General features: G+C 63.8%; 53 protein-coding genes and 1 tRNA gene (1 of these 54 only partly in view). 19 read left to right on the top strand and 35 right to left on the bottom strand.

Features of this window, described 5'->3' with window-relative positions:
* Positions 1 to 898: the 3' portion of a class I SAM-dependent methyltransferase gene (locus BM019_RS27125; protein WP_092421734.1), read on the top strand. The gene continues 149 nt to the left of window position 1, outside the view; the window shows 898 of its 1,047 coding nt (coding positions 150-1,047); its start codon lies beyond the left edge, outside the window; its stop codon occupies positions 896 to 898.
* Between the two features lie 109 nt (positions 899 to 1,007).
* Here the strand turns inward: BM019_RS27125 and BM019_RS27120 are convergent, their stop codons facing one another.
* Positions 1,008 to 1,457 (bottom strand): hypothetical protein, encoded by a 450-nt coding sequence (locus BM019_RS27120; protein ID WP_092421731.1) that lies wholly within the window; start codon positions 1,455 to 1,457, stop codon positions 1,008 to 1,010.
* Positions 1,458 to 1,616: 159 nt separating this feature from the next.
* A complete protein-coding gene (locus tag BM019_RS27115) occupies positions 1,617 to 2,537 on the bottom strand; it encodes a LysR family transcriptional regulator (protein WP_009044722.1) in 921 nt (306 codons plus the stop codon).
* Positions 2,538 to 2,655: 118 nt separating this feature from the next.
* Between BM019_RS27115 and BM019_RS27110 the strand changes: the two genes are divergently transcribed.
* From BM019_RS27110 to BM019_RS27100, 3 genes are all read left to right on the top strand, one after another.
* A complete protein-coding gene (locus BM019_RS27110; protein ID WP_009044723.1) occupies positions 2,656 to 3,402 on the top strand; it encodes an SDR family NAD(P)-dependent oxidoreductase in 747 nt (248 codons plus the stop codon).
* Between the two features lie 66 nt (positions 3,403 to 3,468).
* A complete protein-coding gene (locus BM019_RS27105; RefSeq protein WP_007922853.1) occupies positions 3,469 to 3,675 on the top strand; it encodes a tautomerase family protein in 207 nt (68 codons plus the stop codon).
* 142 nt (positions 3,676 to 3,817) lie between these two features.
* A complete protein-coding gene (locus BM019_RS27100) occupies positions 3,818 to 4,357 on the top strand; it encodes a phosphohydrolase (protein ID WP_092421728.1) in 540 nt (179 codons plus the stop codon).
* A gap of 4 nt (positions 4,358 to 4,361) precedes the next feature.
* Here BM019_RS27100 and BM019_RS27095 read toward each other — a convergent pair whose 3' ends face one another.
* From BM019_RS27095 to BM019_RS27045, 11 genes are all read right to left on the bottom strand, one after another.
* Entirely contained in the window at positions 4,362 to 4,715 is a 354-nt protein-coding gene (locus tag BM019_RS27095; protein WP_092421725.1) for a DUF1428 domain-containing protein, read from the bottom strand.
* A gap of 135 nt (positions 4,716 to 4,850) precedes the next feature.
* Entirely contained in the window at positions 4,851 to 5,936 is a 1,086-nt protein-coding gene (locus tag BM019_RS27090) for a hypothetical protein (protein ID WP_092421722.1), read from the bottom strand.
* Between the two features lie 373 nt (positions 5,937 to 6,309).
* Positions 6,310 to 7,647: an MFS transporter gene (locus BM019_RS27085; RefSeq protein ID WP_092421719.1), complete on the bottom strand. Its 1,338-nt coding sequence runs from the start codon at positions 7,645 to 7,647 to the stop codon at positions 6,310 to 6,312.
* 73 nt (positions 7,648 to 7,720) lie between these two features.
* Positions 7,721 to 8,494 carry a 1,6-dihydroxycyclohexa-2,4-diene-1-carboxylate dehydrogenase gene (locus BM019_RS27080; protein ID WP_092421716.1) on the bottom strand — a complete coding sequence of 258 codons (774 nt, stop codon included), beginning with the start codon at positions 8,492 to 8,494 and terminating at the stop codon, positions 7,721 to 7,723.
* A gap of 129 nt (positions 8,495 to 8,623) precedes the next feature.
* Complete coding sequence (gene benC, locus BM019_RS27075; RefSeq protein WP_092421713.1) at positions 8,624 to 9,637, bottom strand: benzoate 1,2-dioxygenase electron transfer component BenC; 1,014 nt, start codon at positions 9,635 to 9,637, stop codon at positions 8,624 to 8,626.
* Between the two features lie 10 nt (positions 9,638 to 9,647).
* Positions 9,648 to 10,136 (bottom strand): benzoate 1,2-dioxygenase small subunit, encoded by a 489-nt coding sequence (gene benB / locus BM019_RS27070; RefSeq protein ID WP_009044730.1) that lies wholly within the window; start codon positions 10,134 to 10,136, stop codon positions 9,648 to 9,650.
* On the bottom strand, positions 10,136 to 11,497 hold the full coding sequence (benA, locus tag BM019_RS27065; RefSeq protein WP_062826268.1) for a benzoate 1,2-dioxygenase large subunit: 1,362 nt from the start codon (positions 11,495 to 11,497) through the stop codon (positions 10,136 to 10,138). Before benA ends, benB begins: the two co-directional genes overlap by 1 nt.
* Positions 11,498 to 11,930: 433 nt before the next feature.
* Positions 11,931 to 12,887 (bottom strand): AraC family transcriptional regulator, encoded by a 957-nt coding sequence (locus BM019_RS27060; RefSeq protein ID WP_092421710.1) that lies wholly within the window; start codon positions 12,885 to 12,887, stop codon positions 11,931 to 11,933.
* Between the two features lie 164 nt (positions 12,888 to 13,051).
* Positions 13,052 to 13,981 carry a catechol 1,2-dioxygenase gene (catA, locus tag BM019_RS27055; protein ID WP_092421707.1) on the bottom strand — a complete coding sequence of 310 codons (930 nt, stop codon included), beginning with the start codon at positions 13,979 to 13,981 and terminating at the stop codon, positions 13,052 to 13,054.
* A gap of 41 nt (positions 13,982 to 14,022) precedes the next feature.
* On the bottom strand, positions 14,023 to 14,313 hold the full coding sequence (gene catC, locus BM019_RS27050; protein ID WP_009044734.1) for a muconolactone Delta-isomerase: 291 nt from the start codon (positions 14,311 to 14,313) through the stop codon (positions 14,023 to 14,025).
* 32 nt (positions 14,314 to 14,345) lie between these two features.
* Positions 14,346 to 15,473, bottom strand: coding sequence for a muconate cycloisomerase family protein (locus BM019_RS27045; RefSeq protein ID WP_162805241.1), 1,128 nt, complete (start codon positions 15,471 to 15,473; stop codon positions 14,346 to 14,348).
* A 125-nt stretch (positions 15,474 to 15,598) separates the two neighbouring features.
* On the opposite strand from BM019_RS27045, the gene BM019_RS27040 reads away from it, so the two are divergent.
* Positions 15,599 to 16,492, top strand: a complete 894-nt coding sequence (locus tag BM019_RS27040; RefSeq protein ID WP_092421704.1) for a LysR family transcriptional regulator — start codon at positions 15,599 to 15,601, stop codon at positions 16,490 to 16,492.
* Positions 16,493 to 16,663: 171 nt separating this feature from the next.
* On the opposite strand, the gene BM019_RS27035 is transcribed toward BM019_RS27040, so the two are convergent.
* Positions 16,664 to 17,080: a hypothetical protein gene (locus tag BM019_RS27035; protein WP_062825225.1), complete on the bottom strand. Its 417-nt coding sequence runs from the start codon at positions 17,078 to 17,080 to the stop codon at positions 16,664 to 16,666.
* Positions 17,081 to 17,409: 329 nt separating this feature from the next.
* Here BM019_RS27035 and BM019_RS27030 point away from each other — a divergent pair, with 329 nt between their 5' ends.
* Positions 17,410 to 17,781, top strand: coding sequence for a PH domain-containing protein (locus BM019_RS27030; RefSeq protein WP_009044741.1), 372 nt, complete (start codon positions 17,410 to 17,412; stop codon positions 17,779 to 17,781).
* A 12-nt stretch (positions 17,782 to 17,793) separates the two neighbouring features.
* Here BM019_RS27030 and BM019_RS27025 read toward each other — a convergent pair whose 3' ends face one another.
* A complete protein-coding gene (locus BM019_RS27025; RefSeq protein WP_092421701.1) occupies positions 17,794 to 18,678 on the bottom strand; it encodes a LysR family transcriptional regulator in 885 nt (294 codons plus the stop codon).
* Between the two features lie 113 nt (positions 18,679 to 18,791).
* On the opposite strand from BM019_RS27025, the gene argC reads away from it, so the two are divergent.
* A complete protein-coding gene (argC, locus tag BM019_RS27020; protein ID WP_092421698.1) occupies positions 18,792 to 19,718 on the top strand; it encodes an N-acetyl-gamma-glutamyl-phosphate reductase in 927 nt (308 codons plus the stop codon).
* Between the two features lie 189 nt (positions 19,719 to 19,907).
* Here argC and BM019_RS27015 read toward each other — a convergent pair whose 3' ends face one another.
* The 5 genes from BM019_RS27015 to BM019_RS26995 form a co-directional block, all read right to left on the bottom strand.
* The gene (locus tag BM019_RS27015; protein ID WP_092421695.1) at positions 19,908 to 20,258 is read right to left on the bottom strand and encodes a BON domain-containing protein; all 351 of its coding nucleotides are present in this window, start codon (positions 20,256 to 20,258) and stop codon (positions 19,908 to 19,910) included.
* 446 nt (positions 20,259 to 20,704) lie between these two features.
* Positions 20,705 to 21,703 (bottom strand): NADP-dependent oxidoreductase, encoded by a 999-nt coding sequence (locus tag BM019_RS27010; protein WP_092421692.1) that lies wholly within the window; start codon positions 21,701 to 21,703, stop codon positions 20,705 to 20,707.
* Between the two features lie 70 nt (positions 21,704 to 21,773).
* Entirely contained in the window at positions 21,774 to 22,643 is an 870-nt protein-coding gene (locus BM019_RS27005; RefSeq protein ID WP_092421690.1) for an alpha/beta fold hydrolase, read from the bottom strand.
* Positions 22,644 to 22,690: 47 nt separating this feature from the next.
* Entirely contained in the window at positions 22,691 to 23,479 is a 789-nt protein-coding gene (locus BM019_RS27000) for an SDR family NAD(P)-dependent oxidoreductase (RefSeq protein WP_009044750.1), read from the bottom strand.
* Positions 23,480 to 23,551: 72 nt separating this feature from the next.
* Positions 23,552 to 24,652: an alkene reductase gene (locus BM019_RS26995; RefSeq protein ID WP_092421687.1), complete on the bottom strand. Its 1,101-nt coding sequence runs from the start codon at positions 24,650 to 24,652 to the stop codon at positions 23,552 to 23,554.
* 147 nt (positions 24,653 to 24,799) lie between these two features.
* On the opposite strand from BM019_RS26995, the gene BM019_RS26990 reads away from it, so the two are divergent.
* Entirely contained in the window at positions 24,800 to 25,387 is a 588-nt protein-coding gene (locus tag BM019_RS26990; RefSeq protein ID WP_092421684.1) for a TetR/AcrR family transcriptional regulator, read from the top strand.
* 276 nt (positions 25,388 to 25,663) lie between these two features.
* Here BM019_RS26990 and BM019_RS26985 read toward each other — a convergent pair whose 3' ends face one another.
* The gene (locus BM019_RS26985) at positions 25,664 to 26,311 is read right to left on the bottom strand and encodes a TetR/AcrR family transcriptional regulator (RefSeq protein WP_009044753.1); all 648 of its coding nucleotides are present in this window, start codon (positions 26,309 to 26,311) and stop codon (positions 25,664 to 25,666) included.
* Between the two features lie 106 nt (positions 26,312 to 26,417).
* On the opposite strand from BM019_RS26985, the gene BM019_RS26980 reads away from it, so the two are divergent.
* Positions 26,418 to 27,311, top strand: a complete 894-nt coding sequence (locus BM019_RS26980) for an NAD(P)/FAD-dependent oxidoreductase (RefSeq protein WP_092422008.1) — start codon at positions 26,418 to 26,420, stop codon at positions 27,309 to 27,311.
* Positions 27,312 to 27,518: 207 nt separating this feature from the next.
* Here BM019_RS26980 and BM019_RS26970 read toward each other — a convergent pair whose 3' ends face one another.
* The 3 genes from BM019_RS26970 to katG all read right to left on the bottom strand — a co-directional run bounded on the left by BM019_RS26970 (position 27,519) and on the right by katG (position 31,934).
* Positions 27,519 to 27,779 (bottom strand): PAAR domain-containing protein, encoded by a 261-nt coding sequence (locus BM019_RS26970; protein WP_092421681.1) that lies wholly within the window; start codon positions 27,777 to 27,779, stop codon positions 27,519 to 27,521.
* A gap of 73 nt (positions 27,780 to 27,852) precedes the next feature.
* Entirely contained in the window at positions 27,853 to 28,878 is a 1,026-nt protein-coding gene (locus BM019_RS30885) for a T6SS immunity protein Tli4 family protein (RefSeq protein ID WP_239691110.1), read from the bottom strand.
* Positions 28,879 to 29,669: 791 nt separating this feature from the next.
* Entirely contained in the window at positions 29,670 to 31,934 is a 2,265-nt protein-coding gene (gene katG, locus BM019_RS26955; RefSeq protein ID WP_092421678.1) for a catalase/peroxidase HPI, read from the bottom strand.
* Between the two features lie 441 nt (positions 31,935 to 32,375).
* Between katG and BM019_RS26950 the strand changes: the two genes are divergently transcribed.
* Together BM019_RS26950 and BM019_RS26945 are read left to right on the top strand one after the other, a co-directional pair.
* Complete coding sequence (locus BM019_RS26950; protein WP_062825212.1) at positions 32,376 to 32,966, top strand: hypothetical protein; 591 nt, start codon at positions 32,376 to 32,378, stop codon at positions 32,964 to 32,966.
* Between the two features lie 114 nt (positions 32,967 to 33,080).
* Complete coding sequence (locus BM019_RS26945) at positions 33,081 to 33,860, top strand: nucleotidyltransferase domain-containing protein (protein ID WP_092421675.1); 780 nt, start codon at positions 33,081 to 33,083, stop codon at positions 33,858 to 33,860.
* A 135-nt stretch (positions 33,861 to 33,995) separates the two neighbouring features.
* On the opposite strand, the gene BM019_RS26940 is transcribed toward BM019_RS26945, so the two are convergent.
* Complete coding sequence (locus BM019_RS26940; RefSeq protein ID WP_092421672.1) at positions 33,996 to 35,420, bottom strand: MFS transporter; 1,425 nt, start codon at positions 35,418 to 35,420, stop codon at positions 33,996 to 33,998.
* Positions 35,421 to 35,561: 141 nt separating this feature from the next.
* Between BM019_RS26940 and BM019_RS26935 the strand changes: the two genes are divergently transcribed.
* Positions 35,562 to 36,452, top strand: coding sequence for a LysR family transcriptional regulator (locus tag BM019_RS26935; protein WP_092421669.1), 891 nt, complete (start codon positions 35,562 to 35,564; stop codon positions 36,450 to 36,452).
* 80 nt (positions 36,453 to 36,532) lie between these two features.
* Here BM019_RS26935 and BM019_RS26930 read toward each other — a convergent pair whose 3' ends face one another.
* Positions 36,533 to 38,161, bottom strand: coding sequence for a hybrid sensor histidine kinase/response regulator (locus BM019_RS26930; protein ID WP_092421666.1), 1,629 nt, complete (start codon positions 38,159 to 38,161; stop codon positions 36,533 to 36,535).
* A 113-nt stretch (positions 38,162 to 38,274) separates the two neighbouring features.
* Between BM019_RS26930 and BM019_RS26925 the strand changes: the two genes are divergently transcribed.
* Entirely contained in the window at positions 38,275 to 38,880 is a 606-nt protein-coding gene (locus BM019_RS26925) for a LuxR C-terminal-related transcriptional regulator (protein ID WP_092421663.1), read from the top strand.
* Positions 38,881 to 38,985: 105 nt separating this feature from the next.
* Entirely contained in the window at positions 38,986 to 39,648 is a 663-nt protein-coding gene (locus tag BM019_RS26920) for a glutathione S-transferase family protein (RefSeq protein ID WP_092421660.1), read from the top strand.
* Positions 39,649 to 39,774: 126 nt separating this feature from the next.
* On the opposite strand, the gene BM019_RS26915 is transcribed toward BM019_RS26920, so the two are convergent.
* Positions 39,775 to 39,849 (bottom strand) — tRNA-Gln (locus BM019_RS26915).
* Positions 39,850 to 40,278: 429 nt separating this feature from the next.
* Between BM019_RS26915 and BM019_RS26910 the strand changes: the two genes are divergently transcribed.
* Complete coding sequence (locus BM019_RS26910) at positions 40,279 to 41,991, top strand: amidase (protein ID WP_092421657.1); 1,713 nt, start codon at positions 40,279 to 40,281, stop codon at positions 41,989 to 41,991.
* A gap of 174 nt (positions 41,992 to 42,165) precedes the next feature.
* On the opposite strand, the gene cls is transcribed toward BM019_RS26910, so the two are convergent.
* The 3 genes from cls to BM019_RS26895 form a co-directional block, all read right to left on the bottom strand.
* A complete protein-coding gene (gene cls, locus BM019_RS26905; RefSeq protein ID WP_009044776.1) occupies positions 42,166 to 43,461 on the bottom strand; it encodes a cardiolipin synthase in 1,296 nt (431 codons plus the stop codon).
* Positions 43,462 to 43,774: 313 nt separating this feature from the next.
* Complete coding sequence (locus BM019_RS26900; protein ID WP_087091738.1) at positions 43,775 to 44,335, bottom strand: lipid-binding SYLF domain-containing protein; 561 nt, start codon at positions 44,333 to 44,335, stop codon at positions 43,775 to 43,777.
* A 440-nt stretch (positions 44,336 to 44,775) separates the two neighbouring features.
* Complete coding sequence (locus BM019_RS26895; protein WP_062825203.1) at positions 44,776 to 45,654, bottom strand: LysR family transcriptional regulator; 879 nt, start codon at positions 45,652 to 45,654, stop codon at positions 44,776 to 44,778.
* Positions 45,655 to 45,836: 182 nt separating this feature from the next.
* Here BM019_RS26895 and ampC point away from each other — a divergent pair, with 182 nt between their 5' ends.
* Both ampC and BM019_RS26885 read left to right on the top strand, forming a co-directional pair.
* Positions 45,837 to 47,012 carry a class C beta-lactamase gene (gene ampC, locus BM019_RS26890; RefSeq protein WP_092421654.1) on the top strand — a complete coding sequence of 392 codons (1,176 nt, stop codon included), beginning with the start codon at positions 45,837 to 45,839 and terminating at the stop codon, positions 47,010 to 47,012.
* 181 nt (positions 47,013 to 47,193) lie between these two features.
* A complete protein-coding gene (locus BM019_RS26885) occupies positions 47,194 to 47,748 on the top strand; it encodes a UPF0149 family protein (RefSeq protein ID WP_092421651.1) in 555 nt (184 codons plus the stop codon).
* Positions 47,749 to 47,859: 111 nt separating this feature from the next.
* On the opposite strand, the gene BM019_RS26880 is transcribed toward BM019_RS26885, so the two are convergent.
* The 3 genes from BM019_RS26880 to BM019_RS26870 all read right to left on the bottom strand — a co-directional run bounded on the left by BM019_RS26880 (position 47,860) and on the right by BM019_RS26870 (position 50,390).
* The gene (locus tag BM019_RS26880) at positions 47,860 to 48,645 is read right to left on the bottom strand and encodes a sulfite exporter TauE/SafE family protein (protein WP_037004885.1); all 786 of its coding nucleotides are present in this window, start codon (positions 48,643 to 48,645) and stop codon (positions 47,860 to 47,862) included.
* A gap of 218 nt (positions 48,646 to 48,863) precedes the next feature.
* Positions 48,864 to 49,397 carry a DUF3087 family protein gene (locus tag BM019_RS26875; protein WP_009044782.1) on the bottom strand — a complete coding sequence of 178 codons (534 nt, stop codon included), beginning with the start codon at positions 49,395 to 49,397 and terminating at the stop codon, positions 48,864 to 48,866.
* A gap of 222 nt (positions 49,398 to 49,619) precedes the next feature.
* Positions 49,620 to 50,390 carry a DUF533 domain-containing protein gene (locus BM019_RS26870; protein ID WP_092421648.1) on the bottom strand — a complete coding sequence of 257 codons (771 nt, stop codon included), beginning with the start codon at positions 50,388 to 50,390 and terminating at the stop codon, positions 49,620 to 49,622.
* Positions 50,391 to 50,610: 220 nt separating this feature from the next.
* Here BM019_RS26870 and BM019_RS26865 point away from each other — a divergent pair, with 220 nt between their 5' ends.
* A complete protein-coding gene (locus BM019_RS26865) occupies positions 50,611 to 51,741 on the top strand; it encodes an HlyD family secretion protein (RefSeq protein WP_092421645.1) in 1,131 nt (376 codons plus the stop codon).
* Positions 51,738 to 53,330 carry a DHA2 family efflux MFS transporter permease subunit gene (locus BM019_RS26860; RefSeq protein WP_092421640.1) on the top strand — a complete coding sequence of 531 codons (1,593 nt, stop codon included), beginning with the start codon at positions 51,738 to 51,740 and terminating at the stop codon, positions 53,328 to 53,330. Before BM019_RS26865 ends, BM019_RS26860 begins: the two co-directional genes overlap by 4 nt.
* Positions 53,331 to 53,341: 11 nt before the next feature.
* On the opposite strand, the gene BM019_RS26855 is transcribed toward BM019_RS26860, so the two are convergent.
* Together BM019_RS26855 and BM019_RS26850 are read right to left on the bottom strand one after the other, a co-directional pair.
* Positions 53,342 to 53,782 (bottom strand): carboxymuconolactone decarboxylase family protein, encoded by a 441-nt coding sequence (locus tag BM019_RS26855; protein WP_009044786.1) that lies wholly within the window; start codon positions 53,780 to 53,782, stop codon positions 53,342 to 53,344.
* A gap of 205 nt (positions 53,783 to 53,987) precedes the next feature.
* The gene (locus BM019_RS26850; protein WP_009044787.1) at positions 53,988 to 55,427 is read right to left on the bottom strand and encodes a mechanosensitive ion channel family protein; all 1,440 of its coding nucleotides are present in this window, start codon (positions 55,425 to 55,427) and stop codon (positions 53,988 to 53,990) included.
* Between the last annotated feature and the right edge of the window lie 280 nt (positions 55,428 to 55,707).

Here is a 55,707-nt window from a genome sequence, read left to right as displayed (position 1 = left end):
CGCCAAGACCGGCTGCAACGCGCGGCTGCTGCGCGAATGGCTGAGCGCCCATGCCGCGTCCGGCTACATGGAACACCAGGACGGCCAGTTCCGCCTGCCGGAAGAACAGGCCCAGGCGCTGGCCATCGAGGATTCGCCGGTGTACGTGGCCGGTGGCGCCGTGGTGGTCTCCGCGCTGTTTCACGACAAGGACAAACTACTGGCGGCGATGCGCGGCGACGGCGCCCTGGCCTGGGGCGACCACCATCCGTGCATGTTCAGCGGCACCGAGCGCTTCTTCCGCCCGGGCTATCGGGCGCACCTGGTGGCCGAGTGGCTGCCGGCCCTGGACGGCGTGGTGGAAAAACTGCAGGCCGGGGCCAAGGTGGCGGATGTCGGCTGCGGGCATGGTGCGTCGACAGTGATCATGGCCCAGGCCTATCCCGCCTCGCAGTTTTTCGGCTTCGACTACCACCAGCCCTCAGTCACTACCGCGACGCAACGCGCCGAGGAAGCCGGGGTGACCGCCCGCGTGCAGTTCTCCCAGGCCAGCGCCAAGACCTACCCCGGCAACGACTACGACCTGATCTGCTTCTTCGACTGCCTGCACGACATGGGCGACCCGGTGGGCGCCGCGCAACATGCCTTCCAGGCGCTGAAAGACGACGGCAGCGTGCTGCTGGTCGAGCCGTTCGCCAACGATAAACTGGACCAGAACATCACCCCGGTCGGCCGGCTGTTCTATGCCGCCTCGACCTTTATCTGCACGCCCAACTCGCTGTCCCAGGAAGTCGGCCTCGGCCTCGGGGCCCAGGCCGGCGAAGCGCGCCTGCGCCAGGTCTTCAGCGAAGCCGGCTTCAGCCAGTTCCGCCGGGCCGCAGAGACGCCGTTCAACCTGATTCTCGAGGCACGTAAATAAAGGAGAATCGTGCAAGTAACAGGGTCATGTCGGCGTAGTGCCCTGAAAACGCAAAACGGCACCCGGGAAACCCCGGGTGCCGTGCTTGTGTACCACTATGGATAACGCCTTACGCCGCCGGCAGATCCACCAGCACCACCGCCTGTTGCCCTACGCACAACAGCCGCCCGCCATGATGGGCCACATACTCCCGGGCCTCGTCCGGCGACGAGAACCAGCAGTTGAGATGACCCGCCTGGCGGTAGACCAGTTCAAAATGCTGCAACTGCTCGGGCGCCAGCTCGTCGAGGACCTGGCGGTAGGTCTCCCAACTGGCAAAACCGGCCTCGCTGGCCAGGGTGCGCAACAGGTGTTTGCGCTGCACCTTGACTCGCTGTCGATACAGCTCGGGCAACGACAGGCCAGGCAAACTGTTGCTCGCCAGCAAGCGCCGCAGGATCGGCAAGGCGCTGGCCAGCGAACCGCTGGTTGCAGTGCGATGCAGGCGCTTGGCTTCGCGCAGTACCAGGCTGGCGGCCTGACTGGCGGGTGAACGGGGAACGGATTTCTTGATAGGCATACCAACTCCAAGAGAATCGGCCTGCTCGCTATTGGCCCGGAGGGGGTATGCAAGCGTAGTGCTTGCGGGAATTGAAGGTGCTTGCGCTTTCGCGAGGTGGGCGCCCAGGAAGCCCGGTCGCCATACTAACCAATCCATCCCGGGCTGCCCATCCCCGCTTCAGGTCTTCCAGCCCTGCTGTTTCTCCAGCAGGAAATCGATAAAGGCGCGCAGGCGCAACGGCACGTGCCGGCTGTGGGGATACAGCAGGCTGAAGGGCCGCGAACGGCCGCCGTAAGGCTGCAGCACCTCCACCAGGGAACCCTCGGCCAGCTCGCGCTCGACCATGAAACGGTAGGTCTGGAACAGGCCGGCGCCGTGCCTGGCCAAGGTCACGCCCCCCTGTAGGTCTTCTGAACACACGTAGGCCCCCTCGGCGAGCACTTCGCAGGGGCCGTCGGCGCCGTTGAACAGCCAGGCGATGCGCCGGCCACTGCTGGGCAACTCGAACTGGATGCACTCGTGTTGCGCCAGGTCGTCGAGCCGCTGCGGAGTACCGGCCCGCGCCAGGTAATCCGGGGCGGCGAACACCACCAGCTCGGCGTCCTCCAGCAACCGCGCGACCAACCCGGAATCCGGCTGCGCGCGCACCCGGATCGCCATGTCGTAGCCCCCTTCGACGAAGTCGATATTGCGGTTGCTCAGGTTGACCTCCACCCGCATCTGCGGGTAGCGCCGGCGAAACTCCGGCAGCAGCGGCAGGATCCGCAGATGGCCGTAGGTGGTCGGCAGGCTGATGCGCAAGGTGCCGGAAGGCGCCAGCTGTTGCCCGGTCAACTGGCGCTCGGCTTCGAGCATCTGGTTCAGCGCGCTGCGGCATTGCTGGTGATAGTCGCGCCCGCCGTCGGTCAGGCGGATGCTGCGGGTGGTGCGCACGAACAGGCGGACGCCGAGCCGCTCTTCCAGGCGCGACACCGAGCGGCTGACCGCCGCCGGCGTGACCCCGGCCGCCAGCGCCGCGCCGGTAAAGCTGCCGATCTCCGCCGCCATGCAGAACAGCTCGATGCTGCCTAGCAGCACATCGTCGAATTGCCGACTCATTGATTACACCACGTATCAAGTGAAGTACCTGAAGCGCTATTTATCAGCATTCGGCACACAAATATAGTTCTGCCCAACAGCGCTGGAACCCCTCTCACCGCAGAACAGGACTATCCCCATGAGCCACACCCTGAACCACACCAGCACCGTCATCATCACCGGCGCCTCCAGCGGCATCGGCCTCGGTCTGGCCCAGGCCTACCTGGCCCGCGGCTACAACGTGGTCGGCAATGCCCGCTCGGCACAGCGGCTGGCCGCGGCGGCCGAGACCCTGGGCCACAGCGAGCGTTTTCTCGGGGTCGAAGGCGACATCGCCGACCCGGCCACCGCCACGCAACTGGTCGAACGCGCCATCGACCGCTTCGGCCAGGTCGATGTGCTGGTCAACAACGCCGGCTTCTTCCTGCCCAAGGCGTTTATCGACTACAGCCCCGAGGAGCTGGACAGCCTGCTGGAGACCAACCTCAAGGGCGTGGTCTACGCCTCCCAGGCCGCCGCGCGGCACATGATCGAGCGGCGCCGGGGCCACATCATCAACATCAGCGCCAGCGTCGCGCTGCAACCGAACCTGGCGGTCCCGGCGGCGTTGCCGGTGCTGATCAAGGGCGGTGTGAACCAGATGACCCGCGCCCTGGCCCTGGAGCTATCGCCGTTCAACATCCAGGTCAACGCGGTGGCCCCGGGGATCATCGACACGCCGATGCACGACCCGGCGCACCGTGCCTTCCTCGACGGCCTGCAACCGGCCGGACGGGTCGGACGCATCGAGGAAATCGCCGACGCGGTGCTCTACCTGTCCGGCGCCGGCTTCACCACCGGCGTGGTGCTGCCGGTGGACGGCGGCATGAGCAGCGGCAAATGGTAAACCCGGCGGGAGGCCGGCGTGCCTCCCGTCCCTTGCAACCCCCATCTTTTCCTTAGGAGTAATGCCATGCCTTTCGTCAACGTCCGCATCACCCGTGACGGCGTGACCCGCGAACAGAAAGCCCAGGTGATCCGCGAGATCACCGAAACCCTGCAACGGGTGCTGAACAAGGCCCCGGAACTGACCCACATCGTCATCGAGGAAGTCGACACCGATAACTGGGGCTACGCCGGCATGACCACCACCGAGTACCGTCAGCGAACGGCGCAATGAACAAAGGGCGGGCCAGCATCGGGCCCGCCCTTGTTCCTGGCGTCGAATCGATCCGTGACCTGTCGATACGCCGCGACGCCCGCATCCTCAAGCCCTGCGCCGAGCCTTATACTGTTGCCCTTCCAGACCCGGAGCAGACCACATGGACGTCGTTCTCGAATGCCCGCTCACCGAACAGATCCTTGCCTCTTTCGCCACGGTGATCGGCAAGGATCTGCCCGGCTATCGCAATCATATATACCGAGTGCTGAGCTTCTACACCGCGCTCAATCCGCAGGACCGGCCGCTGTCCTGCGCGGTGCAGATCGCCGCGGCCTTTCATGACCTGGGTATCTGGACCCACGGCACCCTCGACTACCTGGCGCCGTCGATCCAACTGGCCCGGGCCTTTCTGGCCGAGCGCGGCGAGTCACAGCTGGCTGAGCAAGTCAGCGCGCTGATCGAGCAGCATCACAAACTGCGCCCCTATCGCCAGGCCCACGCCGCGAGCGTCGAAGCGTTCCGGCAGGCCGACACGATCGACGTCTCCCTGGGCTTGCTCAACTTCGGCCTGCCCCGCCCGTTTATCCGCGAGGTGCAGGCACTCTACCCCGACCAGGGGTTTCACTGGATGCTGGCGCGCGCTTCGGCCCGGCAGTTGCTGCGTACCCCGCTGCGGCCGCTGCCGATGTTTCGCTGGTGACGCCTCAGGCATTGAGCAGCATGGTGAATCCGCCATAAATCATGCGCTGGCCGTCGAACGGCATCGGGCAGACATCGGGCTTGAGCCGCGGGTCTTCCATGGCTTTTTGCATGCCCGCGTCGCGGATTTCACGGGACGGCCAGATGATCCAGCTGAACACCACCGTCTCGTCCGCCTTGAGCTTGACCGCCATGGGGAACGAGGTCAGCTTGCCCTCGGGCACGTCGTCGCCCCAGCAATCGACCACGCTCAAGGCGCCGAACTCCTTGAACACTTTCGCCGCGGTCTCTGCATGCTGCTTGAAGGCCTCACGGTTGGCGGTGGGTACCGCCAGTACACAACCATCGACATAAGACATGATCCTGCTCCTGCTGATTGGGATTGAACATCGGATCCCGACTTTGCTGTCGGTCACTCTGGGAATTGGTCGATCCGCATCGCCGACAATCGACAAGCCGGCGCGAAAAAACCTGAATCGACCGACCGCCGGGCGTCATGGCTCCGGCTGCCAACCGGTTTGCGGGGCGCTCAGGCCCGGCGTGGCAGGCGGATGCACAGTGCCCGGTACCGTCTCCAGCGGGGGCTCCGGTACCGCGCTTTGGCCCAGTTCGCCCTCGATATGCCCAGCCAGGTAATACACCCCGGCCATCACCCCGTTGCCGGTGTTGTTCAACAGCTTGAACCAGGCCTGGTCGAACGCCTTGCCCAGGCTCTGGCGAATCTGCGCCTCGGTCTCGGCCCGGTCGCTCTCATGGGCTATCGCGCGAAACCCCGCGGCGCCCAGGGAGATCACCGCACCGGCGACCTTACCGGCCACCGCCGACGCGGCGCCGGCAATGCCACGGCCGGCCATCTGCGCTTCGAATTTTTCGCTGGCCTGTTTGGCCACCGAGACAATCCCGGCCTCGGACGACACCTCGCCGGTACCCGCCGGCGCGCTATGGATCTGCTGGTACAGCGCCGAGTAGGCCGGCAGCGAGGTCAGGGGCTTGGCGTGCAGCATCTGGTACAACGACGCATCGCGCGCCGGCGGCGGCCCCAGGCGAATCGCCTGGATGCCATTGAGCCGTTGATCGAGCTGCTTGGCCGGCAACCGATAACGCTGGGCGATAACCTGCACCTGCTTGTCCAGCAGCTCGATATAGAACTCCGTGGCCTGGTTGAGAATCGCATCCGGGTCGATCTCCACCGCCACCGGTGCCAGCACCTGTTCCTGATACTGTTCCTTGAGGTACTCCGCCAGCCGCGTCGCCGCCGCGTCCTGCTCGTCGCCGGCGGTGAGGCTGTACCAACTGACTTTCATGGCCATCCATTCCTGGGTCCAGTAACTGCTGAACCAGGGGATGAAGTTTTCCTCGGTGACGGCATAGACCCGCACCCGCCAGTGCTCCATGGAGCCGCGGGCAAAGACCTTGACCTGGATCACCGCCTGCTGCGAAGCCTCGGCGATTTCCCGGTCCACCTGGCGCCAGGTGCTGGCCGGCACCACCACCGGCGCCACCGCCTCGCGGACACGCTGGGTCGCGGCGCATCCGGCCAGCACCAGCAGCATCACGACGATCAGCGCACGCAGGTACAAGATGGCAACCCTCGCACAGCGTCGACCACGGCCACCCGCTCACGACGGGGCAGGCTTCAACCGGATACCACACGACCATGCCTGGATTGAGTATAGGTGCTGGGGTTTGCGCCCCAGGCTCAAGAAAGGGTTCGCGACAGCGTATCCGACCAGCCGCTCGCTCGCGGTGCCGCGGCGTCTGCACACTATCGGCAACCACCAGTCACTGCAGGAACGAGCTTGCTCATGATGGCGGCCTGCCAGCCACCGCGCAGCGTCCACATCGCCGGCAAACCCGGCATCTATGGATTCGGCTCAGCCGCGGTCAGCGGTGATTGCCATGACTGAACCACCGGTGCCGGCACCTGGGCGCCCGCACCGGTCACGGGCCCTGCTACAGGGACGGCGCGCTGGCCTGGCTGACCGGCAGCGCCTTGGCGGGCCGCGGGTAGACGAAACACATCGCCAGTGCCGCCACCGCCCCCGGAATGGCAAAGGCCATGAAGTTATAGTGCAGCGGCAGCTCGATGCTCACCAAGGCACCGCCCAGCAGCGGCCCGACAATGGCCCCGCCGCGGCCGATGCCCGAGGCCCAGCCAATGCCGGTGGAGCGGATCGTCACCGGATAGAACTGGGCGACGCAGGCGAAGGCCAGGATCTGCGTGCCGATGGTGGTGGCCCCGGCAATCGCGATCAGGGCGTACAGCAACCCGTGCGGGCTCTTGAAGCCAAGCAGGCTGATGGACAGCGCGGCCACGATAAAAAACGCCACCAGGACCTTTTGCAGTTGCAGGCGATCGCCGATCCAGCCGCCGCCCACGGCGCCGAAAATCGCCCCGAGGTTCAGCACCAGCAGGAACATCAGGCTCGAGCCCAGGCTGTAACCGGCGCTGGCCATCAGTTTGGGCAGCCAGGAGTTGAGCGCGTAGACCATCAGCAGGCAGCAGAAGAACACCACCCAGAGCATCAGGGTGCTCAGCGCCCGGCCTTCGCGGAACAGCTGCACCACCGGCGCGCCGGCGGTCTTGAGGTTGGCCTTGACGAACGAGTCGCCGGGTTGCGCGACGAAGCCCGGCTCGACCCATTGCAGCACCTGGCGCGCTTCGTCGTCCCGGCCCTGGCGCAGCAGGAAGCCCAGGGATTCGGGGAGGAACCTGAGAATCAGCGGCAGCAGCAACAACGGAATCGCCGCCACATAGAACACCGCCTGCCAGCCGAAATTCGGCAGCAGCACGATGCCCAGGCCGGCGGACAGCGTGCCGCCCACCGAGTAGCCGCTGAGCATGATCGCCACCAGGGTGCTGCGGATTTTCTTCGGCGCGTATTCGTTCATCAGCGCCACCACGTTGGGCATCACCCCGCCGATGCCGAGGCCGGCGATAAAGCGGCAGATACCGAACTGGGTGGGCGTGGTGGTGAACCCGTTAAGCAGGGTGAAACCGCTGAACAGCACCACGCAGATGGCGATGACTTTCTTGCAGCCGATGCGCTCCGACAGCGTGCCGAAAAACAGCGCGCCGAACATCATGCCGAACAGCGCATAACTGCCCAGCGCCCCGGCCTGCAGCGGGCTCAGGCCCCACTCCTGCATCAGCACCGGCAGCACCACGCCGTAGATCACCAGGTCGTAGCCGTCGAAGATGATGATCAGCGCGCACCAGAACAGCACGCGCCAGTGAAAGGCATTGAAGCGTGCCCCGTCGATCAATTGATTGCTGTCTATGTTTCGCATGGCATCTGACTCTTGTTGTTTTTTTGAGAGTGCACAGCCCGACAGTTCGTCGGGTCGTCGGGTCATGGGCGATTCAGCCCTGGTCGCCACCGCCTACCGGCATGACCAGGCCGGTGATGTAGGAGGCCTCGTCGGAGGCCAGGAACAGGATCGCCGCGGCCTGCTCGTCGAGGGTGCCGTAGCGTTTCATCAGGGTGCTGTCGACGGTCTGGTCGACGATCTGCCGGTACCAGACCTGTTCCTCGGCGCTCTGCTCGGCGCTGTTGCGCGGAATGCGCCGTGGCGGCGCTTCGGTGCCGCCGGGGGCGGTGGCGTTGACCCGCACCCCGCGCCCGGCGGTCTCGAATGCCAGGCAGGCGGTCAGGGCATTCACCCCGCCCTTGGCCGCGCCATAGGGCACGCGGTTGATGCTGCGGGTGGCGATGGACGACACGTTGACGATGGCGCCGCTGCCCTGCTCCAGCATGTACGGCAGCGCCGCGTGGCAGCACCACAAGGTAGGGAACAGCGAGCGGCGCACTTCGGCTTCGATCTGCTGCTCTGCATAGTGCTCGAACGGCTTGGCCCAGATGGTGCCGCCGACGTTGTTGACCAGCACGTCGATGCGCCCGAAACGCTCGACGGCCGCGGCCATCGCCCGGCTGCATTCGGCGTACTGCTCAAGGTCGGCGGTCAGCGCCAGCACCTCGAACCTGGGGGCCAGTTCGGCCTGCAACTCGAACACCAGCTCGGAGCGATCCACCAGCACCAGCCGCGCGCCCTCCTCGGCCAGGCGCTCGGCGACCCGCCGGCCAATGCCCTGCGCCGCCCCGGTGACCAGGGCGACTTTTTCCTCGAATCTGCTCATCTCAAAACCTCATGCCAGTAAACCCGATACGCCATCTGTAGGAGCGAGCTTGCTCGCGATCAGCCGCCAGGCTGAAAGCTCGGCTGTGCACGCACTATCGCTATCGCGGGCACAGAGTCAGGGTGGAAATCAGGCCGCGCTGGCGGCAAATTTTTCGTAGTAGAAATTGGCCGGGGCGATGCCCTGGTCGCGGATGAACTGGCTGACCGCCTCGACCATCGGCGGCGGGCCGCACAGGTACACATCCACATCGCCGGCGTTCAGGTGCCTGGGCTCGATATGCTGGGTCACGTAGCCCTTGAGCGGGTGGCGGCTCTCGGGATTGGCCACGCAGGCGCTGAAACTGAAGTTGGGAATGCGCGCGGCGAAGGCTTCCAGGCGATCCATTTCCACCAGGTCGAAATCGTTGGTCACCCCGTAGATCAGGTGCAGCGGATGCTCGCTGCCCTGCTCGGCGATCTTCTCCAGCATCGCGGTGAACGGCGCCAGCCCGGTGCCACCGGCCAGCAGCAACAGCGGCCGGCGAATATCGCGCAGGTAGAAGCTGCCCAGGGGCCCGGCCAGGCTCATGGGGTCGCCGGCTTTCGCCAGGCCGGTGAGGAAGCTGCTCATCAGGCCGCCCGGCACATTGCGGATCAGGAAACTGACCTCGCCGTCGCGCTGCAGCGAGCTGAAGGAATAGGCCCGGGTCTGCTCGCTGCCGGGCACGCCGAGGTTGACGTATTGCCCCGGCAGAAACGCCAGCTGGCTCAGGGCCTCGCCCTTGATCGACAGGGCGATGGTGCTGTCGGACAGCTGGCGCACCGCGCTGATGGTGGCGTCGAAGGTGGCCTGGGCCGTGCGGCAAACCTGCGACGAAGCCGGCACCCGCACCACGCAGTCGCTCAAGGCGCGCATCTGGCAGGTCAGCACGAAGCCCTGCTCGGCTTCAGCCGCGGTCAGCGCGTCGTCGATGTATTCCTCGCCCAGGTCGTAGCGCCCGGCTTCGGCGAAACACTTGCAGGTGCCGCAGGCGCCGTCGCGGCAGTCCAGGGGGATGTTGATGCCCTGGCGGTAGGCGGCATCGGCCACGGTTTCGCCGGCGTTGGCGGCGACGAAGCGGGTTACCCCGTCTTCGAAATTGAGTGCGATGTGATGAGTCATGGCGGTCGCCTCAGAGGTGGTAGACATCGACGACCTGACGAACGTAATCGTTCTTCAGGATGACTTTCTTGGCCAGGATCCGCGGGGTCTCGCCGCGCACATCGAGGGTGTAGAAGCTGGTGCCGAAGTAGCTGTCGACGGTCTTGTAGCGAAAGCTCAGGGTGTGCCAGTTGCAGCGCACCTTGCACAGGCCGTCGGCCTGCTCCAGCAGCTCGATGTTGCTCAGGTTGTGTGAGGTGCGGGTGTCGGGAATGCTCGCGCTGGAGCGCTCGGTCTTGATCCGGAACACCCGGTCTTCCAGGCCGCAGCGGCTGCCGTACCAGATCAGCGAGATTTCCCGCTGCGGGTCTTCGGTGAGTTCGTCGTTGTCGTCCCAGGACGGCATCCAGAAGGTCGCGTCGGCGGCGTAGAGCTCCAGCCAGCTGTCCCAGTCCTTGTCGTCCAGGTAGCGCGCTTCGCGGTAGAGAAAATCGCGCACGGTGTCATGGGAAATGCTCATCACACAGCCTCCACGGCAATGGCTCGCGCGGCTTCGGCGGCCACCGCCTCGAGCATGGTTTGCTGCCAGTACTTGTGCTGCATCACGAACAGGCCTTCGTCTTCGGTGCGCACGCCGCTGAGGATCGGTTGCAGGTCGATTTCCCGGGCCGCGTCGTCCGCGCCCTCGACCCAGTGTTCGGCGCCGCGGGACATGTCGTTCCAGGCGCTGTTGCAGCCTTGGTAGCCCATCTGGCAGGAACGGAATTCCTCCAGGTCGTCCGGGGTGGCCATGCCGCTGACGTTGAAGAAGTCCTCGTACTGGCGGATGCGCATGGCGCGGGCTTCGTCGCTTTCGCCCCTGGGCGCGATGCAGTAGATGGTGATCTCGGTGCGGTCCACCGAGATCGGCCGGGCGATGCGGATCTGCGAGCTGAACTGGTCCATCAGGTAGACGTTGGGGTACAGGCACAGGTTGCGCGAGTTCTCGATCATCCAGTCGGCGCGGGCCTGGCCGAAGTCGCGGGCCAGTTCATCGCGACGCTCGTAGAGCGGGCGGTCCTCGGGGTTGGACCAGCGGGTCCAGAGCAGCATGTGGCCCTTGTCGAAGGAATAGAAACCGCCGCCCTGCTTGGCCCAGCTGCCGGCGCTCATGGTCTTGATCTCTTCCCCGGCTTCGCGCTGCTTGCGCTGGCTCTGGGTGGCCGCGTAGTTCCAGTGCACGGAGCTTACGTGGTAGCCGTCGGCACCGTTTTCCGCGGTGAGTTTCCAGTTGCCTTCATAGATGTAGCTCGAGGAACCACGCAGCACTTCCAGGCCGTCGGCGGACTGGTCGACGATCATGTCGATGATCTTCGCCGACTCGCCCAGGTGCTCCACCAGGGGCAGCACGTCGGGGTTGAGGCTGCCGAACAGGAAGCCGCGATAGGACTCGAAGCGCGCGACCCTGGTCAGGTCGTGGGAGCCTTCGCAGTTGAAGCTCGGCGGGTAGCCCGCGGCGGCCGGGTCCTTGACCTTGAGCAGCTTGCCGGAGTTGTTGAAGGTCCAGCCGTGGAACGGGCAGGTGTAGGACGACTTGTTGCCGGTCTTGTGCCGGCAGAGCATGGCGCCACGGTGGCTGCAGGCATTGAGGAAGGCATTGAGTTCGCCGTCCTTGTTGCGCGCGATGAACACCGACTGCCGGCCCATGGTGGTGGTGTAGTAGTCGTTGTTGTTGGGGATCTGGCTCTCGTGGGCGAGGTACAGCCAGTTGCCCTCGAAGATGTGCTGCATTTCCAGGTCGAACAGCCGGGGGTCGGTGAACATCTCCCGCTTGCAGCGGTAGACGCCCCGGTCACGGTCTTCTTCAAGCAGGGAGTGAAGGTATTCGGGTCGCAGGGTCATGGCCGCCGCCTCCATTGTTTTTATTCAGGCAAGGCTCATGCTAGGGCGGGGTACGCGCGGGCAATATCCGTTGCGTGCAGACCACTATCCGTTTTCTGCAGAGTTTTGTAGGGCAAGTCCTACAGCCGTAGCCGCTGCCGAGCCCGCGAGGCTGCGACCGGGTTGGGCGGCATTCCGACGTAGCGGTCGCCATTCGGGCCTCGCCGATTTATCCAGGACGATCGTGGTTTTAGGTTTTGCGACTGCTGCGCAGTCGATCGCAGCCTCGCGAGCTCGGCAGCGGCTACATGAAGAGTCAGGAATCACACGGCGGGCACGGCTTCTGTAGGAGCGAAGCTTGCTCGCGATGGCGTCGGATCAGACACCAACGCGTCGTTCTCCATCGCCGGCAATCGAGCGTCGACCGGCCGCTCCTACAGAAACACAATCTGGATCAATGCCGGCGCCTGAGGGTGTCGGACGGCAGTTCGCCGAACTGTTTGCGGTAGCTTTCCGAGAAGCGTCCCAGGTGCAGGAAACCGAAGTCCATGGCCAGTTCGGTGATGTTGCGCACGTTGCAGCCGGGGTCGCGCAGGCAGGCGTGGATCCGCTCGAGTTTCTTCTGGCGAATGTAGCGCATGGGCGTGGTGCGGGCGTTGCGCTCGAACAGCGCATACAGCGAACGCAGGCTCATCTGCGCCTGTTGCGCCAGCGCTTCGCAGCCGATGTCCTGCTTGAGGTTGCGCTCGATGTAATCGGCGATAGCCTCGAAGGTCGCCGACGACGAACCCAGGCCCACCCGCCGGATATTGGTCTTCATCAGGCTGAGCATCTTGCTCGCGACGATCTGCGCGTAATGCTCCTGCACCCGGGGGATGCATTCGGCGGCTTCGGCTTCGCGGCAGACCACGCCCAGCAGGTTGATAAAGCCTTCCAGCTCATCCAGCTGGTAGCGGTTGCCCACAAAACGCACACCCTGCCCCGGATACAGCCAGCGCTGTTCCTCACACACCGATTCCAGCAGGCGGGTGGGCACCTTGATGATGAATTTCTCGCAATCGTCGGAATAGGTCAGGTCCACCGGATCGTCGGGATTGATCAGCAGCAGCTCGCCGGGGGCGAAGTAATGCTCCTGGCGATGGCCGCGCCACAGACAGTGGCCACGCAGCAGCACTTGCAGGTGATAGATGGTTTCCAGCGCCGGCGAGGTGACGCGCACGCTGCCGCCGTAGCTGATCGAGCACAGGTCGAGGCTGGCAAACTGCCGATGATTGAGGCTGGCCTGGGGGCTGCCGGCCTTGGGCAAACGGATGCAGTGGCTGCCCACATGCTGGTTGACATAGCCGGACACGGCGTAGGGATCGGCCTGGGCAAATACCCGGCTGCGCTCACTCAACAGATGGGTTTCCATAAGCGGGTCACTCCCCGTTTTTATTATTGAGATTGTTAATGTCGGGCGGTGATCGTTCGCCACCGCTGACACGTCACGCAAGACTTCGACCACGGCTCACAACAACAAAAACCACGGGATCACTCACGTTATCCCGTGGCCCCGAATCGGGATCTGCCGCGCTGTCAGTCCTCCAGAGCTCGCACCCGTTCCAGGCGTTGCTGCTCCTCGGGCTGGGCCGACGACTGCAGGGTGAAGTCGAAGTCGATCTCGGCGAAACGCCCGCTGATCCCGTATTGCGCCGCACGCTGCTGATCGTCGCTGAAGGTGATCCTGGCGATCAGTTCGTCGCGGGTAGCGTAGGCGAAATCGTCGTGCAGGTATTCGTCGCCATCGAGGTTGATCTGGGTGGTCAGGTGACGGTGGTCATCGGCCGAGACGAAGAAGTGGATATGCGCCGGACGCTGGCCGTGGCGGCCCAGCTGGTCGAGCAACTGCTGGGTCGGACCGTCCGGTGGGCAGCCGTAGCCCGAAGGCACGATGCTGCGGAAACGGTAGCGACCTTCGGCATCGGTGACGATGCGCCGACGCAGGTTGAACTCCGACTGGGTGGTGTCGAAGTAGGAATAGGTGCCGCCGGTGTTGGCGTGCCAGACGTCGACTATGGCCCCGGCCAGCGGTTCGCCGGCGGTGTTGCGCACCTGGCCCTGCATGAACAGCACCACGCCCGGATCGACGCCATCGTCGAGGCGCGCTTCACCCTGGCTCAGCGGCGCGCCGGCCACGTACAGCGGGCCCTCGATGGTGCGCGGGGTACCGCCGGTCTTGCCGGCCTGTTCGTCGGCGGCGTCCATCAGCAGGTCCAGGTAGTGCTCCAGACCCAGGCCGGCCGCCAACAGCCCGGCCTCCTGGCGCGCGCCGAGCACGTTGAGGTAGTTGACCGCCTTCCAGAATTCTTCCGGGGTCACGTCGAGGTCTTCGATGATGTTCACCGTGTCACGCAGGATGCGGTACACCAGGGCCTTGGTGCGTGGGTTGCCCTGGTCGTTGAGCTGGCCGCTGACTTCTTCGAGAAATTTCTGGGCGCTGGCAGTGTGGGAAATTCGGACGTTCATGGTTATTCCTCATCTTGTATTTATTAGAGTGTGGCGCGGGCTCAGCGGTCGTCCGCATGAATGGACGAAGGATGCCTGCACAGCGCGTTCACTTCGATAGCCATGTACGGGTACAGCGGCAGTTGCATCAGCAGGTCGTGCAGTTCCTGCACGCTGTCGACGTCGAACACGCTGTAGTTGGCATACAGGCCGGCGATGCGCCACAGATGCCGCCACTTGCCCTGCTCCTGCAGGCGCTGGGCCAGGGCCTTTTCGTCGGCCTTGAGCTGGGCGGCGCGCTCGGGGTTCATGTCGACCGGCAGGTTCACGGTCATTTTGACGTGGAACAGCATGGTGCTCTCCTTAAGACGTGATGAATGGCAGTTCAGGCTTGGTCGCGGCGGAAGAACGCCAGGCGTTCCTCGTCCAGGCTCAGGCCGAGGCCCGGCGCCCGGGATACGTGCAACTGGAAATCGCGGTACAGCGGCGGCTCGGCGAGGATGTCCTCGGTCAGCAGCAGCGGACCGAACAGTTCGGTGTCCCAGCTCAAGGTATTGAGGGTCAGGAAGGCATGGGCCGACGCCAGGGTGCCGATGCCGCCTTCGAGCATGGTGCCGCCGTACAGGCCGATGCCCGCCGCCTCGGCGATCGCCGCGGTGCGCAACACGGCGCGCGGGCCGCCGTTCTTGGCGATCTTCAGGGCGAACACCGAGGCCGCGCCTTCGCGGGCCAGGTTGAAGGCGTCTTCCACGCACTCGATGGATTCGTCGGCCATGATCGGCGCCGGGCTGATGGCATTCAGGCGCACCATGCCGGCGCGGTTGTTGCGCGAGATCGGCTGTTCGATCAGGTCGATACCGTTGCCGCCCAGCACCCGGCAGGCACGCACCGCCACCGCTTCGTCCCACGCCTGGTTGACGTCGACCCGCACGCTGGCGCGGTCGCCCAAGGCCTTCTTGATCGCGATCACATGGGCCAGGTCGCGGTCCACCTCGCCAGCGCCGATCTTCAGTTTGAAGATGCGGTGGCGACGCAGGTCGAGCATCTTTTCCGCTTCGGCGATGTCCTTGGCGGTGTCGCCGCTGGCCAGGGTCCAGGCCACCGGCAAGGCGTCGCGCACCCGGCCGCCGAGCAGTTCGCTGACCGGCAGCCCCAGGCGTTTGCCCTGGGCGTCGAGCAAGGCGCTTTCGATACCGGATTTGGCGAAGGTGTTACCGCGGATGCTGCGCTCCAGGCGCTGCATGGCGGCATTGATATTGGCGCCATCCTGGCCGAGCAGCAGCGGCGTGAAGAAGCGGTCGATATTGGTCTTGATGCTGTCCGGGCTTTCATTGCCATAGGCCAGGCCGCCGATGGTGGTGGCTTCGCCCAGGCCTTCGATGCCGTCGGCGCAACGCAGGCGGATCAGCACCAGGGTCTGGTTCTGCATGGTGTGCATCGCCAGCTTGTGCGGGCGGATGGTTGGCAGATCGACGATGATCGTTTCGATCGATTCAATGGCACTTGAAAGCATTTCCATACCCATCAGGTTCTTGACGTTATGGAGCCGATTCTCGTACGGCTTTTTCCGGGGTTCCAATATAGAATTGGTCTGGCTCGATACCTTTAAGGTATCCAACCTTTGCCCGCGGAGGCCTTATGGAACTGCGTCATCTGCGTTACTTCCAGGTGCTGGGCCAGACCCTCAACTTCACCAAGGCCGCCGAGCGCCTGCACATCGCCCAGCCGCCCCTGAGCCGACAGATCCAGCAACTGGAAGAAGAACTCGGGGTGTTGTTGCTGGAGCGCGGCCGGCCGTTGCGCCTGACCGAAGCCGGGCGCTTTTTCTATGAGCATTCCAGCGTGCTGCTGGAGCAGTTGGCCAAGGTCTGCGACAACACCCGGCGCATCGGCCACGGCGAAAAGACCTGGCTCGGCATCGGCTTTGCCCCCTCGACCCTGTACGGCCTGCTGCCGGAACTGATCCGCCGCCTGCGCAGCCACGAAACCCTGGCCCTGGAACTGGGGCTGTCGGAAATGACCACCCTGCAGCAGGTGGAAGCGCTCAAGGCCGGGCGCATCGATATCGGCTTCGGGCGGATCCGCATCGACGATCCGGCCATCGTGCAGAAGGTGCAGACCGAGGATCGCCTGGTGGCCGCCCTGCCCGCCGGCCATCCGCTGATCGGCCAGCCGGTGAGCCTCGCGCAACTGGCCGACGAGCCTTTCGTGCTCTACCCCGGCAACCCGCGCCCGAGCTACGCCGACCACGTGATCGCGCTGTTCAACACCCACGGCCTGAACATCCGCGTCGTGCAGTGGACCAACGAACTGCAGACCGCCATCGGCCTGGTGGGCGCCGGCATCGGCATCACCCTGGTGCCAGCCTCGGTGCAATTACTGCACCGCGACGACATCGGCTTCAGCCCGCTGCTGGAAGCCAACGCCACCTCGCCGATTATCATCAGCCGGCGGGTCGGCGATGTGTCGGCGGGGCTCAGCCACTGCTTGCGGATGATCGACGAACTGCGCGCCGAACACCCCGAGGCCTGACCCCTCGCGCGCAGCCGACTCGCGGTGGTGGCGCACTCGAATTATCGGACCGATATCAATGAGAACCGGTTGTTGCTGAGTTATGGCTGGAAGTTGTTTTAAGTCAGGGTGACGAGCGCGATATTGGATATCGCGCTCAGTCTGAGAGAACCGGATCAGTGATGATCCCCTTCACTTGGAAATGTACGGGTCCTGCGTCTTGATAAAATCGTCGAACGCCTTGGAGTTATAGATATCGAGGCAGGCATAGAACACGACTTTCTTATCCCTATACTTGCTACTGGCCTGGGTTTTCTCATACATGGAAAATACAAAATCCGTCGTTGCGTCGTACGGGTTATGCAATGTCTCCAGGGTGTCTTCATTCTGAAGAATGGTATGCATACCACTTCCCATGAAGGAATAGGCGCCAATAGCCGACTCAATATCGCTCTTCACATCGGACTCATTTTTAAACTGATTAACGATGCAATAGCCAAGACCATAATTCTTCAACGACTGCCGGGGCGCTGCGACATCGACCCCAGCATGGGCGGCATCTCCCATACTGCCCGTGATCAAAAGTAATACCGCTAAAATCCGTTTCATCCTTTCAGTTCCCAACAGTTGGTCTTAACCAGTGATGCCGTATGAAAATAAAATCATGTGCAGTCCAAAGTAACAGCCGCCTCATAAATTATTAATTCCGGCTAAAAATCGATCAGGATAATCCGAAGACCATCAGAGACATCGCCTTAACTGATATCTGCTACCAGCAACCTCTTGGTATAACGCTGTACCACCAATACCCAAACGGCGGACTCACCGCAAAGACCATACGCTTTGCATAGGAGCCGATGGAACCTGAGCCGGGTCCGACACGCCTTAACAGCCAGCAAAAAACCTGGAATATCGCTTCAAAAATAAGGACTCCCCCCATGATCGACTTCAACAACAAAGGCTTCTTCAAGCTCAAGCAAAACGATGAATACGCCGAGCGGGTCAGCGACCTGTTGCTGGAAGGCGAGCAGGTGATCGATGCCTATAAGGCCATGCGCGACGGCGTGGTGTTTACCAACAAGCGCATTATCGCGGTCAACGTGCAGGGCATCACCGGCAGCAAAAAGGACTTCACCTCCCTGCCCTACAAAAACATCGTCGCTTACTCGGTGGAAACCTCCGGGACCTTCGACCTGGACTCCGAGCTGGAGATCTACTTTTCATCGCTGGGCCAGGTGAAGTTCGAATTCACCGGCAAGACTTCGATGGTGGAAATCTCGAAGCACATTTCCAGGCATCTGCTGGGCTAACACACCCCGTCGTCAATCGGCGCTCAAGTCCCACAACACCTCCAGCACATGCTGGGTCGAGCGTTCCACCTCGCCGTCCCGATGGGCAATGCCCAGCTGGCGCCACAGCGGCGGCTGCAACGGGCGCATGGCGATCCGGGTGTCGGGCAGCGGCGTGGCGGCTTCGTGGGGCAGCAAGGTGGCGCCATAACCGGCGGCCACCAGGCTCTTGATCGCGTCGTTGTAGTTGAGCTGGATGCGCGCCGTGGGCTGCTGGCCGCCCAGGGCGAACCACTCCGAAGTCAGGCGTGACAACCGGGTGCTGTGGTCGTTGAGAATCAGCGGCTGGGCGGCCAGCCATTGCGGCGTCACCGGGTCGGGGCATTGCCAGCGGGACGGCAGGAAAGCCATGACCGGGTCCTTGCGCCAGGGCTCGATACGCAAGCCCTTGACCGGGGTTTGCGGCAGGGCCACCAGGCCGATATCCAGCGAACCCTCGGCGAGCTTCTTCAAACTCTCCTGGGAGGTCAGCACCGCCACCTGCAGGTCGATGCCCGGGTGGCGCTGGCCGAGGGTTTCCAGGGCCTGGGGCAGCAATTGGGCAATGGCGCCGGTGGATGCCCCGAGGCGCACCCGCCCGGCCAGGCCCAGCACCTGGCGCTGCACATCCTCCAGCGCCTGTTCGGCATCGGCCAACAAGCGCCGCGCCCGTTCCACCAGGGTTTCGCCAATGGCCGACGGCTGCACCCGACCGCGGGTGCGCGACAACAGCGAGCCGCCGACCCGCGCCTCCAGGTCGGCGATATGCAGGCTGACCGTGGGCGGCGCCAGGTTCAGCGCGCGGGCCGCTTCGGCAAAGGACCCCAGGTCGACAATCGCCACCAGGGTGCGCAACCGGTCGAGGCTGATCTCACGCATGGCCTGCTCCAGATTCAGAAAAACTGAAGCTTAGCGTTATTAAATTCAACTTTCTCTATTTCAGCTGCGGCCGGAAGATTTGCCCAATCCATTCCCGCTTGCGAGTACACAGCATGAACACCCCTCTCGTATTTATCGACGGCGACCAGGGCACCACCGGGTTGCAGATCCACCAGCGCCTGCAGGGCCGCAGCGACCTGCACCTGCTGACCCTCGCCGCCGACCAGCGCAAAGACCCGCAACGCCGCGCGGAAGCCATCAACGCCTGCGACATCGCCCTGCTCTGCCTGCCCGACGATGCCGCCCGCGATGCCGTCGCCAGTATTCGCAACCCGGCCGTGCGAGTCATCGACGCCAGCTCGGCGCACCGTACCCATCCCCACTGGACCTACGGCTTCGCGCAAATGCACCCGCAACAGGCACAACGCATCGCCACCTCCAAACGGGTGAGCAACCCCGGCTGCTACCCCACCGGCGCCATCGGCCTGCTGCGTCCCCTGCTGCAAGCCGGACTGCTGCCGAAGGACTACCCGATCAGCATCAACGCGATCTCCGGCTACTCCGGCGGCGGCCGCGCCGCGGTCGAAGCCCATGAAGGGCCGAATGCTTCCCAAGCCGCCCCTTTCCAAATCTACGGCCTGGGCCTGGCCCACAAGCATGTGCCGGAAATCCAGCAACACAGTGGCCTGAGCGAACGGCCGCTGTTCGTCCCGGCCTACGGTGCCTTTCGCCAGGGCATTGTGCTGACCATTCCTCTACAGCTGCGCCTGCTCGCGCCCGGCGTGGATGCCGCGCGCATCCATGCCTGCCTGGAGCAGCATTACGCCGGAAGCGGTTGTGTGCAGGTGATGTCGCTTCGGCAGGCACAAGAACTCACGGGCCTTGACCCGCAGGTGCTGAACGATACGGACGCTATGCGCTTGATGGTGTTCGAGGGTGAGGGTCAGGTGTTGTTGGCGGCGGTGTTCGACAACCTGGGCAAAGGCGCGGCGGGGGCGGCGGTGGAGAATCTGGATTTGATGCTGGCCGCGCTGGGCTGAAGGGACTGCCTGCGCGTTGCAACGGGCCAGATACAGAATGGCTGGGTGCATTTGCCAGTTGAGAGAAAGCCCCACCCGACCGGGCAGGGCTTTCAACATGCTGACGATCCTCCTGAGGCCCCGCCGAAAGGGCTATCGAACCCAGCGTCGCGCTGGCCTCCCGGCGCGACGCTCAAGCCTTCGCCTTGGTCATTTGTCGTCCCTCTTCGTCTCCGACGGCGAAGGGTATTCGCTGGTCTCTTCAGCATTGGGCGCTTCAGGCAGGCTTCCCGGCGTGAACATATGGGTCTGCAAGTCGCTGGCATCGATGCCGGCGACGCCGTGTACCCCACGGGTCAGGCTCACAGCCTGCTCACACTGTTTATGGGTGTTGAGCCGACCGCTCAAGGTCACCATGCCTGCATGGGTTTTGACATGGATAGGCAAACCACGGGTCGATTCGGCAAAGGTCAGGGCCGACCTCACCTTGGTGGTGACCCATGCATCGTGAGCGGCCATTTCCAGACCATGGGAGTAATGCTGGAAGGAATGAAGTTTCATGGCGGGTCCCTCTCGTGTCATCAGTTGGGCGTCCCGTCCCATTGGTTGGACTGCCCTCTGCCGGGCGGGTGAGCTTGCTGGGTAACCGATGGGCGCAGCGGTACTCGCCGGGCAGATGGGGTGCTTGTTAATTATAGTTCGGGGGTTGGCGGGGCTTGGTGCGCGGGGGTTCTGGTCGTCCGATGGCCCTTTCGTGAATGACGGTTTTCGGCGAACTTGCCATTCGCTGGGAGCCGGTGACGCAGCAAGCATCGTTTCAATTGCAATGAAGCATTTCTCGTTACTGCTCAAGCAGCAAACTGCGCCAGATGATCGTCGGCTTTTCTGCAGGCACGACTTTCGGTGGCAACGGCTCCTGTGTGGGCATGTTGGGCGGCTCTGGTTCAGGCGCGGGAACCTGATACTGGGTGGCGTCTACGTTATCTACCGACATGTTTTGCAGTGCGCTATTTGATTGTGACGGTGACTTTGCCTTTTGACCTGCCCTGCTCGACGTACCGCAACGCCTCTGCAATCGACTCAAAAGGGAAGGAACGATCGATGACCGGTTTGATGACGCCAGCCTCGATAAGCGAGGTGATTTTCTGCAGTTGCATCCCGTCGGCGCGCATAAACAAAAAGGTATAGTTCACCCCGTGCTTGCGGGCTTTTCTGCGAATACCGCTGCTCAGCAGGCGCATGACTTGCCCCAGCACCCAGGACAAACCTTGCTCTTGGGCAAATTGCGCGGTCGGCGGCCCCGAAAGGGAAATGAGCTGTCCGCCAGCCTTGAGAACCTTGAGCGAGCTCTCCAGTACATCGGCGCCGAGGCTGTTCAACACCACGTCGAAATCACGTAACTCGTTTGCAAAATCCTGCTGTTTGTAATCGATGACCACATCCGCCCCGAGTGCTTTCACCCATTCGACATTCGCCGTGCTGGTGGTGGTCGCAACGAAGGCGCCGAGGTGTTTGGCGAGCTGGATGGCAAGCGTGCCGACACCGCCGGATCCGGCATGAATCAACACCTTCTGGCCTTTTTTCACCTGGGCGATCTCAACCAGCGCCTGCCAGGCCGTCAAGGCGGCCAAGGGAATGGAAGCCGCTTCGGCCATATCGAGATTCGAGGGTTTCAGCGCGAGCGCGCTTTCGTTCACGGCGATCAGTTCGGCAAAGGTGCCGATCCGTGCCTCGGGAGGACGGGCATAGACTTCGTCTCCTGGCTTGAATCGCTTCACCGCCGACCCCGTGCGAACGACAACTCCGGCCAGGTCATTGCCCAATACCAATGGAAAGGTATAGGGCAGGATCAGCTTGAACTCTCCCGTTCTGATCTTTGAGTCCAACGGGTTCACGCTCGTTGCATGCACCTGGATCAGAACGTCATGCACACCGACCGCCGGGTCGGGCACTTCGCCAAGCATTCCGTTCTGCTTGCCGTAGCGGTCGATAAAAAATGCCTTCATGTTGCAGATACTCTTGTCGGTGAAGTGAGAATGGGCGCGGCAACCTTGATGCGATTAGAGGCACAGGCCGTCAGGCATCGAGGAACGCCACGGCCTTGGCCACGAAATCGGTGTGGTACTGGAAAATGCTGCCGTGCCCGGCATCCTGATAAATGATCAGTTGCGCGTTGGGGATTCGCTGCGCCAGCTCGATCGAGTTCACGGTGGGCACCATGATGTCGTTGTCCCCGTTGACGATCAGGGTCGGCATCCGCAGGCGGCCGAGATCTTGCGCGGCCTGCCTGCCCCACGCGGTAATGGCTTTGAACTGCCGTAGAAACGCGCGGGGTGTCGGGCCTTTGTCCCGATCTTCCTGGCGCTCTTTCAAACGTTGCACATACTCCGACGCGGCACGTTGGCCATTGGCCGTGGTGGTAAAGAACAGATAGAACTTGGGGTCTCGCAGCGTCAGCAAACCTTTGATCATCAAGGGCCAAGTCACCGAACCGAGGCTGTCGATGCCTGTGCCACCGGCCGGTCCGCTTCCGGTGAGGATCAATCTGCGCACTCGTTCGGGAGCTTTCAGGGCGATGTCTTGAGCGACGAAGCCGCCGAGTGAAAAACCGAGCACGTCAACCTTGTCAAAACCCAGCGCACGAATCAGGCCGATTGCATCGTCAGCCATTTCACCGACGGTCAATGGCGCGGCGCCACCCGAGCCACCGATACCGCGGTAATCGGTCGCGATGACACGCCGGTTTTTTGCCAGACCGTCGACGATGCGAGGGTCAAAGTTATCCAGCACGGCCCCCCAATGGTTAAACATGACCAGCGGGACCTCCGTCTTGGGTCCCAGGTCACGATAGGCGAAAGGTATCCCGCCAATCAGAACCGACTGGTTCACCGCATTGATAAATGACAGCTGCGAACCCGGGTGATTGCGGGTAGCCATGGGGGTCATGTTTATTCCCTCCGATTGCGGGGCAAGGCCGACCTGTTCGACAAGGTTCAGACCTGAGTCAAATAGCGTTGCGCCACGGCGGATTGCCTGATCTGCGACAAAAGCCCCTGGCGCGCGGCTTGCAAGGCATCCCAGCGCTCGCCTTCTTGCAACGGAGGAATGGTCACCGGTTCGCGACGGTCGAAACCAACCAGTGCGGCATCGACCAGGTCACCCACTTCCATGATTTCGCTCAAGGTGTTGATGTCGATACCGGCGCGATCCCAAATCTCCGTGCGGGTGGCGGCGGGCAGTACGGCTTGCACATAAACACCCTGCGGCGACAGCTCCAGGCTCAGGCCTTGGGAAAGGAATAGCACAAACGCCTTGGTCGCCCCGTAGACCGACATGCCGAACTCCGGCGCCAGCCCCACCACCGAACCGATGTTGATGATCGCGCCTTCACCTGCCTTGGCCAGGCGTGGCGCGATGGCGCTGGCGAGCCGCACCAGCGCGGTGGTGTTGAGGGCCACCAGTTGTGCAACGCTGTCAGTGCTTTGCTCGATGAAGTGGCCGGACTGTGCGGCGCCGGCATTGTTGACAAGGATGCCGATGCGCTCGTCATCCCGCAGGCGTGCTTCGACGATGTGCAGGTCGCTGAGTTGAGTCAGGTCGGCCGGAAGCACTTCAATGGCGACCTTGTGTTCGCCACGCAACGTTGCGGCGAGCGTCTCCAGGCGCGAGTGGTCGCGGGCGACCAACACCAGAGCATGCCCGCGTTGGGCGAAACGCTCGGCGTAAACCGCGCCGATGCCGGTGGAAGCGCCAGTGATGAGAACGGTGGGGCGAGTCGTCATGATGTCAGCTCTTTTTCGGGGACATGAATTGGGATTGATGCACGAGTAAAACCAGGCTCGATCGGCCAGTGCCTAGTTCGCGGCAGCGCTTGATTCGGCAAGCGTCGGGTAGTCGATGTATCCCGCCGCGCCGCCGCCGTAGAGCGTGGTGGGGTCGAAGGCGGACAGTGGCGCACCGGTCTTGAGCCGCTCCACCAGATCAGGGTTGCCGATAAATGGACGGCCAAAGGCGATCAGGTCAGCCTTGTCATGTGTAAGGCGTGCCGTGGCCAGGTCCAGGTCATAGCCGTTGTTGGCGATGTAAGTGTTCTTGAAGCGCCGGCGCAAGGCATCGAAATCAAAGGGCGCCACATCGCGTGGCCCACCGGTCGCGCCTTCGACGACGTGCAGATAAACGATGTCCAGAGCATTGAGTTGCTCGACGATGTAATCGAACTGAGCCTGTGGATCACTGCTCGATATGCCATTGGCCGGCGAGACAGGCGAAAGGCGGATGCCCGTGCGATCAGCGCCAATTTCGGCGACCACGGCGGCCGTCACTTCCAGCAGCAGGCGTGCACGGTTGGCGATCGAGCCGCCGTACGCATCCGTACGCAGGTTGGAGCCGTCCTTGATGAACTGGTCCAGCAAATAGCCGTTTGCACCATGGATTTCCACGCCGTCGAAGCCTGCCGCAATGGCGTTTGCCGCCGCTTGGCGGAAATCGTCGACGATGCCCGGCAGTTCGTCAGTCTCCAGCGCTCGCGGCTCGGAAACGTCCTCGAAGCGATTGTTGACGAACACCTTGGTCGCAGGACGAAGCGCGGAAGGGGCTACCGGCGCCGCGCCGTGCTGTTGCAGATCCACGTGGGATACGCGGCCCACATGCCACAACTGCAGGAAAATTCTCCCGCCCTTGGCGTGCACGGCATCGGTCACCTTGCGCCATCCCTCTATCTGCGGCTGCGTGTAAATGCCCGGGGTGTCCTGATAGCCCTGCCCCTGCTGCGAGATCTGCGAGGCTTCGGAAATCAGCAAGCCCGCGCTGGCCCTCTGGCTGTAATAGGCAGCCGCAAACTCACTCGGCACAAAGCCTTTGCCTGCGCGATTGCGCGTCAGTGGCGCGAGAACCACGCGGTTCGCCAGCGTCAGCGCGCCAAGCGTGTAAGGGGTAAACAGATTCAGGTCGCTCATGGGTGTTTGTTCCGTGCCCGTGGGGAAATGGTCAGGTGGCTTTCGATTAGGATGATGATCGAAATCTAAACTGTCAACGATTTTGATTATGGTCAACATCTATGTATCATCAGCCGATGAATTTCCAGCGGTAGCGAGGTATTTCCCATGCGAGTGTCCAAGGCTCAGGCCCAGCTAAATCGGGAGCACATCGTCGAAACGGCCTCAGTCATGTTTCGCGAGCGCGGTTTTGACGGTGTCGGCGTGGCCGACTTGATGGCCGCCGCCGGTTTCACCCATGGCGGTTTCTACAAACATTTCGGTTCAAAGGCGGACCTGATGGCCGAAGCCTCGGCTAACAGCCTTGCGCAGTCACTTGCCAGCGCCGAAGAATTGAGCGTGAAGGATTTCATCGATGTGTATGTGTCCAGGGATCATCGCGACGGGCGCGCCACGGGTTGCACCATGGCGGCGTTGTGCGGTGACGCAGCGCGTCAGTCGGACAATTTGAAGTCGGCATTCGCCGAGGGCATCGAGCGCACATTGCAAACGCTCGGCGAAAAATACCCGACCGGGCCGGATGCGGCGCCGGGTGAAGCGAGGGTGAAAATGATCGACCTGCTGGCGCGCGCGGTCGGGGCGATCATCTTGTCGCGCGCCTGTCCTGACGACTCGGCGCTGGCCGATGAGATTCTGGCGGTGTGTCACGCGCAAATGGCCGAATCATTATCTAGCCAATCGCAGACTCAGTCGTAGAGGAGATAGATGGATGTCGCACAACGCGTGCTGACTCGCTTTCATTTCGTCGTTGGCCAACACGAACGAATGCCCGCTTCTGGCTGAAAGCATCCCTCCAGCCAATAAAACGCCACTCATCACCTGCGATAAACGGCGTTTTTTCCTGGTTCACGTAAAAGAGCTTCAAATCAAAACCAACTCACCGCCCTGTTCACCATATTGACGCGCGCCAGCCCAATATGACGAAGCGCCTGGACAACCGCCCAGGCCAAGCTGCCCGGAGCAATCAAATGCTTATCCGCCCGCGTGGTCGTTGCCACCGTGCGCGGCGATAAACATGGCGACGGCCGACCGGCAATAGGATTCGATTTCGTTATCGTCCTCGGCTCTCGCCTCATCGAAGCGCGCGATAATCAGAAGATCGGACCCTTTGAAAAGCGCGGCAAACAAGCGAGCTGACCGTAGAGGATCGGGCACGTTCAGAACCGCCTTCGCGTGCAACTGACGCAACAGGGCCTCGATTTGGGCGATGACATAGGCGGGGCCGGCTTCATATTGGCGCTTGCTTAACGACTTTTGATTGGTCTTGTCGGCCATGATCATGGCTTCGACACTGCGCACGTCCGGGCTCAACAGCGTGCGAAGCAGGGTTGATCCCACCGCCATGAGCTGATCTTCGGCCGAACCGTCGACGCCTTCAAAAAGGGCCTGAGGTGCAAACTGCTGGCAGTGGGCCGCGATGGCCGCGCTGAACAGCGCCTCCTTGTTCTCGAAGTGCCGATAGATGCTTAGCTTGGATATCTTCGCCCGCTTGGCGACCTTATCCATGGTCGTCGCTTGAAAACCCAATTCCACAAAAAGTTCGCACGCGGCGTCGGCTATCGTTTGGCCAAGCGCCTCGTTGGCGGGCCGGCCGCGCCGGCTCTGGCTGTTTTCGCTCATAAAAATTCCAGTACTTGACAGTATTCTAATTCTTGAATTAGGGTACTCTAAAGTATCTTAAGTGTGCAAGCCGATTCCCTTCATCCACAGCCCGGAGCCCATCACCATGAATGACGTCATCATCATCGGCGGCAGTTTTGCCGGTCTTGCCGCCGCCTTGCAGCTCGGCCGTGCCCGGCGCAAGGTCACCGTTCTCGACACCGGCCTGCCGCGCAATCGCTTCGCCGACCACTCGCATGGCCTGCTCGGCCACGACCACAAGCCACCGCTGGAGATCCTGGCCGAGGCGCGGCAGCAGCTGGCTCGCTATCCCACGGTCAGGCTGATCACTGCGCGGGCCGAGAGCATCTCCGGCGTCATCGACGATTTCTCCGTCCTCACTGGCGATGGCGAAAGCCTCAGGGCGCGCCGCCTGATCCTGAGCTATGGCGTCGCCGACCAGATGCCTGAAGTTCCCGGCTTTGCCGAAGGCTGGGGCTCCTCCATCGTGCCCTGCCCCTATTGCGACGGCTTTGAAGTTGCCGGCCGGCATTGGGGCCTCGTCTGGTCCGGCCCGCCGTCGCACAACTACGTCAGGCTGTACCACGATTGGACCGACACATTGACGGTCTTCGCCAATGGTCACGACATTCCACCCGACATCCGGGCCGATCTGGCGCGCCGCGGCATCTCTGTCGTCGATGGCCGGATCACCGAAATCGACCATGACGAGAGCCATAACGCCACCGTCAGGCTCGACGCCGGCCCCTCTGTCGCGGTCGACATCCTGTTCGCCCATCCGCGCAACAAGCCGTCCGCACGCCTGCATGAATCGCTGGGCCTCGACACGGTCGATACACCCCTGGGCATCGCCCTCAAGGTCGACGAGCGCCGCGAAACCAGCATGCCTGGCATCTACGCCGCCGGCGACCTGGCAAACCCCCTCATGGCATCGGTCACCACGGCATCATGGCAAGGCGCGATGGCGGGTATCTTCGCCCAGCAGTCGATGCTGGTTTGAGAGCACAGATTCCCTTCTCCGGTTGCGTCGTCGCCTTCGAAGAGGTTGGCGTAGATAGGCGCGGTGAAGCACGGATCGTCGAGTTTGACGCAATGGTAGGAGCGGTTGTCTTTCGCTGGTTAAGAACGAATCAAAACGAGGAGATGTCATGGCAGGTCGAATGCAAACGGGTGGGCAAGTCCGTGTAACTACCCACCCTCTACCTGACTAACTCCCGGCGTCGCCTTTGGGCCCGCTGGCGATCAGGCTGGCGCCACAGGCGGTTTTCATTCCATGGAGCGCCACGGGAACACCGCCGACATCCAGCAAGGCGCTGCCCTCGGCAATAGGGAACACACCTTTGCATAGAGGGCAGGTAACCTTGTGCCCGACCCCGGCCATGGGTTTGCCGTTCAGGTCGGTCTGGTTGAACGCTTCGATCACGGCTCCACCGTGACTGGTGGAATCGCCGAGTCGGATGATGTCCATATCTGCTCCTTTTCCGTTGTACTCACAAAAACTCCTCCCTCCTTGGGCCTTGCGCCCTCCGAAGGATAAATATTCAAGAGCCTGCTGTATTACCGTCACGCGAAGACACCGGGCGCAGGCGGACGGAGCTGATGATGGTGTCCCAGAACGCCAGCGCTTCTTTGTCTGATTTGAATGGCGGCGCTGGCAGCCTGCCGTTGCTGTCGGGGCTACGTTGAAGCACGCCGAGCGCGGCGGAGATATTGGGTTCGGTGATCGAGCCATCCTTGCCCTGGGCTTCCCAGGCGAAGGTATAGATGCGCTGCCCCTTGTCAGTACTGACCAACAGGTATTCGTCGGCCGGAACCGGTCCACCACGCGCCCTTTTGCGCAGGGTCTCGATCCCCAGCACCATCCTGGCGGCACCTGCGAGGAAACCACTCACCCGATCCAGCAGACGGTTCTCTTCTGCTCCGGTGCTGGAGGTGAATTCGAAGTGGGCGCCGGGATGATCCGGGAAAGTCACGCCAATATCGAAACGTTCGCTCTGGAAGTGATTGCCTGCGATATAGCCACGATCAATGCAAAACCCCGGCTCGGTGGGAATTTCACTGGGTTCGCGAGAGCGAAGATCGCGTACCAGGTTCTTCGCGACCTCAATGCCACGAGGCTCGCGATCTGGCCCCATCTCAATCCTCCAGTAATAAGGCTGCCACACAGGTTCTGAAACAGCGTAGGCATACAGGTAATACGACTCGATGCTGGCATCGGAAGCCCAAGACAGTATCCCGGTTGAGCCTTTGCCCAGATCATACCGGCGCACAAACATGCTTCCCTCCGTATCATGCTGCTGCCGTTTAAGCTCCTGCTCGTGCTGATCGATCCTGGACGTGAATGCAGCGAGATCATCCTTTAGTGGCTCAATAACCTGCCCACGCAAGTAATACCCCGCTCTGATTTCCGCTTGGGGCGGCAAATCAATCAGGAATCTGCCAAAGCAATGGGTGATCCATCCGGTTTTGTCCATGGCAGGGTTTTGAGAAGAGGGAAATGATGTGCAACTGGTGATAGTGGTCAAGGCGACCATGCCAAGAACAGTGAAGAGCTGACGCCGGCGCATCATGAACCTCCTGCCCAATCAGCATGCTGGGCAATCTTGATAACGCCATAAAGGGTGGCCCATTGGGCACGTTTGTCGTTGTAGCTGTGTTGATGGTCGTAGCCTTTGTCGGTGTTGTACTGCCCGACGCCCTTGCCGCCCTGGCGGAAGCTAGCCTTGATGCCGGATTTGCCAGGGGCAAGGCCGGAGTCGGTCGGAACGGTTCCGTCCCCACCGCTGCCAGATGACTCCTGTGTCACGGCAAACCGTAGCGGACCTTCGACGACAGCAGGCAGGCCACGGCGGAACCAGCCGTTGTAACTGCCGTTCTCATCATCCTTGACGGCAGCAGCCTATTTGTAAAAATGCACGAGGATCAACTCCGCACTCACACCACTTGCATGTTCTCGATGCCTGATCTGATGGGCCTGTGGCCGCCACATCAGACGTCCAAATCAGGCTTGCCACCATACCCAAAGAGACGAAGGTATAGGGGTAGGAATTATCCAAAATTGCCGTAAGGAAAACCTGATCCTGATCAGATCAAATGCACTTGAGTAGTCAGAGAAAGGACAGGTTATCGACACGTTCAAGAGGTGGATATCCCCGTCCTGTGCCAATGAGCCCAGGCAATCGCCACCCCGCGAACAGTCACTGCACCTTCCCCTCGGACAAAAAAACGCCTCCACACTGGGAGGCGTCAGCAACTTTCAAAACACCGAATGGTTTATGACGCGCCTACCTCCGGCCGGGTGCCCCCGACCTGAACCATCAGGTCGAGAGCCCTGTTTCCAGACCTCAAGGCGCCCTCCTCACCGCAAATCAAACCGATCCAGATTCATCACCTTGACCCAGGCCGCGACAAAGTCCTTCACGAACTGCTCCTGCGCATCCGCGCTGGCATAGAACTCGGCCAGGGCCCGCAACTGGGCGTTGGAGCCGAAGACCAGGTCGACGCGGGTGCCGGTCCATTTGACCTGGCCGGTCTTGCGGTCGCGGGCTTCGAACTCTTGTTGGGCGTCGGAGACAGGTTTCCATTCCACGCCCATGTCCAGCAGGTTGACGAAGAAGTCGTTGGTCAGCGCGCCCGGCCGGGTGGTGAAGACACCGTGGGGAGTGTGGCCGACGTTGATGTCGAGCACGCGCAGGCCGCCGATCAGCACCGTCATTTGGGGGGCGGTGAGGGTCAGCAGTTGCGCCTTGTCGATCAGCAGCGCTTCGGCCGGTACCGCGTAGCGGGTCTTGAGGTAGTTGCGAAAGCCATCGGCGATGGGTTCGAGGTAGCCGAACGACTCGACGTCCGTCTGCTCCTGGCTGGCGTCCATGCGCCCTGGGGAGAACGGCACGCTGATGTCGAGGCCGGCGTTTTTCGCGGCCTGTTCGATGCCGGCGCTGCCGCCGAGCACGATCAGGTCGGCCAGGGAGATTTTCTTGCCACCGGATTGCGCACTGTTGAAGTCCTTCTGGACCCCTTCGAGGGTCGCCAGCACCTTGGCCAATTGCTCGGGCTGGTTGACTGGCCAGTCCTTTTGCGGGGCCAGACGCAGGCGCCCGCCGTTGGCGCCGCCGCGTTTGTCGGAGCCACGGAAGCTGAACGCCGCCGCCCAGGCGGTGGACACCAGTTGCGACACCGACAGGCCCGAGGCCAGCAATTTGGCCTTGAGTGCGGCGATATCGCTGTCGTTGACCAGGGCATGGTCCACCGCGGGGATCGGGTCTTGCCACAGTAATTCTTCGTGGGGCAGTTCCGGGCCCAGGTAGCGCGAGAGCGGGCCCATGTCGCGGTGGATCAACTTGAACCAGGCGCGGGCGAAAGCGTCGGCCAGTTGATCGGGGTTCGCCAGGAAGCGTCGCGAGATCGGCTCGTAGATCGGGTCGAAGCGCAGCGCCAGGTCGGTGGTCAGCATGGTTGGGTTGCGCCGCTTGGAGGGGTCGTGGGCATCAGGGATGATGCCGGCGCCGGCGCCACCTTTGGGCGTCCACTGGTGCGCGCCCGCCGGGCTCTTGGTCAGTTCCCACTCAAAGCCGAACAGGTTCTCCAGGTAGTTGTTGCTCCAGCGGGTGGGCGTGGTGGTCCAGGTCACTTCCAGGCCGCTGGTGATGGTGTCGGCGCCCTTGCCGGTGCCAAAGGTGCTCTTCCAGCCCAGGCCCTGCAGTTCCAGGCCAGCGGCTTCGGGTTCGGCGCCGACATTGTCGGCGGGGCCGGCGCCGTGGGTCTTGCCGAAGGCGTGGCCGCCAGCGATCAGGGCCACGGTTTCTTCGTCGTTCATCGCCATGCGGCCGAAGGTTTCGCGGATATCCACGCCGGCGGCCACCGGGTCCGGGTTGCCCTCGGGGCCTTCCGGGTTCACATAGATCAGGCCCATCTGCACCGCGGCCAGGGGGTTTTCCAGGTTGCGTCCCTGGTCGGTGCGACTTTCTTCATTGCCAGGCTCGGCCACCAGTTGGCCCTCGCCGGGTTCTTGCATGGCGGCTTTATCCGGTTTGCCGTAGCGGGTGTCGCCGCCCAGCCATTTGTTTTCCGAGCCCCAATAGACGTCTTCGTCCGGCTCCCAGGCATCCGGGCGACCGCCGGAAAAACCGAAGGTCTTGAAGCCCATGGATTCCAGAGCGACGTTGCCGGTGAGCACGATCAGGTCGGCCCAGGAGATGTTGCGGCCGTACTTCTGCTTGATCGGCCACAGCAGCCGGCGCGCCTTGTCGAGGCTGACGTTGTCCGGCCAGCTGTTGAGCGGCGCGAAACGCTGCTGGCCGGAACCGGCGCCGCCACGGCCATCACCGACGCGGTAGGTCCCGGCGCTGTGCCAGGCCATGCGGATAAACAGCGGCCCATAGTGGCCGAAGTCGGCGGGCCACCAGTCCTGGGAGTCGGTCATCAGCGCATGCAGGTCTTGTTTCAGGGCCTGGAAATCCAGGCTTTTGAAGGCTTCGGCATAGTTGAAGTCCTCGCCCATGGGGTCGGACAGGGACGAGTGCTGGTGCAGGATCTTCAGGTTCAGTTGGTTCGGCCACCAGTCGCGGTTGGTCGTGCCACCGCCGGCGGCATGGTTGAACGGGCATTTCGATTCGTTTGCCATGAGGAGCTACCTTTGGTCGTATTCATCCAGCTATCCGGCCCGGATGGGCGCGAAATAGCGACAGGCGAAAGCAATGACATAGGTTGCGGGGCTCACAGTTCGCTCAACTGATGGGTGTGGCCACAGGGCATGCTGCAGAGCGGCAAGCGAGTTGCCAGGACGGTGGCCCACGGTAAGCCCGGTACGCTTCTGACTCGTTTTTCGTTATCTCTCGATCAGGTCTCATCCGGCCGGCTCGCGCCAGCGCTGAATTAAGGCTAGCCCCTCTGTGGCGGATCGCTAATAGCCGGACTATTGGTTGTTGATAGGGACAAGCTTTTACCCGGGGCCCAAGGCCGAAGCCAATGATAGGGACAGCGCCCGCGGGGCCTCTGGCGGCTTTTCCGACTGATGCCCCGCCTTTTTCGTCCGCCCGACGCGTACAGAGCACGGGAGAAGACCATGAACCAGCGTCCGCGTTGCACGGCCATCCACGAAGCCGGCCACGCCCTGGCCTTTTGGTGGAACGGTCAGCCGATCGCCCGCATTACCGTGCGCACCAGGGCCGAAGCCGACGCGGGTCCGATGCTCGATCTGCGCGGTAACCCGCGCTATGTAGAGGGGTTGGTGGAAGCCGATTACCTGGTCCCGCGCCCGGCCTTCGACGCCCCGGGGATCGCCGAATACCTGCCGTCGATGGTCGAGTCCATCGAGCGCGACCTGCTGCATTGCTTTGCCGGCCCGGTGGCCGAAGCGATCTACCGCCATGGCCGATCCGACAGGCTGATAAAAGGCAGCGGCCGCGGCGACCTGAGCCGCGGCCATGAGCTGATCAGCCTGCTGCCGCCGCGCAAGCTGCTCGACGCCGAATCCCGGGCCATGGCCCGCGCCAGCTGCCTGGTGCATCGCTACTGGCCGGCGGTCGGCGCGGTGGCGGACCTGCTGCAAGAGCGCGGCATGGTCGAGGGGGAAGCCATCACGGCGCTGCTGTGCGCGATCAGCGGCGAGTCGCCGACGCCCCTCGGTAACGATCTGGCGAGCCTCGACCCGTGATGGCGTGGCGTTGAACCGCGCCGGCTTGCGCGATCCGTGAAGTCAGCCAGACTGTCTGCCAATCGCCCGCCTGGCCCGGGCGGTTTTCATCGCCATTGCCCCACCGAGATCACCATGTCGCAATACCCAGGCGTCGACGCCGAAGGTTTTATCCAGTCCCTGCCCGACCAGCCGTTGCAACCGGTGTTCAGCCACCTGGTGGATGAGTTGCGCGCGATGCTCTCGCGGCGTTTTCCGGCGCTGCTCGATGGCCTGTACCTCTACGGCAGCGTGGCCCGTGGCGACGCGCGGCCGGGCACCTCCGACCTGGATGTGACCCTGGTCCTGGCCTGGGCACCGAGCCCCGAGGAGCGCCAGCGGCTGGAGCAGACTCGGCAGGCGCTGGAGGCGCGGCACCCGGAGGTGTCGAAGATCGATTTCGACATCGGCGTGCTCAGCGAGGTGCTGGCGCCCGACAATCGCTACCGCTGGGGTTTCTGGCTCAAGCATCAGTGCCGCTGCATCTGGGGCAATGACCTGGGGCTGCGCTTCGAGCCTTTCCGCCCGAGCCGGACCATCGCCCTGGCACTGAATGGCGACTTCCCCCAGGTGCTGGAAGGCTACGCTCAGCAGCTGGAACAAAGCCGCGAACCGTTGCAGCAGCAACGCCTGCAACGGGCCGCGGCACGCAAGGCGCTGCGCTCGGCCAACCTGCTGCGCGGCGAACAGGAACGCGGCTGGCCGACCACCCTGGAGGAGCATGCGCAGCTGCTGACGGCGGCCGAACCAGGGATGGCCGAGTATGCCGCGTTCTTCCTCAAGCAGGCCTATGTGCCCCAGGGTTCGGTGAGTGAGTTCGTGCAGCGGTTGCGGGCCTACAGCGCGTTGCTGGTGGGGGAAGGCGCTCAGGCTTGAACGGCCTATCTGTAGCGGTCGGTCAATGGCTCGCGACAAGGCCCGGCCTCCTGCGTCGAATGGGGTTACGTCATCGCGGGCAAGCCTCGCTCCTCCAGAGGCTGTTTGGCTGCTGCGAGCTGGAATGGCTTTGTACTAAGCCACTGAATCCAGCGCCCGCCATCGACGCTGCTGGCTGAGCAGCGCCACCAGAATCGCCATGAGCACCAGCCCCGCGGCCAGGGCAAAGGTGAAACCCATGCCGCTGGCGACAGCCTCGGCGCTTGCCGTGGTGAGATCGCCAGTTACCGCGGCGAACAGCGCGCCCATCAGCGAGGCGCCGGTGATCAGCCCGAGGTTGCGCGACAGGTTGAGCAGGCCGGAAATCACCCCGCGCTGCTCGGCGCCCACCTCGCTCATCACCGCGGTGTTGTTGGCGGTCTGAAACGTCGCATAGCCCAGGGTGATGACAACGATGGGCGCCAGGTAGCCGCCGATGCCCAGGCTCGCGGGCAGCAACGCCAGCATCAGGCAACCGAGGACCATGGCGCCGAGGCCGGCGAGGATCATCGGCCGCACGCCCAAACGATCGGCGATGCGCCCGGCCGGCACGCCGCTCAGCGCGGTGACACAGGGGCCGAGCGACATCGCCAGGCCCACCGCAAAGGTTTCCAGCCCGAGCCCGTGGGCCAGGTAGAAAGGCCCGACCACCAGCGTCGCCATCATCACCGTCGAGACCAGCGCACTCATGGCCAGGCTGCCGCTCAAGGCCCCGTCGCGAAACAGCGCCAGGCGTATCAGCGGCGCGGCCACCCGCGCCTCCACCCAGACAAACAGGCCGGCCGCCATCAGCGCCGCCAACAGCAGCCCGGCGTTGAGCAGGCCGAAATGGCCGCGGCCCAGGGTCATGGCCAGCCCGTAGGCCAGCAGCGTGAGGGCCAGCAGCAAGGTGCCCAGCGGATCGAACGCGCCTCGTTCAAGGGCCCGCGCCTGACCAGCGGCCGGCAGATACCGATAAGCCAGCACCCAGGTCAGCCCGCCCAACGGCACGCAGGCCAGGAACAACGCCTGCCAGCCGAACCCGGCGATCAATCCCCCGCCCAGGGACGGGCCGAGGGCGGTGCCGATCGCCGACATCGTGCCCAGCAGGCCCATGGCGCTGCCGGTGCGGGCCTTGCTGACCGTCTCGCCGACCAGGGCCAGGGTCAGCGCCATCATGATCGCCGCGCCGACGCCCTGCAGTGCCCGGGCACCGATCAGCATCCCCAGCGTCGGGGCAGCGGCGCAGAGCATCGAGGCCAGAGTGAACAGCAGGATCCCGATCAGCAGCAGGCGCCGCCGTCCCAGCAAATCGCCGAGCCGGCCGACACTGACGATCAGCGCGGTCATCGCCAGCAGGTAGGCAAGGACCACCCACTGCACCTGCTGGAAGCTCGCCCCGAACGCCTGCACCAGGGTCGGCAAGCCCACATTGGCGATGCTGGTGCCCAGCGACGCCAGCAACATCGACAGCGACAGGCTGGCCAGCGCCCAGCCGGCTGACACAACCTCCGGTTTTGTTCCGCTACTGACTGGCTTCACTCTGCACTCCCGCTCTGACCCGCGCGAAATGGCGCTGTCGCCAATCTAGCCCGCGGTCTAACATGGCGGAAGGCGCAGCCTTTGCAGGTTATTCGTGCGCCTGACGCCATATCACTTTCTACGCCAGACGGGACCGCTGCCATGTCCACACCCGATCTCAATCTGCTGATCACCCTCGACGTGCTGCTCGCCGAAGGCAGCGTGGCGCGCGCCGCCCAGCGCCTGCGGCTAAGCCCGTCGGCGATGAGCCGGGCCCTGGCACGCCTGCGCGAAACCACCGGCGATCCGCTGCTGGTGCGCGCCGGCCGTGGCCTGGTGCCGACCCCGCGCGCCCTGGAACTGCGCGAACGGGTCGGCCACCTGGTGCAGGACGCCGAAGCCATGTTGCGCCCCGTCGAACGGCTCGACCTGCAGCGCCTGGCGCGCACCTTCACCCTGCGCAGCAGCGACGGTTTCGTCGAGAACTTCGGCCCGGCCCTGGTCGCCCGCCTGCGCGCCGAAGCCCCAGGGGTGCGCCTGCATTTCCTGCAGAAAACCAGCAAGGACAGCACGCCCCTGCGCGACGGCACGGTCGACCTCGATACCGGCGTGGTGGACGCCAACGCCAGCCCGGAAATCCACACCCGCGCGCTGTTCCGCGATCGTTTTATCGGCGTGGTACGCAACGGCCATCCGCTGAGCCGCGGGCCGATCAGCGCCGCCCGTTACGCCGCCGGCGAGCATGTGCTGGTATCGCGCCAGGGCCTTGATCGCGGGCTGGTGGACGATGCGTTGCAGGCGGCGGGCCTGACGCGCGATATCGCCACCGTCGTTGGCGGTTTCTCCGCCGCCCTGGCCCTGGTCCGCGCTTCGGACCTGATCGCCGCCGTCCCCGAGCGCCACACCCACAACCTGCGCAGCGGCCTGCACAGCTTCGCCCTGCCGCTGGCCACGCCGGAAATCACCGTGTCCATGCTCTGGCATCCACGCATGAACAGCGACCCGGCGCATCGCTGGTTGCGCGACTGTGTGCGGGAGGTGTGTGCGCAGTGATTGGAAAAACCCTGGCAGTCATGCACCGCCACTCCCCTTGCCCAGGCACGGGGAGTGCCGCTACTCGCTGAACCGCCCTGTCACGCCTCGGGCATGACCGCCGGCGCAGAATGCTGGCGCAGCGCCCGCAAGCTGCCGCGCAGTTCGGCCGGGCGCACCGGCTTGGACAGGATGGCGATATTGCGGTCGTGCAACGCGGCCTGGATCTTCTCCACCTCATGCCCGGTGAGGATCAGCGCCGGCACCGCCCAGCCGCGCTGCCGGCGCAGGCTGTCGATGCACTCGATGCCCGTGGCGTGGTTGCCCAGGTCATAGTCGGCGACGATGATGTCGCAGTCGCTGACCAGATCCTTACCGGAAAGCTCGGCCTGGACCACACAGCCCCAGCGCTCGAGCAAGGCCGAGGTGGCCAGCAGCACGTTGCGGTCATCCTCCACCAGGCATACTTTCAAGCCGGTCAGCAGCCCCGCCTGACGCGCCTCGTCGAGGCTGGCGGCTTGCAGCTGCGGTGGCGCCAGGGGCAACCCGAACAGGCTCACCGCGGTGCCGTGGCCCAGCCGCGAACGGATCGCCACCTCGAGCCCCATCAACTGCCCCAGGCGCTTGACGATGGACAGGCCCAGGCCCACTCCTTCGACGTCCTTGTCCCGTAGCTCGCGCACCCGATAGAACTCCTCGAACAGGTTCGGCAGGTGTTCCTCGGCAATCCCCCGGCCCTGGTCATAGATGACGATGGCCAGCCCCGCGCCGCGCTGGCGCACGCCAATCAGCACCGGTCGCCGCGCCGCGTACTTGAAGCAGTTGGACAGCACGTTCTGGACCATGGTGGCGAGCAGCGCCGGGTCCGTCCGGACCCAGTGCGAACAGGGGCGCAGGCGCAGCTCGACCCCGGCCCAGCGCGCGGCTTCGGCGTTCTGCCGCAGCTGGTCGGCGAGGAACTCGCCCAGGTGCAGGGTCTGGAAACTGGGTTGCACCCGCCCGTTGTCGAGGGTGTAGAGGTCGAGAATCGAGCGGAACAATTGCGAGACGTTGAGCAGCGAACGGTCGATGTTGTCCACCAGGCGCCGCTCTTCGTCGCCCAGGCGCGCCTCGCGCAGGCAGGCGGTGAACAGGCCGATGGAGTGGATCGGCTGGCGCAGGTCGTGGCTGGCCTGGGCGAGAAAACGCGACTTTTCCAGGTTGGCGGCAATCGCCTCCTCCGAAGCCTTGCGCGTGCGCTCCAGCAAGATATGGGCGTAGGCCGGGATCACCGTGCTGGTGATCAGCAGCATCAGCACCATGAAGGGTTGCGCCTGCCACAGCGGCGTCAGGCGATAGACCACCAGCAGCGCCATTAGCGCCAGGGCCGTGGCAATCGCCAGGTAGCGCGAGCCATAGCGCATGCCGTTGCCCAGGTTGACCCAGACCATCACCGCGTACAGCGGCAGTGCCGCCTCCCCGCCGACCACCAGGCCGAACGAGGTGCCGGTGTAGTCGTGGACCATGCTCAGGATCCGTCGCGCCGGATAATGCCCGGGCCAGTGCACGATGGCCTGGCGCAGGACGATCGACAGCAGCAGGAACAGGACGATGTAGATCACGATCGGCAGGTAGGTATCGACCCGCTGCCCGGGCAGGAAACCCAGCACGCCGATATAGGCCACGGCGCAGGAACCGACAATAATGCGCAGGTTGGCCTGGTCGAGCTCGGTGTTTTTCTCGAATTTCATGGTGAACATCCTTGTGCGCCAGTCGTCGTACTCGACACGAACCACAGGCAGTTGCCTGGCCCGCTGCTAAAGTAGCTGCCTCAAGGAAAGCTCGACCCAAGGAGAGTCACCCCATGGCATGCCGGATTATCATAGCCGACGATCACCCGCTGTTTCGCGAGGGCATGTTGCGCACGGTCCAGCGCCTGCTGCCGGATGCGCTGATCGAACAGGCCGGCGACCTGGACAGGGTACTCGCCCTGACCCGGGCCGGCGAAGAGCCGGACACGCTGATCCTCGACCTGCGTTTTCCAGGCCTGACCTGCGTCAGCCAGCTGGCCGAACTGCGCAAGCAATTGCCGCGCACCACCCTGATCGTGGTGTCAATGGTCGATGACCAGGCGCTGATCGGCGAGGTCATGGCCGCCGGCGTCGACGGTTTTATCGGCAAGAACATCGCCCCCGACGAGATCGGCCAGGCGGTCCTGGCCATTCGCCAAGGCGAAGTGCTGGTCAAGTTCGCCCCTTCCGGCCTGTTGCCGCTGGGCACCGGCGCCACCCTGACCGCGCGCCAGCACGAGGTGCTGCGCCTGATCGCCCAGGGCAAGACCAACAAGGAAATCGCCCGCGAACTGGAGATCTCGCCCTTCACCGTGCGCATCCATGTGTCGTCGCTGCTGCGCATCCTCAACGTGCCGTCGCGGGCCGCGGCGGCGGTGAAATATTCAGGGGGGCTGTAGCCCGGCTCGTCGCCTGCCAGCGCGTGGCCGCCAGGGTCGGCCGATAATAGGTGGGTTTCCCTGCTGGCACGTCGTGCGCCCCACCCTTCATCGAGGAACCGGAACATGCCGCTGACCCTGTATTTCCATCCCCTGTCGTCGTTCTGCCACAAGGTGCTGATCGCCCTCTACGAACACGGCAGCGCCTTTGAAAAACGCATCATCGACCTGGCCAACGACGCCGACCGGGCCGAGCTGCAAAGCCTGTGGCCGCTGGGCAAGTTCCCGGTCATCCGCGATCACGCCCGGCAGCGCGATGTGCCGGAATCGAGTGTGATCATCGAGTACCTGGACCGGTTTTATCGGGGCCGGCAGCCATTGATTCCGGATGATTGGGACAGCGCGCTGGAAGTCCGGCTGTGGGACCGTTTTTTCGATTGCCATGTCCAGGGGCCGATGCAGCGGATAGTCGCCGATCGCCTGTATGGCACCAATGGCGACCTGAGCCGGGAACGCGCAGCCCTGCTGAGCGCATACAACATGCTCGAACGGCGCCTGGCCTCGAGAATCTGGGTGGCCAGCCCGGACTTCAGCCTGGCCGATTGCGCCGCCGCCCCGGCCTTGTTCTATGCCAGCACGCTGGTGGCCTTTGCCGATGACCATCGCTATTTGCGCGCCTATTTCGAGCGGCTGATACAGCGCCCCTCGTTCCAGCGGGTCATCGACGAAGCCCGGCCCTACTTTGTCCATTACCCGTTTGCCGAGGCCATCGCGCCGCGCTTTCGCTAGCGCCGGACCAGAGCTGAGGTGATGGGAATATCCCGGGCACACAAAAACGGGCCGCTTGAGCATCCGGATGGAGCCGAGGCCGTGCCTTGGGGGGAGCGTTTGATAAATAGAGGGAGGGATGAGAGATGGCAGGGGCGGCTGGATTCGAACCAACGCATGGCAGGATCAAAACCTGCTGCCTTACCGCTTGGCGACGCCCCTATCTCTGCTGTTGCTTGCTTTCACTGCAAGCCCCGTGGGGGGCCTCTGCAAGAACGCGCGGAAATTTATCAACTTTTTCGTCGCCTGTGAAGTCAAAGATGCATAAATTTGTTTTTAAAACAGCTACTTACTTTTTGGGGCCTGAGTGAGGTAAAAACCGCCGATGCCCGGCAACCGCTGTACGGCGGGCGCCAGTCGCCGATTAGTCGCCAACAACGACGGCGAAACCTTTAACGATTCCCCGCCGGCAACTTGGTGCAAAATACCCCGTTCAGGTTGTAGCCCAGCCCCAGTGGCGTCGTGCCGCGCAACGAGAACCGATATGAACACCCATTGTGAGATAAACGATGTGCCCAAGCCGCCTCAACCCCAGCGCCAGCGTGATGGCAACTTTCACTACATCACCCCTCAGCAGCCGGCGGTAACAGCATGATCGAAGTCACCGAGGTTTCCATTGCCCAACTGCGCGCCGCGCTCGAATCAGGCCAGACCACCGCGGTCGAACTGGTCCAGGCCTATCTCGCCAGGATCGATGCCTACGACGGCCCCGATACGCCTACCGCCCTCAATGCGGTAGTGGTACGCAACCCCGACGCGCTCAAGGAAGCCCAGGCCGCCGATGCCCGCCGGGCCAGGGGCGAAACCCTGGGGCCGCTCGATGGCATTCCCTACACCGCCAAGGACAGCTATCTGGTCAAGGGCCTCACCGCCGCTTCCGGCAGCCCCGCCTTCGCCAGGCTGATCGCCTATCGCGATGCGTTCACCATCGAACGGCTGCGCGCCGCCGGGGCGATCTGCCTGGGCAAGACCAATATGCCGCCCATGGCTAACGGCGGCATGCAGCGCGGGGTCTATGGCCGCGCGGAAAGCCCGTACAACGCCGCCTACCTCACCGCGCCCTTCGCCTCGGGCTCGTCGAACGGCGCGGGTACCGCCACCGCCGCCAGCTTCGCCGCCTTTGGCCTGGCGGAGGAAACCTGGTCCAGCGGCCGGGGACCTGCCTCGAACAACGGCTTGTGTGCCTACACCCCGTCGCGCGGGGTGATTTCGGTGCGCGGCAACTGGCCGCTGACCCCGACCATGGACGTGGTGGTGCCCTATGCCCGGACCATGGCCGACCTGCTCGAAGTGCTCGACGTGGTGGTCGCCGAGGACCCGGACACCCGTGGCGATCTGTGGCGCCTGCAACCCTGGGTGCCGATTCCCAGCGTGGCCTCGGTGCGCCCGGCTTCCTATCAGGAACTGGCCGCCAGCAGCAGCGCCCTGGCCGGCAAGCGCTTCGGCGTGCCGCGCATGTACATCAACGCCGACCCTGAGGCGGGCACCAGCGAGGCACCGGGAATCGGTGGCCCGACCGGGCAACGCATCGACACCCGCCCTTCGGTGATCGGCCTCTGGCAGCAGGCGCGCCAGGCGCTCGAAGCCGCCGGCGCCAAGGTGCTCGAAGTGGACTTCCCCCTGGTGTCCAATTGCGAGGGCGATCGCCCCGGCGCGCCGACGGTGTTCAACCGCGGCCTGGTGTCCAAGGAGTTCCTGCACCATGAGTTGTGGGACCTGACCGCCTGGGCCTTCGATGACTTCCTGCAAGCCAACGGCGACCCGCAGCTCAATCGCCTGGTGGATGTCGACGGCCCGCTGATATTCCCCCACGACCCGGGCACCCTGCCCAACCGCGAAGGCGACCTGGCCGCCGGCATGGACGAGTACGTGAAGATGGCCGAGCGCGGCATCACCCCCTGGGATCAGATCCCCACCGTGCCCGACGGTCTGCGCGGCCTGGAGCAAACCCGCAAGCTCGACCTCGAGGACTGGATGGACCGTCTCGGCCTTGATGCGGTGATCTTCCCCACCGTGGCCGACGTCGGCCCGGCCAATGCCGATGTCGACCCTGCCTCCGCGGACATCGCCTGGAGCAATGGCGTCTGGGTGGCCAACGGCAACCTCGCCATCCGCCACCTGGGCGTGCCCACGGTCACCGTGCCGATGGGCGTCATGCCGGACATCGGCATGCCTGTCGGGCTGACCTTCGCCGGCCGCGCCTACGACGATTCGAACCTGCTGCGCCTGGCGGCGGCCTACGAGTCCACCGGCAGCAAACGCCTGATCCCGCCGCGCACTCCGGCGTTGGTGGCAGGTAAGTAAACAGCGGGTAAACGTAAGCGGCGGGATTGCCAATCCCGCCTGCCAACGGCGAGCCAGGGCCATCCGGCCTGCTCAAAATCATCGCCCGCAATCGATCTCGCCAGCGCTCGAACCCGGGCTGGCGACATCCCCCTCAAGAGGCGAAACAGCGCATCCCGGCAACGCGCACTGGGTTCATAACCAGTATTCCCAAAGTCGCGCTATCTGCTCCTTGGCTCTCATACCCAGCGAACGGCGCTGCCACTGTTCCAGCTTGATTTCGTTCGACTTGGCCAGGTCAGCCATGAATGCCGCCTGCATCTTTTTTGCAAACCCGGTGCCCAGCACCACGACGTTGACTTCATCGTTATGCAAGAAGCTGCGCCAGTCGAGGTTGGTGGAGCCGACACTCGACCACACACCATCGATTACTGCAGTCTTGACGTGGAGTAGCGCGTCACGGCGTTCGTAAAGTTTGACGTTGGCTTTCAGCAGCTCGCTGTAGTAAGCGCGTCCGGCATGGAGCACCAGCCACGAATCGGTACTGCTGGGCAGCACCAGCTTGACGTCGACTCCACGGGCTGCCGCCTCCTTGAGGACCGCTAGCAACTGCGGGTCGGGCACAAAGTAGGCGTTGGTCAGCCATATCTCGGTCTGTGCGCTGCGCAGCGCCGAAATCAGCGTGGCGTAGATCAGGCTGAACGGTTCATCTGGCGAACTGCCAATGGCGCGCACCACCTCGCTGCCCTTGCGTTCAGGGGGTGGAAAGTACCGCCTGGCCGCGAGTGGTTCGCCTTTCTGGGCAGTCCAGGTTTCGATGAACAGTTTCTGCAGTTCCGCCACCACGGGCCCCTCGATACGCAGGTCGGTGTCGCGCCAGGGTAAATCGCCATCGGGCCGGGTCTTCGAGTAAGAGCTGAGCGAGCCCCCCGAATAGACGCTGCTGATGTTGATCCCGCCGAGAAAGGCAACGCGGCCGTCCACTATCAGCAGCTTCCGGTGGTCACGCTGGTTCACATCCCAACCCGCTTTGGCCGTCACCGGATTGACAGGGTTGTACTCCAGCACCTTGACGCCCGCTTCGCTCAATCGAGAGAAAAACTCTGCCGATGTTCCCAGGGTGCCGACACTGTCGCGGATCAGGTTGACCTGTACGCCTTGCTGTTGCCGGGCAATCAATGCGTCGGCGAAGCGCTGACCGACTTCGTCATCGTCAAAGATGTAGGTCTCCATGTTGATGTGGTCGCGGGCTGCCTCCATGGCTTTGATCATCGACTGGTAGGTGCTGGGGCCGTCCTGCAGCAAGTCGACCTTGTTGCCTTCCGTCAGCGGGCTGCCGGCGATGGCCTCTTCGATTGCGAGGTGCACGTCGAAGATGTCGGTCTCTGCGCCGGAGGACTTGAGCCGGTCGAGAATGGCTTTGCTGCGCTCGGCAGACAGAGGTCCATGGGCCCCGTCGAGCTGCACTGGCGTAGAGGGTGCGCGAGCCATGTCGGGCACTATCCTGGGCAATGTGCTGCAGGAGATCATAAATGCCAGGAGCACAACCACGCACAGCGCCAGAAGATTACTTGCACCCTTACATGGATTTGGAAGGTTCATTGGACCCCCTCTTGGCGAGGACGGTGATAGCGCTCAATAATCCGCAGATGTCGTCGTGCATCCTGTGCCCAAGAGGGCTTGGCACAGGCTCCTCCACCCAGGCGCCTTGCTTGCCATGCAAGGCGCCTGGGTGAAGGAGCCGCCCGTTAGACCGCCCTGACGCGAAACGCTTGAAAAGATCAAAACCCTTCCTAGGTTTTTTTCAGCGCTTGATCAGGGAAATCTTCGTTCCTTCGATGCTGACCCCGGCCATCAACCCTTGCTGGTCGAAGATGAACGCGTAGGCATCGTCCTTCAGCGTCGAGGTCGAAAGATTCTTCGCTATCCCTTCGTCAACCACGACAACGGTTGGCCCCACGCCGACCTCCCAGCCCTTGGTCTCGCGCACATAGTTCAGCGCTTTTTCGGTCATCAGGAACACCGCATAACCGTACGATTGGGCGCCTGCCTGCAGCCCCCATGACCCGGTGACGGAGTTGTAATAATTCTCCACTTTCTGGCCTTTCATCAGCACGCCTTCGCCATAGCTGCCACCAAACACCAGGCCTGCCTTGACGATTTTCGGGAAGACGAGCACGGCTTTGGCATTGTGCGAAAGGCTTTCGGCGGACGGAGTGGCCTTATAGAGGATTTGCAAGGCTTGCCGGGAGTCGGTAGCCAGGTCCTCGGCGGTGGCCGCACCTGCACTGTTCAACAGGCTCGCCGATGACAGGGATACTGCCGCCAGGACGATCGATAGGAAGAACCGCATTGATTGAGTCATTTTCGTACTCCTACGCGAGAGGAGCGGATGCGATCAACGGTCAGCGCCCGCACCAGGCAGGGCCCGAACCGGCTTGAACTTCTCCGGCTCCCCCCTGAAGTGTGCTGCATGCACTACCGGCAGAATCACCACGAGCACTGCAAGCCAGCAGGATGGGAGTGAATCCGTTTATCAAGGGTCGCCGGCCGGTGTGAAGCAGCCCGGAGACCCTTGATCGGTTGACCATTGCGTATCGGCAGGGTTCGCCGCCTGGGGCTGCTTTTTTATGGGTTGCGGCCAGGCGTAAATGGCCGGAATCGATTGTGGATTCAGTCGGTCGATGCAACACACCAGACACGGTGTAAACAAGCCGGTCGAGAGGCGGTTCTGGCGATCCGCATTGGCGCCGTCCCCGTCCGCACGCTCTACGCCCTGGGAAACACCAGGTCTTCAGATCGCCTTCAGCCCTTCTGCACGGTCCCCAACAGCCATTCCTTGAACGCCAGCATCGCCGGGCTCTGCGCCCGGGACTGCAAGCGGGTCAGCCAATAGCTGCCGGTGGTGATGCCCACCGCGAACGGCTGGACGATGCTGCCGGCGTGCAATTGCCGGGCGAACATCAGCGGCGGCGCCAGGGCCACGCCTATGCCCTGCTGCGCAGCTTCCATCATGCCCAGGGACGAATCGAAGACGATGCTGCGCGCAGGCAGGGTGCTGGCCGGCAAGCCGGCGGCGCTGAACCATTCCGGCCATTCGTCGGTGCGGTAGGAGCGCAGCAGGGTCTGGCCGAGCAGATCGGCGGGGCTGCGCAGCTGTCGCGCCAGTTCCGGCACGCAGAGCACCGACAGCGGCGCTTCCAATAACTGGACAGCATCGGTGCCGTGCCAGGCGCCGTTGCCGAAACGGATGGCGTAGTCCAGGCCTTCGGCGGCGACGTCGACCCGGTTGTTGTGGGTCGAAAGGCGCAGGTCGATAAACGGATGGCGAGCCTGGAAGTCCTCCAGGCGCGGCAACAACCAGCCGACGGCAAAGGTGCCAACCGCGCCGACGCTGAGCATTTCGCGGTAGTGCCCGCCTTCGAAGCGGCCGAGGGTTTCGGCGATGCGGTCGAAACATTCGCACAGCACCGGCAGCAGGGTTTCGCCCTCGCTGGTCAGCATCAGCCCGCGGGGCAGGCGTTTGAACAGGGTCACATTGAGCTGGGCCTCGAGGCTTTTCACCTGATGGCTGACCGCCGCCTGGGTCACGCACAGCTCGATGGCCGCGCGGGTAAAACTCAAATGCCGCGCCGAAGCCTCGAAGGCGCGCAGGGCATTCAGCGGCAGATGGGGTCGGATCATGACCACTCCCTAGTTTTTCTAATGGCTCCTGCGAAATATCGTCGTTTGCCGATCCTTCGCCGGCCGCCTACATTGAGCCGGCTCGCAGCGCGCTGCTCCCTGACTGCAAGGGCAGGCGCTGGCAAAAGCCGCTCGGAGTGCAGCGGCCATCACTCTGCAAAATCATGGAATGCCAGCCCATCATGCACAACAAAAACCTAGCCCTATCTGGATTTTTCACCATTTCCCTGCTGCTGTCCGGCGCCAGCGCCTGCCTGGCCGCCAGCCAGCCGGACAGCGCGCTCAAGCCCCTGGTCGACGCGGCGATCCGCCCTTTGATGCAGCAACAGGACATCGCCGGGATGGCGGTGGCCATCACTCTCAAGGGCCAGCCCCATTACTTTAACTACGGCCTGGCCTCCAAAGAGGGCCAGAAAGCCGTCGACGCCGACACGCTGTTCGAGGTCGGCTCGGTGAGCAAGCTCTTCACCGCGACCCTGGGGGCCTATGCCCAGGCCAGCGGCAAGCTGTCCCTGAACGACCCGGCCAGCCGCTACCTGCCGGCGTTGAAAGGCAGCGCCTTCGAGCACATCAGCCTGTTGCAACTGGGGACCTACAGCGCCGGCGGCCTGCCGTTGCAGTTCCCGGCGCAGTGGGACAGCCAGGACAAGATGCTCGGCTACTACCAGGGCTGGAAACCGGCCTTTGCCCCCGGCGCCCAGCGCCTGTACTCGAACCCGAGCATCGGCCTGTTCGGCTACCTGGCCGCGCAAAGCCTGGGGCAGCCCTTCGAGCAACTGATGGAGCAGCGACTGTTCCCGCAGCTGGGCCTGCAGCACAGCTATGTCCAGGTGCCGAAGTCACAGATGGGTAATTACGCCCAGGGCTACGACAAGGACGGCAAGCCGGTGCGGGTCGGCCCCGGCGCCCTGGATGCCGAGGCCTATGGGGTCAAGACCAGCGCCACCGATCTGCTGCGTTTCGTCCAGGCCAACCTCAAGCCCGAGTCGCTGGCGCAACCCTGGCCGCAGGCCATCGCCCTCACCCACACCGGCTATTACCAGGTCGAGGGCATGACCCAGGGCCTGGGCTGGGAGCTGTACCCCTACCCGCTCAGCCTGGACGCCCTTCTGGCCGGCAACTCGTCGCAGATGGCCTTCGAACCGCACCCGACCCGCTGGCTCACCCCGCCCAAGGCACCGCGGGCCGATACCCTGCTGAACAAGACCGGTTCCACCGGCGGTTTCGGCGCCTATGTGCTGTTCGTGCCCGGCAAGGACATCGGCCTGGTGCTGCTGGCGAACAAGAACTATCCCAACGCCGAACGGGTCAAGGTCGCCCATGCTCTGCTCAAGGCCCTGGATGACGCGCAACCCTGAGAACAACAGCGACCGGATCGGTTAACGGACCGGTCGCTGGAACGACCAGGAGCGCGTCGCAGCTATGACAACGCGCTCCGCGACGATGATCGGCGCTGGATAAAAACAGCGGAACGCGCCATCCTCCGCGTCTTTTTTCCGCGCAGCCCCTGGGGCGCACGTTTTTCCAAGGAAACCCTCCATGCACAACCAGCCGCTCAGCCCCGCCGAGTTCGAATTCATCGAAGACACCCTGCTCAAGTATGGCGACGACCACTCCGTGCTCAACCTGGCCGAGCTGGACGGTTTTTGCACCGCCCTGGTGTCCGGCCCGACCCAGGTGGACATCGCCGAATGGTTCCCGGCCATCTGGGGCGGGCAGAACCCGGACTGGCAGGACCCCGAGGAGTGCAAGCGCTTCATCGAACTGAGCGTGCGCCATCTGAACGCCCTCGCCACGGCGCTGGCGAGCGACTCGGCGAGCTTTCAGCCGCGTTTCGAACAGACCGAGCATCAGGACCAGCCGCTGACGCTGGCGGAAGAATGGTGTTTTGGCTACATCCGCGCCATGGCCGTGAGCAACTGGCCCGAGCTACCCGCCGCCCAGGCCGCCCAGCTGCAAGCCATCATCACCTGCGCCGAACAGGACAACTTCGAACTGCCGGCCGACCTCGATCTGGCTCAACATCGCCAGACCGTGGCCAGCGTCGAACAGGCAGCCCGTGGGCTGCACGATTACTGGTTGGCGCAACGTTGAGAGAGGCCTGGGGGCGGGTCCATCACGGCCCGCCCCAAGCGTGCGCGCTCAAACCGCAAAAACACAAAAGCCTCCCGCAGGAGGCTCTTGGCTCGGCCCGCCAGCGCGGGGTCAGAACGCCAGCTTGTAGCCGATGGAAAACAGCATGAGCGCCAGGAACGGCCGCAGCAGTTCGTCCGAGACGCGGCCGGTCATGTGGCTGCCGAGCCAGATCCCCGGCAGCGAGCCCATCAACAGAAAGCCCAGCAGTTGCCAGTCCATGTTGCCCATGCTCGCGTGCCCCAGGCCGGCGACCAGGGTCAGCGGCACGGCGTGGGCGATTTCGGTGCCGACCAGGCGCTTGGTGGCCAGGAAGGGATAAAGGATGAACAGCGCCACGGTGCCCAGGGCGCCGGCGCCGATGGAGGTCAGGGCGACCATGGTGCCGAGGACCACGCCGGTGACCACCGTCAGGCCGTTGAGGCTGGAATCCTTCAGGTGGTAGTGATCGCCGGCGTGCTTCTGGGCAAAAGCCAGGAGCTTTTTCTTGAACAGGATCGCCAGGGCGGTGAGCAGCAGCACAAAACCCAAGGCCTGCTTGATCACGCTGTTCAGCGCTTGCGGGTCGGTGTGCAGGCTCTTGAGGAACCACAGGGTGGCCAGCACCGCGGGCACGCTGCCCAGGGTCAGCCAGCCGGTGATCTTCCAGTCGATGTTGCGGTTTTTCTGATGGACCAGCACACCACCGGACTTGGTGATGGCGGCGTACAGCAGGTCGGTGCCGACAGCGGTCGCCGGGTTGATACCAAACCACAACAGGATCGGGGTCATCAGCGAACCGCCTCCCACCCCCGTCATCCCTACGATGAAACCCACCAACAGGCCCGCGATTACAAAACCAAAATTACCCACATCCATCAATAAGCCCTACGCATCAACCGCGGCCAGGTAAAAAACTGGCGGCAGCATAGCGCTAATGCTTATGTCCATTTATATAAATAAAATCTAACGTTATAACTCTTTGCCTTTTTGCCCTGTATTCAGCGCATATAACCCTTGGATTTCATGCGGCAGTCACATGGCGAAATGGGTGCGGAAGCGGCCAGGAAAACCTTGGAAGCCGCGCCCTGTTCAGCTCATTTTTTTACCGGAATCCGCTTCACCGCTTCGATCCAGTCCGGATTCAAGCGGTTCTGCTCGGTGTCCATGCCCAGCACTTCCATCCGCTCCTTGTGCCGGTCGATCTCATGCACCGCCTGGCTCAGCGCGCTGGAGTTGGCGTCCAGCTGGTGCATCTGGGTCAGGCCCAGGTGGTAGAAGCGCAGCAGTTTCATCGCTGTCGGGTCCTGGGCCTCGACGCCCGCGGTGACGTGGTGCATGACGTTGGTCACGCTCATCAGGCTGCGCTTGAGCTGCCAGCCGTAGACCGCCGCGGCCATCCACGGCTGCGACCAGAAACGCACGCGCATCAGCACCATGCTCAGCACCAGCCCGGCCAGCACGCCAGCGACATTGAGCTTGAAGTTATCGCCGCCCGGCGTGCCGAACAGCAGCACCGCGGCGCTGGACAACAGCATGGCCAGGGACAGGAAAATCAGGGCAATGAACAAGGTACTGCGGCGGGTCTGCTGGCGAAAAAGCTCGGGGTTCTGCGGCTGGATCTCGAACATGGCGACGGTGCGCTCGCATGATGGACAGGCCGGCATTATCACCCTGCCCGCACTGGGAGATGGCGAATAAATCCACGCTGCGACAATCCACCTCGGCCACCGGGGCGCGCCGTCGGAGCCAAGCAGAAATTGGGAGGGATGCGGATCGAGCCTGCCGGGCGTCGAATGGCACGCCCGACGCGGACAAATGGACCGGCCCCTGGCGGAGCCGGTCCTCGTGGCTCAGGCCACCTGGCCCTTGGCCTGTTGCTCCAGGTGCAGTTGCAGCTCGGGGTCGATCCGCAGCGCCGCCGCCAGCTCGTCCAGGTAAGCGCGCTCGGCGTCCTGCTGATCGTCCACCAGCATCACGCTGGCCAAGTACATTTCCGCCGCCATGCCCGGCTCGCCCGCGGCCGACTGGGCCACGTCGGCGGCGTCCAGGGGACGCGCGACTTCGTCGTCGAGCCATTGCTGCAGTTGCGGGTCATCGGTATGACGGCCGATCTCGGCGCTGATCAGTTGTTTTTCCTGTTCGTCGATACGGCCATCGGCCTTGGCCGCGGCGATCAGGGCGCGGAGGATCGCATGGCTGTGTTCTTCGGCTTCCGGGCCGGCCAGCTGGTCGACGGTGCGCAACGCCTGTTGCGGCGCCGCCGATTGTTGCTGTTGTTGCCAGGCCTGGTAAGCCTGGAACGCCATCATCCCCAGGGAGGCCAGCGCCGCGTAGTTCATGCCACCGCCGGAGCGGCCCTGAGGGGCTCCACCGGAAGTCGCGCCGCCAGAGATCGCGCCGCCCAAGCCGGAACCACCCAGCAGGCCGCCCAGCAGACCACCCAGGCCGCCAGCGCCCGGGCCACCCGGAGCACCGCCGCCGCTGTTACCGCCCAACAGGCCGCCGAGCAAGCCACCCAGGCCTCCCAGCCCGCCCTGCGGTGCCGAGGCCCCGCCACCCTGCTGCGTCATCGAGGCCTGGCCGGCGCGCAGCAACTGTTCAAGCAAATCACTGGTGTTCATCGCATCGCTCTCTTCAGGCAGTTATTCAGATTGCCAACAATAGTCTTCGCCACGGCTTGCGCCAACTGCTTCCGCTTGGGCCCTACCCCCGCCTCGCCAATCACCCGCGTCATCCGCCAACTCCCAGGTCGCACCTGACGATCGGTACAAAGATTGAGTTGCAATAAAATATTACAAATATCATATTTCAACCATAATATTCCCCCTCCAGGAACTTGTCATGACCAGCCTGCCCGCCATCGACCCTGCCACTGTCGCCACCCACCCGGCCCCGGTCAGGCCTCCTTTGCTCAAGCGCCTGCTACTTGCCACCCTGGCGCTGGTGGCCCTGGCGGCGCTGGTGTTCTACAGCCTGCATTGGTGGACCAGCGGGCGTTTTATCGAACAGACCGACGACGCTTATATAGGCGGCGACGTGACAGTGATCGGACCCAAGGTGTCCGGCTACATCGAGCAGGTGCTGGTCAGCGACAACCAGCGGGTCAAGGCCGGCGACCTGCTGATCCGCCTCGACTCGCGGGATTACCGCGCCAGCCTGGCCAAGGCCGAAGGCGCGGTGGCCGCCGAGGAAGCGCTGCTGGCCAACCTGGACTCCACCGAACAGTTGCAGCACGCGGTAATCAGCCAGGCTCGCGCCGGGATCGACGCCACCGCCGCGGAAATGACCCGCTCGCGCGACGACAATGCCCGCTACAAACGCCTGGTGGGCAGCTCGGCGGTGTCGGTGGAAAGCGCGCAACGGGCCGAGGCCGGCTTCAAGACCGCCCAGGCCCTCAACACCCGGGCCCAGGCTGAACTGCTGGCGACCCAGCGCCAGCTGCAAGTGATCGCCACCCAGAAACTGCAAGCCAAGGCAGCCTTGCTCCAGGCCCGCGCCGAGCGCGACCTGGCGCAACTGAACCTGGGCTACACGGAAATCCGCGCGCCCATGGACGGGGTGATCGGCAACCGTCGGGCGCGCAATGGCGCCTACACCCAGGCCGGCGCGCAACTGCTGTCGCTGGTGCCGGCCAGCGGCCTGTGGGTGGACGCCAACTTCAAGGAAGACCAGCTGCAACACATGAGCCCGGGCCAGCGCGTGGTGATCCGCGCCGACGTGCTGCCCGGCCGGGAATTCCACGGCCACCTCGACAGCCTGGCCCCGGCCACCGGCGCGCAGTTCAGCGTGCTGCCACCGGAGAACGCCACCGGCAACTTCACCAAGATCGTCCAGCGGGTGCCGGTGCGGGTGATCCTCGACCCGCAGGACGCGGTGCTCGGCCAGTTGCGCCCCGGCCTGTCGGTGACGGCCGCGGTCAACACCCGCAGCGAACCGGCGGCGCCTGAACCCGCCGTGGCCAGCGCGCCATGAGCCGCGCCCTCGCCGCCCCGGCCCAGCCCCTGAATCCGGCCAACATGGCCACGGCGACCAAGGTCTTCGCCTTCGCCACTATGTGCATGGGCATGTTCATCGCCCTGCTGGATATCCAGATCGTCTCGGCCTCGTTGCGCGATATCGGCGGCGGGCTGTCGGCCGGCACCGATGAAACCGCCTGGGTGCAGACCAGCTACCTGATCGCCGAAATCATCGTCATCCCGCTGTCGGGCTGGCTGTCGCGGGTGTTCTCCACGCGCTGGCTGTTCTGCGCCTCGGCGGTCGGCTTCACCCTGGCCAGCCTGCTGTGCGGCCTGGCCTGGAACATCCAGAGCATGATCGTGTTCCGCGCCCTGCAAGGGTTTCTCGGCGGCTCGATGATCCCCCTGGTGTTCACCACCGCATTCTTTTTCTTCACCGGCAAGCAGCGGGTGATCGCCGCGGCGACCATCGGCGCGGTGGCGTCCCTGGCGCCGACCCTGGGCCCGGTGATCGGCGGCTGGATCACCGAAGTGTCGAGCTGGCACTGGCTGTTCTACATCAACCTGCTGCCGGGGATTTTCGTCGCCGTGGCGGTGCCCATGCTGGTGCGGATCGACCAGCCGGAACTGGCGTTGCTCAAGGGCGCCGACTACCTGAGCATGCTGCTGCTCGCGCTGTTTCTCGGCTGCCTGGAGTACACCCTGGAAGAAGGCCCGCGCTGGAACTGGTTCAGCGACAGCACCATCCTCGCCACCGCCTGGATTTGCGGATTGGCCGGGCTGGCCTTTATCGGCCGCACCCTGCACGTGGCCAACCCGATCGTCGACCTGCGCGCCCTGAAGGAGCGCAATTTCGCCCTCGGCTGTTTCTTCTCCTTCGTCACCGGCATCGGCCTGTTCGCCACCATCTACCTGACGCCGCTGTTTCTCGGTCGGGTGCGTGGCTACAGCGCGCTGGATATCGGCATGGCGGTGTTTTCCACCGGGGTGTTCCAGGTGCTGGCGATCCCGCTGTATGCGTTTCTCGCCAACCGCATCGACCTGCGCTGGATCATGATGGCGGGCCTGGGGTTATTCGCCTTGTCGATGTGGGATTTCAGCCCCATCACCCATGACTGGGGGGCCAGGGAACTGCTGCTGCCGCAAGCCTTGCGCGGTATCGCCCAGCAGTTGGCGGTGCCACCGGCGGTGACCCTGACCCTGGGCGGGCTGGCGCCGGCGCGGCTCAAGCATGCCTCGGGGCTGTTCAACCTGATGCGCAACCTCGGCGGCGCCATCGGCATCGCTGCCTGCGCCACCATTCTCAACGACCGCACCAACCTGCACTTCACCCGCCTGGCCGAACACCTCAACAGCAGCAACGAAGCGCTCAACCAATGGCTGGCCCGGGTCGGCGGCAACTTCGCGGCGCTGGGCCAGAGCGGTGACGAAGGCGTCAGCGCCAGCCTGCGCCAGCTCTGGCAACTGACCTACCGCGAAGCGCAGACGCAAACCTACGGCGACGCGTTCCTGATGATCATGGTGTGTTTCATCATCGCCACGGCCATGGTGCCCCTGATGCGCAAGGTCACCCCGCCGTCGGCGCCGTCAGCCGACGGCCATTGAGCCCGGGTGAATCAGGCCTGGGGCATTTTGCGGAAACCCACCGCCAGGCGGTTCCAGCTGTTGATGGTGGCGATGGCCAGGCTCAGGTCGACCTGCTCGCTGGGGCTGAACTGGCTGCTCAGCAGCTCGTAGTCGGCATCCGGCGCGTGGGTTTCGCTGACCCTGGTCAGGGACTCGGTCCAGGCCAGGGCCGCGCGTTCGCGGTCGGTGAAGAACGGCGTTTCGCGCCAGACCGAAACCGCGTACAGGCGGCGCTCGGTTTCCCCGCTCTTGCGCGCGTCGGCGGTGTGCATGTCGACGCAGAAGGCGCAGCCGTTGATCTGCGAGGCGCGCAGCTTCACCAGCTCGATCAGCGACTTTTCCAGGGGCAGTTTCGAGACCGCGGTTTCCAGGGCGATCATGGCTTTGAGCGCGTCCGGCGAAGCGGTGTAGAAGTCGATACGCGGTTGCATGGTGTGGCTCCAGGTCCAGTGAATGTGGCGCTACGTTAAGCCCGGGCCCGGTCCCTACCAATAACCAATTGCGCCTAAGACCAGGTGACCAATGTCCCCGGTCTTCTGTGGGAGCGGCCGCTCGACGCTCGATTGCCCTGGCGGCCGGTGGCCGCTACGCGGATCGCGCGCAAGCTGCGCGCCTGCAGGGGTCGTGCATGGACGCTCAGGCGCGCCGGCGCAGCCACTGCATAAAACCTTTTTTCACCGCCGGCCGCGGGGTTTCCTGGGTCAGCGTCTGGGCGATGTGCTGGCGGAAATCCAGGAGGTTTTTCATCGCGTCGCTGATGTCGCGCCGCGCGTCCAGGCACGGCTTGAGGTATTCGTTTTCGATGCGGTACAGGGTGCAGAAGGTCTTGGCCGAGAAGTCCGCCGCGGTCGCCTGATCGGCAACCCCCGCCTCGCCTATCACTTCGCCCGGCCCCATCCGCCCGGCCTCGAAAGGCTTGCCATCGCGGATCAGGCTGACCGAGACCACCCCCGATTCGATGATCAGCAGGTGATCGCTGACCTCGCCCGCCGGCAGGATGGTCTCGCCGGCGCGGAAGGTCTGCAGGGTCATGTTCTGGCTGAAGGTTTCCTTCTCTTCCTGGCGCAGGGTAGAGAAGATGCTCGAGCTGTCCAGCAGCGCCCGCGGGCGCGACAGTTGGGCCGCCATGCTGCTTTCACCGCTGGACAGCAGGCTGACGCCGGACGCCTGCAAGTGCCGGAAGGCCAGGTCGAACAGCTGGTTGCGCACTTCGCGCTTCTGCCCCATGGAGGCCACGAAACCGCTGATCTCGTACTCCACCCCGGCATTGCCCGAGCTTTTCAGGGCCACGCTGGGGGCCGGCTTGGGGAGCAGGAAACGGCAACCGAGCATGGCCCGCTCCAGCGCCTCGATCACCGTTTGCGGCCGCGCATGGGGGCTGACCTGGAGGCTGATGGAAAGCCCGTGCATATCGGCGGGACGGCTGAAGTTGATGATCTTGGCCTTGGCCGCCAGGGAATTGGGGATCACCGCCATGCTGCCCTGGGAGGTCTGCAGCCGGGTGGCGCGCCAGTCGATGTCGGTGACCCGGCCTTCGGTGCCGTCGATGGAGATCCAGTCATCGAGCTGATACGGCTTGGTGGTGTTCAGCACGATGCCGGAGAACACGTCGCTGAGGGTGCTTTGCAGCGCCAGGCCGACAATGATCGCCACCGCGCCGGAGGTGGCCAGCACGCCCTTGACCGGCAGCTCCAGCACATAGGCCATGGCGGCGATGATGGCGATCAGGAAAATCACCGCCCCCATCAAGTCCTGCAACAGCCGCCCGGTATGCCCGACCCGCTGCATCATCAGGGTGCCGAGCAACACCGTCAGGGTCCGCGCGCCGAACAGCCACCAACCGATCTGCAACCCGGTGGCGGCCAGGTGCAGCGGCACGTCCTCCGGCCAGGGCGCCGCCTGCATCGGGTTCAGGCCCTGGTTGAACAGCAGCACGCTGTACAGGGTGAAGATCAGCACCCGCACCAGCAGCTTCCAGTAACCGCCCCGCGCGCCGATCAGGCGCCACAGCAGCATGTCCAGCAGGATCAGGACCAGCGCGGCGAACAGCGGGTGGTCGGCGAACAGGTTCGGCATCAAGCAACTCCAGCACGGTCAGAGGCGCGACAATCTCACACAAGCGACCTTGCAGGTATAGCCGCAGAAACAAAAACAGGGGCCTCATGGGAGGCCCCTGCCTGCAACTATGTTGCTCACTCCGTAGCCGCTGCCGAGCCCGCGAGGCTGCGATCGACCCCGCAGGGGGCGCAGGATCTTGAGATCGCTTAAGGACCTTCGGCCCTATCGCAGCCTGCGGCAGCGGCTACAGGGGTTGTGACCTACCGATCGGCGCTAACCCTGTAGCCGCTGCCGAGCT

The organism is Pseudomonas sp. NFPP07, from assembly GCF_900115645.1.
Taxonomy (GTDB): Bacteria; Pseudomonadota; Gammaproteobacteria; order Pseudomonadales; family Pseudomonadaceae; genus Aquipseudomonas; species Aquipseudomonas chlororaphis.
Note: the sequence above shows the minus strand (reverse complement) of the source record. Positions and strands in the feature narration are given on the sequence as shown.

Bases quoted from the DNA above. Each gene is read 5' to 3' on its own strand.
- BM019_RS27060 (WP_092421710.1), bottom strand. From the start codon at position 12,887: ATGGAAACCCATCTGTTGAGTGAGCGCAGCCGGGTATTTGCCCAGGCC.
- benC (WP_092421713.1), bottom strand. From the start codon at position 9,637: ATGACTCATCACATCGCACTCAATTTCGAAGACGGGGTAACCCGCTTC.
- BM019_RS30885 (WP_239691110.1), bottom strand. From the start codon at position 28,878: ATGCGCCGGCGTCAGCTCTTCACTGTTCTTGGCATGGTCGCCTTGACC.
- BM019_RS27015 (WP_092421695.1), bottom strand. From the start codon at position 20,258: ATGAAACTTCATTCCTTCCAGCATTACTCCCATGGTCTGGAAATGGCC.
- BM019_RS27105 (WP_007922853.1), top strand. From the start codon at position 3,469: ATGCCTTTCGTCAACGTCCGCATCACCCGTGACGGCGTGACCCGCGAA.
- benB (WP_009044730.1), bottom strand. From the start codon at position 10,136: ATGAGCATTTCCCATGACACCGTGCGCGATTTTCTCTACCGCGAAGCG.
- BM019_RS26980 (WP_092422008.1), top strand. From the start codon at position 26,418: ATGAATGACGTCATCATCATCGGCGGCAGTTTTGCCGGTCTTGCCGCC.
- BM019_RS27035 (WP_062825225.1), bottom strand. From the start codon at position 17,080: ATGAAACGGATTTTAGCGGTATTACTTTTGATCACGGGCAGTATGGGA.
- BM019_RS26935 (WP_092421669.1), top strand. From the start codon at position 35,562: ATGTCCACACCCGATCTCAATCTGCTGATCACCCTCGACGTGCTGCTC.
- BM019_RS26880 (WP_037004885.1), bottom strand. From the start codon at position 48,645: ATGGATGTGGGTAATTTTGGTTTTGTAATCGCGGGCCTGTTGGTGGGT.
- BM019_RS27080 (WP_092421716.1), bottom strand. From the start codon at position 8,494: ATGAGCAGATTCGAGGAAAAAGTCGCCCTGGTCACCGGGGCGGCGCAG.
- BM019_RS26895 (WP_062825203.1), bottom strand. From the start codon at position 45,654: ATGATCCGACCCCATCTGCCGCTGAATGCCCTGCGCGCCTTCGAGGCT.
- BM019_RS27030 (WP_009044741.1), top strand. From the start codon at position 17,410: ATGATCGACTTCAACAACAAAGGCTTCTTCAAGCTCAAGCAAAACGAT.
- BM019_RS26870 (WP_092421648.1), bottom strand. From the start codon at position 50,390: ATGAACACCAGTGATTTGCTTGAACAGTTGCTGCGCGCCGGCCAGGCC.
- BM019_RS27025 (WP_092421701.1), bottom strand. From the start codon at position 18,678: ATGCGTGAGATCAGCCTCGACCGGTTGCGCACCCTGGTGGCGATTGTC.
- BM019_RS26925 (WP_092421663.1), top strand. From the start codon at position 38,275: ATGGCATGCCGGATTATCATAGCCGACGATCACCCGCTGTTTCGCGAG.
- catA (WP_092421707.1), bottom strand. From the start codon at position 13,981: ATGAACGTCCGAATTTCCCACACTGCCAGCGCCCAGAAATTTCTCGAA.
- BM019_RS26900 (WP_087091738.1), bottom strand. From the start codon at position 44,335: ATGACTCAATCAATGCGGTTCTTCCTATCGATCGTCCTGGCGGCAGTA.
- BM019_RS27010 (WP_092421692.1), bottom strand. From the start codon at position 21,703: ATGAAGGCATTTTTTATCGACCGCTACGGCAAGCAGAACGGAATGCTT.
- BM019_RS27115 (WP_009044722.1), bottom strand. From the start codon at position 2,537: ATGAGTCGGCAATTCGACGATGTGCTGCTAGGCAGCATCGAGCTGTTC.
- BM019_RS26855 (WP_009044786.1), bottom strand. From the start codon at position 53,782: ATGCAACCGCGTATCGACTTCTACACCGCTTCGCCGGACGCGCTCAAA.
- BM019_RS27110 (WP_009044723.1), top strand. From the start codon at position 2,656: ATGAGCCACACCCTGAACCACACCAGCACCGTCATCATCACCGGCGCC.
- cls (WP_009044776.1), bottom strand. From the start codon at position 43,461: ATGGCTCGCGCACCCTCTACGCCAGTGCAGCTCGACGGGGCCCATGGA.
- BM019_RS26995 (WP_092421687.1), bottom strand. From the start codon at position 24,652: ATGAGCGACCTGAATCTGTTTACCCCTTACACGCTTGGCGCGCTGACG.
- BM019_RS27085 (WP_092421719.1), bottom strand. From the start codon at position 7,647: ATGCGAAACATAGACAGCAATCAATTGATCGACGGGGCACGCTTCAAT.
- BM019_RS26860 (WP_092421640.1), top strand. From the start codon at position 51,738: ATGAGCCGCGCCCTCGCCGCCCCGGCCCAGCCCCTGAATCCGGCCAAC.
- BM019_RS26945 (WP_092421675.1), top strand. From the start codon at position 33,081: ATGTCGCAATACCCAGGCGTCGACGCCGAAGGTTTTATCCAGTCCCTG.
- BM019_RS27120 (WP_092421731.1), bottom strand. From the start codon at position 1,457: ATGCCTATCAAGAAATCCGTTCCCCGTTCACCCGCCAGTCAGGCCGCC.
- argC (WP_092421698.1), top strand. From the start codon at position 18,792: ATGAACACCCCTCTCGTATTTATCGACGGCGACCAGGGCACCACCGGG.
- ampC (WP_092421654.1), top strand. From the start codon at position 45,837: ATGCACAACAAAAACCTAGCCCTATCTGGATTTTTCACCATTTCCCTG.
- BM019_RS27095 (WP_092421725.1), bottom strand. From the start codon at position 4,715: ATGTCTTATGTCGATGGTTGTGTACTGGCGGTACCCACCGCCAACCGT.
- BM019_RS27000 (WP_009044750.1), bottom strand. From the start codon at position 23,479: ATGACGACTCGCCCCACCGTTCTCATCACTGGCGCTTCCACCGGCATC.
- BM019_RS26875 (WP_009044782.1), bottom strand. From the start codon at position 49,397: ATGTTCGAGATCCAGCCGCAGAACCCCGAGCTTTTTCGCCAGCAGACC.
- catC (WP_009044734.1), bottom strand. From the start codon at position 14,313: ATGCTGTTCCACGTCAAAATGACCGTGAACCTGCCGGTCGACATGAAC.
- BM019_RS27045 (WP_162805241.1), bottom strand. From the start codon at position 15,473: ATGCTTTCAAGTGCCATTGAATCGATCGAAACGATCATCGTCGATCTG.
- BM019_RS26850 (WP_009044787.1), bottom strand. From the start codon at position 55,427: ATGCCGAACCTGTTCGCCGACCACCCGCTGTTCGCCGCGCTGGTCCTG.
- benA (WP_062826268.1), bottom strand. From the start codon at position 11,497: ATGACCCTGCGACCCGAATACCTTCACTCCCTGCTTGAAGAAGACCGT.
- BM019_RS26930 (WP_092421666.1), bottom strand. From the start codon at position 38,161: ATGAAATTCGAGAAAAACACCGAGCTCGACCAGGCCAACCTGCGCATT.
- BM019_RS26920 (WP_092421660.1), top strand. From the start codon at position 38,986: ATGCCGCTGACCCTGTATTTCCATCCCCTGTCGTCGTTCTGCCACAAG.
- BM019_RS26950 (WP_062825212.1), top strand. From the start codon at position 32,376: ATGAACCAGCGTCCGCGTTGCACGGCCATCCACGAAGCCGGCCACGCC.
- BM019_RS27040 (WP_092421704.1), top strand. From the start codon at position 15,599: ATGGAACTGCGTCATCTGCGTTACTTCCAGGTGCTGGGCCAGACCCTC.
- BM019_RS26865 (WP_092421645.1), top strand. From the start codon at position 50,611: ATGACCAGCCTGCCCGCCATCGACCCTGCCACTGTCGCCACCCACCCG.
- katG (WP_092421678.1), bottom strand. From the start codon at position 31,934: ATGGCAAACGAATCGAAATGCCCGTTCAACCATGCCGCCGGCGGTGGC.
- BM019_RS26985 (WP_009044753.1), bottom strand. From the start codon at position 26,311: ATGAGCGAAAACAGCCAGAGCCGGCGCGGCCGGCCCGCCAACGAGGCG.
- BM019_RS26885 (WP_092421651.1), top strand. From the start codon at position 47,194: ATGCACAACCAGCCGCTCAGCCCCGCCGAGTTCGAATTCATCGAAGAC.
- BM019_RS27100 (WP_092421728.1), top strand. From the start codon at position 3,818: ATGGACGTCGTTCTCGAATGCCCGCTCACCGAACAGATCCTTGCCTCT.
- BM019_RS26970 (WP_092421681.1), bottom strand. From the start codon at position 27,779: ATGGACATCATCCGACTCGGCGATTCCACCAGTCACGGTGGAGCCGTG.
- BM019_RS27005 (WP_092421690.1), bottom strand. From the start codon at position 22,643: ATGACCCCCATGGCTACCCGCAATCACCCGGGTTCGCAGCTGTCATTT.
- BM019_RS26990 (WP_092421684.1), top strand. From the start codon at position 24,800: ATGCGAGTGTCCAAGGCTCAGGCCCAGCTAAATCGGGAGCACATCGTC.
- BM019_RS26910 (WP_092421657.1), top strand. From the start codon at position 40,279: ATGATCGAAGTCACCGAGGTTTCCATTGCCCAACTGCGCGCCGCGCTC.